We start from the raw sequence: 57671 nt of genomic DNA on the forward strand, positions 1-57671 counted from the left end.
GGTCTGTCCCCAGACGTAGAACTTCGCGGCGCGAGCAACATGTGCACCCACGCGACCGTCGGTCCAGGGGCTGGCATGCAGCCCGTGCTCGACGGCGACGGTCATCAGATCGTGCCAGTGCGGGTGGAATTCGACCTCGTCGATGCGATGACCGTAGCGATCGTGAGTCTTCAACACCGGCGGGTTCTCGTTGGCGAGCCGCCCCCAGTCCTGGGCCGCAGTTCCGCCGGCGAGGGCTCCCAGCTGCCGAACCTCGTCGAGCGCCCAGCCGCCACCGGCCCGCGCCAGGCCGTCGAGCAACGATGCGTCCGCGGATGTGTCGTACGGACTCAGGTCGACTGCCTGATTGAATACCTCATGCGTGTCCATCTCGAACTCCTAACGCGCGCAACGATAAAGCGACCAGACCCGGGACCGGATCCTTGGATTCGTGTGAAGACAACGGACCGACCAGCACTTCGCCGACGGCACCGACCAGACCTGCTGCCGAAATCGCTGCGTCCTGCTCGGGTATCTCTCCGGCTGCGATGCCTGCCGCGATCGCGTCGGCGAATGCCTCGGTGAATTTCCGCCGGAAGACCAACCGCTCGGCGTCGACGGCCGGATCCACCGGTTCGGCGAGCAGCGCGTACGCCATCGTTCGGTTCTTCAGTGCTCGTCCGGCGAAGGTCTCCACCACTGCCGTCACCCGCTCGGCGGTGCTCCCATGCCCGGCAACGGCGACCACTGCGGCGACCTCGCGGCCGCAGACCTCGCGGAAGATGGCGACCACCAGGTCCGCCTTGCCCTCGAAGTGGGTGTAGACGCTGCCTGCGGATACTCCCGCGGCCGCGGCGACCGACGCGATCGACAGCCCTGCGTATCCGTGCGTCGAGAGCACCTCGATGGCGGCAGCAAACAGCTTCTCGCGGCCGGCGTCGAGCCTGGCTTGCACCGCGGGGGTTCGGCGATAGGGCATGCCAAGGATTGAAGCACTGATTCACTGCTTCACGCAAGAGAACTCGAGTAGGGTTCACAGACATGCCGGTACGGATCGAACGATCAGGCCCCGTCACCACAATCGTTCTGTCGCGCCCGGAGGTGCGAAACGCTGTCGATGGCCCCACCGCCCAAGAGCTGACTCAGGCGTTCGAGGAGTTCGACGCCGACGAGGCCGCATCGGTGGCAGTGCTGTGGGGCGAGGGCGGCACGTTCTGCTCGGGAGCCGACCTGGAGGCGCTCGGCACATCCCGCTCGAATCACGCGACCGAACACGGTGACGGCCCAATGGGTCCGACGCGAATGCGGTTGTCCAAGCCGGTCATCGCAGCGGTCTCCGGGTACGCCGTCGCAGGCGGACTCGAGCTGGCACTGTGGTGCGACCTGCGCATCGCCGAGGACGACGCCACATTCGGAGTGTTCTGCCGCCGGTGGGGTGTTCCGTTGATCGACGGCGGCACCGTGCGATTGCCGCGCATCATCGGTACCGGTCGGGCGATGGACATGATTCTCACCGGTCGGGCCGTCGATGCACAGGAAGCTGTGAACATCGGACTGATCACCCGAGTCGTTCCGGTGGGTAGAGCCCGCTCGGAAGCGGAGGCCTTGGCCGCCGAACTCGCTCTGCTACCTCAGACGTGCATGCGCGAGGATCGATTGTCCGTTCTCGAGCAGGACGGCCTCGACGAAGAGTCCGCGCTGAAGAACGAGTTTCGACACGGTGCCATCTCGATCACCGCCGATGCGCTCTCCGGCGCGAGCAAGTTCGTCTCGGGCGCGGGACGCCACGGCACCCCGAGTCCGTGATCTCGACGCGCCTGTCGGTAATCGACGAGATCTTCCTCCGCACCCACCGCGGATACGGCATACCCATTGCGCTGCAAGGTATCTGGCGATCGTCCGAGACGGTGACGAGCCAGGAACTCGGCCGGGTGCACAAGGAATTGGCCGTCGGGCAACTCGGCCGCCGGGTCGGCAAGCCCCGCATACCCGGTGCCAGACTCCGCTGGGACATCTCACCGGAGTCACTTCCGCTCGAGTACGGCACCGAGTCGATCGACGACGTCATCGGATGGGCCGATACCCAGGCCGACGTTCCACTCGACCCGCAGTACGGCTCCGGTTGGCGATTGACTGCCGCTCCCCTCGCGCACGGCGGCACCGTGGTGTCGTTGGTCTGCTCGCACGCGCTGGCCGATGCGCGGGGGCTCATAGATGCTGCCGCACAGGCATTCTCCGGCGACACACCACCCGTGCCCGTCCCGCGCCCGGGCTCGGATGCCCGAGATGCGTTCACGATGGTCCTGACCGTTCTCGTACGATCCATCGCAGCGACGGCGAAGTTGTGGGTCAGCAAGAAGGCCCGAGCCGAGCTACGCGCGTTCGCCACCGCCGACACCGGCGGCGTCGCCCCGCACCGGGCGCGGCAGATGCGCGCGGTGATCGTCGATATCGATGCCGCAGAGTGGGATTCGGCGGCAGAAAGCGTTGCCGGTTCGGCCAATTCCTTGTTCGTCTCCGTCGTGGCTGCCACGATGAGAGAACTCGGTTCACCCGCCGTGACCGTCGACATCCCCTTCCGCACCGGATCCGGTGATGCCAACTCGATCGGGATGGCCACCGTCGCAGTCCGTGGAGACGACTCGCCCGCGGACATCCGGATCGCCTGCAAGGCCGCGTTCGGAGCTCCCGTCGGAGCGCCTGCCGGCTATCCACCGGAGATCGTTCAGCTGCTCCCCCATCGCATAGCTGCGAAACTGACCTCGACACCGGGACGCGGGGAAGTGTTGTGCTCCAACATCGGCGATATCCCGAGAGCCGTCACCACCCTCGGCCCCCACCGATCATGTGGGCTGGCCACTCGGGCGATCCACCCGAATCCGTCGAACGCAGTGTCCACCATCGGAATGTCGACCTACATCTCTCGAATGAACGGCAACTACACGCTCTCGCTCGTGTGCACCGACGACGCCCTGGTCGGTTCGTCGGCCGAGCTCACCTCAGCGGTACAACGAGCTCTCGCGACGCGAAACCTGGCCGGTAAACCCTGGTAGGTCTACCGTGGTCGCCATGAACGAGCACGATATCCACACCAAGATCCAGCAGCTCATCGCCACCGAGCACAAGCTCCGCAGCGAGACCCAGGCCGGCGACATCGACCCTGATACCGAGAAGGCCGAATTGGCCTCCCTCGAGCACGCTCTCGATCAGTGCTGGGACCTGCTGCGCCAGCGCCGTGCGCGCATCGACGCGGGCAAGGACCCCGATTCCGCCACCGCCAACAGCGTCAACCAAGTCGAGGGGTATTTGCAGTAACTACACGATTCGATCCGTCAGCACGTTCGGCAGAAACCGCAGCGCCGCGTCGATGCCCCGCCACTTGAGGCCCGGCAGCGCGGCGCGGCGGGTTTCGCTCTCGATCGCGTCGACCATGGCGGTCACACCCTGGTCCAGAGTGGCTGTGAGAGCGGCACTGTCGCCCGCCTTGGCGGACATGTCGGTGGCGATGAAGCCCGGCAGCAACGTGGTGACGGCGATGTCGGTTCGCGCCAGTTCGGTCGCCAGTGATTCGCCCAGCGATGCCACTGCGGCCTTGCTGGCCGAGTAGGCCGCTTTGGCTCCGGGGAGTCCCCGGTCGGCGCTGATGGACGAGACGAACACCAGGTGCCCGCGCTTCTGCTCTCTGAAGATCGACAGTGCTGCCTCGGCCTGCGACAGGGCCCCGACGAAGTTGGTGCGTGCGGTCTGCAGATTGGCCTCGGCCCGCCCGGTGCCGATCTTCGCGCCCTTGCCGAGCCCGGCATTGACGATCACTCGATCGAGGCCGCCCAGTTCGTCTCGCAACGTGCCGAACACCTCGCCCACCGCGTCGTGATCGGTGACGTCGAGGGCGCGGACCGAGACGGTGATGTTCGGGTTCTGGTGCATCAATTCCACGCGAAGTTCGTCGAGTCGCTCCACTCGCCTGGCGCACAGCGCCAGATCGCGACCCATGGCGGCGAACCGTCGGGCCATTTCCTCACCGAGCCCCGAGCTCGCTCCGGTGATCAGAATCTTGTTCCGAGTGGTCGCCATAAACGGCGAGCCTATGTCACTGTGGAGTGATGGCCCCAGAGAGCTCGGAATTCGATGTCATCGTTATCGGCGGTGGCCCGGTCGGCGAGAACGCCGCACAGTACGCAATACAGGGCAGCGATCGCACCGCAGTGATCGTCGAACACGAATTGCTCGGCGGTGAATGCTCCTACTGGGCTTGCATGCCCAGCAAGGCTCTGCTGCGTCCGAGCGAGGTTCTCGAGACCGCGCGAAACATGCCGGGAGTCAAAGAACTGGTGGGCGATCAGCCCCTCGATGCCGACGCCATTCTGGCCCGGCGCGAGTCCTACACTCACAGCCTGGACGACTCCTCGCAGGTGACGTGGGCCGAGTCGGCCGGCATCTCGGTGATCCGTGGCCACGGGCGACTCACCGGGGTCAAGACCGTCGAGGTCGACGGCCGCACACTCACTGCTCGCCACGCTGTAGTCCTCGCCACCGGAACCACCGCGTCGGTACCGAACACCCCCGGCCTACGCGACGCCCAGCCGTGGATCTCCCGCGATGCCACCAACATTCACGAGACGCCCGGGCACATCGCGGTCATCGGCGGTGGCGTCGTCGCCACGGAGGCGGCCACCTGGTTGCTCTCTCTGGGAGCGAAGGTGACGATGATCGTTCGCGGATCGTCGCTGCTGGCCGGGTCCGAACCCTTCGCCGGTCAACTGGTCGCCGAGGCTCTGAAGAAACGCGGCGCAACGATCATGCTCGACGCCTCCCTCGAGTCGGTGTCACGAGAGAACCCGGCCGCCAGCGGCATCGGTCGAATCCACGGCGGCCCGGTCACCCTCACGGTCGGCGGTGACGCCCTCGTCGTCGACGAGGTTCTGGTCGCGGCAGGCCGAACCCCGGCGAGCAAGGATCTAGGACTGTCCACCGTCGGACTCACCGACAGCGGATACGTCGAGGTGAACGATCACCTCAATGTTGCAGACCACGACTGGCTGTACGCAGTGGGTGACGTCAACGGCCGTGCGCCGCTGACGCACATGGGGAAGTATCAGGGCCGGGTGGCAGGAGACGTCATTGCAGCCAGGGCAGAGGGAAAGCCGTTGGACCGGAAGCGATTCCGCGCCACTGCGGATCACGGGCAGATCCCCCAGGTGGTGTTCACGCCCGTCGAGGTGGCATCCGTCGGACTGACCGAGGCGAAGGCCCGCGACGGAGGCATCGACGTCGAGATCGTGACGCAGGACATCGCCGTCGCGGGTTCGTCTCTGCAGCAGGACGATTACTCGGGCCGTGCGCAGCTCGTGATCGACCGCGCCACCGACACGATAGTGGGCGCGACGTTCGTCGGGCCGGGCGTCGCGGAGCTCGTTCATGCCGCCACCGTCGCCGTGGTCGGCAAGGTCTCGCTCGACGATCTGTGGCATGCGGTGCCGTCGTATCCGACCGTCAGCGAGATCTGGCTCCGGCTCCTCGAGGCTCGTCGAACAACCGATCACTGACGCATGTAGGCCGCGGCAATGCCCTCGTAGGTCTTCGGGTCGGCACGCCTGATGCGCAGTGCCACCAAGACCCCGAGGATCGCGGCGAGAACGAGAACCACAGGGATCGCGTTCACGATCGCGGAATCGGAACCGGTCAGGATGCTGTAATGCGTTCCAGCGAGTACCAATCCGGTCATGAACCCGACGAATCCGATGCCGGGGGCAATCCCGGTGCGCCACAGTGAGCGCTCCGGATGGCCGATGAAGAACACCACCACCGACAGCGCCGCAGCGGCTTGAAGGGCGATCACCCCGAGGGTGCCGAGGCCGATGGCACCGGCGGCGTAGATCAGGTACGGGTCGGCACCGGTCACCGCGAACGCGGCCAGTGAGAGTGCAGCAACGACCGAGGCGGTGATGCTGCCGATGTGCGGGCTCGAGTGACGTGGGTGAATTCGGCCCAACCGCACCGGAAGTACGCGCTCTCGCCCGAGGGCGAACAGATATCGACTGGCCGCGTTGTGCACGGCGAGATACGACGCGAGCACACTGGTGCACAGCAGCACCGCGGTACCGTCGTACAGCACTGTTCCTCCGTACTGCTGCGCCAGCGTGAACAGAAGATTGCCCAGTTCGGTCTGAGCCAGCACCGGTGCGTCGATTCCACCCGCGGCCCCGACGATGATCCAACTCGTCAGTACGTAGAAGACCGCGATGAGCGTGACCGCGATGAACGTCGCGCGCGGGATGCTGCGCCTGGGATCCTTGGTTTCTTCGCCGTACAGTGCCGCGGACTCGAAACCGATGAAGCTCGAAAAGGCGAACATCATCGCTATCCCCAGCGATCCGGAGAACACCTGCGTCGGAGTGAACGACTCCAGTGGCACTGCCGCAGTTCCCTTGTTGCCCACCACCAAGACGTTGAACACCGTCAGAAAAGCGAACTCGAGCACCATCAGCGTTCCCAACACCTTGGCCGAGAGGTCGGCATTTCTGAACCCCAGGAATGCGACGATCACGACAGCGGCTGCCGTGAAGACGTACCACGGAATGTCGATACCGGAATCGGCGAATACCAGATGGGTGAAATATCCGAATGCGCCCGAAAGCCCGCACGCCAGCGAGGTATACGCGACAACTGCGACATATGCGGCAGCAACACCGGGCGGCTTGCCCAGCGCAAGGCCGATGTAGGTGTAGAACGCACCTGTGCTGTACACCTGCTGGCTGATCGCCGCGAAACCCACCGAGAAGCACAGCAGCACAACGGCACTGATCGCGTACGCCGCCGGCAGACCGGCACCGTTTCCACGTATCAGAGCCAACGGTACGTTACCGATCATGGCCGCCATCGGCGCCGCGGCAGCCACCACCAGAAATACCACTCGTCCGGTGGTCAGAGTACGTCGATCGGACATCGTTGGGACGCTACTCGCAGAGGGAGCAGAATGCTGACATGGAATACGAGCGTGGATTCGACAGACTGGTCAACTTCAGCGACGCCGTGGTCGCTATTGCCGCGACATTGCTCATTCTTCCCTTGGTGGAGCTGGCCGAACCGGACGAAAGCGCACAATTCGTCGATATTCTGCGTGACCACGGGGTCGAGCTGTTCGCGTTTGCACTCAGCTTTCTGGTCATCTTCTCGCAGTGGCTGAGCCATCATCGCGTCTTCCGAAACCTGGTCGGATACACCCGGAGTCTGATGTGGGTGAACTTCGTCTGGTTGTTGTCCATAGTGTTTCTGCCGTTTCCCACCAAGTTGATCGCCGAGAAGAGCGGCTACGACGCGAGCGCGTCACCGCTCTACGTCGCGACCATCGCGGTGTCGGTGATCGCAATGTTCGTGGCCGACGTGATCGTGTCTCGGCACCCGAACATCGTCGCGACCGACACCCCGACGTCCGGCAGCACGCGCAACGGAGCCATCACTTCGGCACTGATGCTGGTGGCCCTGGGGCTGTCGTTCACCCCGCTCGGTCTGTGGTCGCTCCTGATTCTGTTGCTCACCGCGCCGATCAACCGCCTCGAGAATCGAGTGGCCAAGTAGATTGGATGTGTGAGTACCGAGAGCACGTCGAAGCAACAGCCGCTTCTCGTGCTGGGCAAGATCACCGAGATACTCGACGCCTTCTCGTTCGACCGTCCCTCGTTGACTCTGGGTGAGATTCAACAGACCACCGGACTGCCGACATCGACTGTCCAGCGTCTGGTCACCAACCTGGTGCAGCAGAGATTTCTGGACCGGAGCGGCGATCGCATTCGCATCGGGGTGCGCATGGCCTACTGGGCCGCGACGGCAACCAAGGACCTCGACGTACTGTCGGTCGTCAACCCGATACTCAAGGACATGCGTGATCTGACGACCGAAACGGCGTGCTTCTTTCGGCCCGAGCAGAACTACCGTGTGTGCGTCGCGATCGCCGAGACCCGGCATGCGTTGCGACGAGACATGTACGTGGGCAAGGTCATCCCGCTCAGCGCGGGATCGGCCAGCCGCGTCCTGCTGGCCTGGGATTCGGAACTTGCCGAGCGTGTTCTCTCCCGCGACCTCGAATCGATGACCGAGCAGACGGTGACCGAGGCCGCGACGATGCGACCGTTGTTGGCGCAGACCAGGTCCGACGGCTACGCGATCACGACCGGTGAGCGTGAAACCGGAGCGTCGGGCCTGTCTGCTCCGGTGTTCGACTCGGCGGCGGACATAGTCGGTGCCGTCACGATCAGCGGGCCGACACTGCGGATGCCGCAATCGCAGTGCGAGGCCTGGGTGGATCTGCTGATCTCCCACGCTGAGCAAATCACGAGAACCCTGGGCGGCCGCTACCCCGCGTGACCCCACGCGTCGGGATTCACCGGATGCGGCGGCATCGAACCGCGGAACATCGCTGCTGCGTTGGCAGCGCACAGCCGTGCCATCTCCGAACGCACCGACACCGTCGCGCTTCCCACATGGGGGAGCAACACTGTGTTCGGCAGGTCAGCCAGCCCTGGCTCGAGGGCCGGTTCGCGTTCGTAGACGTCCAAACCTGCTGCGGCAACCGTTCCCTCGCGAAGCGCGGTGACCAGAGCGGCCTCGTCGATCACCGGCCCCCGCGCAGTGTTGATCACGATCGCCGACGGCTTCATCGCCGCGAGTACCTCCGCGTCGACCAGATGGTGGGTGGAATCCGACAACGGCACATGAAGGGAGAGAAAGTCGCTGGTCGTGACGATCTCGTCCCACGACGCGTGCACGACGCGACCCGCGAATTCCCCGAGCTCGTCGTCGGAGACCTCTCGGTCGCCGGGCGGGCGGGGACAGAACTTGACCGTCATGCCGAAGCCCAGTGCTCGGCGAGCGGTGGCGCGGGCAATACGACCGAAGCCGGCCAGCCCCAGCACCCGGCCCGAGACATCGCTGCCGAGAAGCAGTTCCGGCTCCCATCCGGTGAACGAGCCGGAACGGACGAATGCATCGGCCTCGACAGCACGCCGTGCCGTCGACAGGATCAGCAGCATGGCGATGTCCGCGGTCGAATCCGTCAGCACCCCAGGCGTATTGGCGACCGTGATGCCGCGTTCGGTTGCAGCTGCGACGTCGATGTTGTCGAATCCAACGGCGTAATTGGATATCCCGACGAGTGACGCCGAGGCCAGCAACTCCGCATCGAACCGGTCCCGCAACTGGGAGACGACAACCGCATAGTCGCCCGAAGCGCATGCGTCGACCAACTGCTCGTGATCGACCTCCCGGAGATCCACTTCCCCGGCGGCGCGCAGAATATCCATACCCGGAGACGGGATCTCGGTGGTGACGAGGATGCGACTCATACGACCCACTCGAATACGTGGGCCTCGGACCGTGCACCCTGAACCGTTTTCGATCTCATGGGTTCGCCCAGTTCTGAGAGCAACCCTTCCGACAGAGTCACCAAGGCAGCCAACGTTGCCGGCTCGAACCAGTCCGGCCGCGTCGCAAAGAGAATGTCCTCCGACGAGGTGTTGCCGCTGGCACCGGGGGCGAAGGGGCACCCGCCCAGCCCACCGAGCGAACCGTCGACCATCGTTGCTCCCGCGGAGATCGCGGCGAGAGTGTTCGCAACCCCCAGGCCCCAGGTGTCGTGACCGTGGAACACCACTCTGCGATCCGGAGTTTCGGCTCGCACGCGCTCGATCAGCGACTGCACCTGCACCGGAACTGCCTGCCCCAGGGTGTCACAGATGACGATATCTGTTGCGCCGGTGGCTCGTTCGTCGTTGGCGATCTCGATGACCCGATCCGGCGGCACCTGGCCCTCGAACGGGCAGGTGAAGGACGTCGCGATGCACAGCTCGATCTCCCCGCCCACCGAGCGCGTGATGTCGATGGCATCGGGCATGGCCGCGAGCGACACCTCGGTGGTACGACCGATGTTGGCCTGATTGTGCGAGTCCGACGCGGAGAAGCAGTACTGGAAGTTTCGAGCGCCTGCGGCGGCTGCCTTCTCCACGTGGCGTGGAGTGGCTACCCACACCCAGCATCGCGCGAGTTCGTCGGCGGTCAATTCGCCGACGACCTCGAGGGTGTTGGCCATCGGCGGCACCTTGTCTCCCCGCGCCATCGATCCGATTTCCAGCGACGGCACACCGAGTTCGATGAGCGCCCTGATGATCTCGAGCTTGCGTTCGGTGGAGAGCATCTTGCCGGTGAGCTGAAGTCCGTCGCGCATGGTGACGTCGCGCAGCTGCGCGGCGGGGGTGAATCGGTACATCTACAGGCCCATCTCTTCGTCGGTACGGCCGAGCAGAGTCGACAGTACTTCTCGGGTGTGTTCGCCCAGATCCGGTCCGACCGAGCGGATCGGCAGAGACGTGTCACCGATCACCGGGACGACGCCGACGAATCCGACGTCGGTCGGCTCGTCGCCTCCGGTGTCGACCTGGAAGTGCTGAATCATGTTGCGGGCGGCGTACTGCTCGTCGGCGACGATATCCGCTGCGGTGTAGATAGGTCCCGACGGCACCCCGGCGGCGTCGAGTATCTTCAATGCCTGCTCGCGCGAATGCAATCCGGTCCAGGCCGAGATCGCTGCGTCCAGCTCGTCGCGTCGACGCCACCGGCCGGCGTTGGTGGCCAGGTCCGGATCGGCTCCCAGATCGGGACGATCGATGGTCTCCATGTATCGCTGGAAGATCCCATCGCCGTTGCCGGCGATGATGATCGAATGACCGTCGTTGCACGGGTACGCGTTCGACGGTGCGATGCCCTCCATCCGGCCGCCCGTTCGTTCGCGTTCGACACCGTAGGCGAGGTAGTCCGGGATCAGCGATTCCATCATCGACAGAATCGATTCGTTCAGCGCCACATCGATGGAACGCTGTGCCAGCGAGAGCGGAGACTGCTCGTCCGGTGCCTGCGCCGCCCGCCGGGTCTGCCGTTGGAACAGGGCCATGACGCAACCGAACGCCGCATACAGACCGGCGATCGAGTCCCCGATCGAGACTCCCACTCGGACCGGTGGCCGGTCCGGGTCGCCCACGAGGTTGCGGAAACCGCCGTACGCCTCTGCGACAGCAGCGAATCCGGGTCGTTGCGACATCGGGCCGGTCTGCCCGAAGGCCGAGATGCGCGTGATGATCAATTCGGGGTTGGCGGCAGAGAGCACCTCCGGCGAGATGCCCCATTTCTCCAACGTGCCGGGGCGAAAGTTCTCGAGCACGATGTCGCACTGTGCAGCGAGATCGACGACGTCCTTGCGCCCCTGCTCGGTGCGCAGGTCCAGCACGATCGACTTCTTGTTCCGGTTGATCGTGCGGTAGAGCATGGACGTGGTGCCCGAGTACAACCGCCAGTTCCGCAACTCGTCTCCGGTACCGGGCCGCTCGACCTTGATCACCTCGGCACCGAAATCGGCGAGCATGCGAGCCGCAGTGGGTGCGGCGATGTAGTTGCCGAGTTCGAGAACTCGAACTCCGCTGAGCGGCAGTGCCATCGTGTTCCTTTCGATACTCACAGAATCAGGGCTCACAGGATCCAGCTCATCGGCACGATCAACACGATGGCAATGACCGATGCCAGCGAGACGCCCACCGAGCACGTCTTGAGTGTGCCCCTGGTCGACTGGCCCATCAAGGACTGCAGCAGCCAGAAGGTGTTGCTGGTGACGTGCACGGCGAACAGTGATCCGGCCCCGGCGGCGAGTGCGATGAACACGGGGTCGAGACCGATCAGCGGAGCGACCGGTGCGAGGATGCCGGCCGAGGTGATGGCCGAGATCGTCACCGATCCGACGGCGATGTGCAACGCGGCAGCGATGACCCACACCATCAACAGTGGAGCCGCGGTACTGGCCGTGAAGTACTGGCCGAGGATGTCGCCGAGACCCGCTTCGTTGATGACGGCCGCGAGCGACCCGCCGACACCGGTGAGGATCAGAATCTGACCGCTCTCGGCGAAACCACGAGCCAGTGCTTTCTCCACCCGGGCCTGACCGACGTGATATCGGCCGATGAGGCACGTCCCCACCAGTCCGATGAGCAGCGCGATGACCGGGCTGGCAATGAATTCGACCACGGGAACCGATATTTCGGCGACTTCCAGTACCGCACCGATGGCGATGAGGACGAGCGCGAGCAGCAGCGGCGAGAGCAACACCAGCAGCGACGTCTGCTTCTCGGTGCGTACCTTCTGCGCCACGCCACCTCCGGTTTCGAGGGGCTCGTCGTCGGAATCGGCGGGCTCCGGGACCACAGGCTCTGGGACTACGACGATCTGCTGCTCGTCCTTCTCCTCGTTCCACCAGCCGTGCCGGAACACGAACGACATGATGGCCACCGACAGCACGACGACGGGAACGATCAGGATCAGTCCGTAGATCATCATCTTGCCCAGCGGCACGCCGAGCAGTCCGGCCAGCGCGAGCGTCGCGACACCGGGGACCATGAACACGATTCCGCATTCGAGCGAGATGGCCAGTGCCGTGGCCATTCTCGCTGTGCCGTACTTGCCGATCTTGGGCGCGAGGTTGCGGGCGAGCGGGGCGGAGATCACGAGCAGCACGTCGAGGAAGATGGACTGCAACACTGTCGCGATGGTCAGCGACAGCGCGTACGGGAGCCGTTTGGGCCCGAACGTTTTCAGCAACGTGCCCACGAGCCGCTGAATGGCACTCATCTCCTGCAGCACCGACCCCATCAGCACGCCGAAGGCGATGAGCAGGCCCACCTCGGCCATGATCTCGCCGAACCCGCCCGTGATGGTGTCGACGGTGGTCGATACTCCGAGCTTCGTCGCCAGACCCAGGTACGCGGCCCCGAGCACGAGCGAGATCACCGGGTTGAAGTGAAAACGGACGATGAAGACCACCACCGCCAGCACGGCGACGACGGTGTTGATCACGATCCACATGTCGGACATCGGCGATTCTTTCCGATAGAGAGTGGCCGACGCCATCGCGTGCGGCTCGATGTGATCTGTCACACCAATACCCACATTATGGGCACAGAATTACTTCGTGAGCAAGAGTGCGGGCAGCAGGGGGCCAAGCGGGTCCCTCGAGAACCAGGTCAGATCGGCTGCGCACGCCTGACCGATAGCGATGCACGGGCCGCATCCAGCTCGACCGGCGACCGCACCGTCAACTCACCGACCCGCAGGATGCCGTCGGACAACGGTTCGACGCGCAGTCCGCCCCGACCGATCAGCGCCTTACGCGCGCCGTCGGCCACCATGCGGTCCATCCACGCGCACGGGTGAGCCGGCCGGCCGCCGCGAAACGTGATCCAGCCGTCGCCGGAGTTCAGCTGAAACTCCACACCACGCAGCGGGTCGAGTTCGAGCCCGCGAACCACGACGTTGCGCCTGGCCACGGCCGGATCGGGCACCTCGACACCGAGCGCGTCCCCCACCGCGCCCCAGGCTTCGACAGCCAGGAGGCTCACCGCAGCCTCCGTGTGCGCCTTCACGCCGAAGAAACGATCGCCGCGTATGCCCTTGTGGGCCACGATCTCGACACTGGACGGCAGGTCGGTCGGCACCTCGGCCGGACCGTCCTTGGATCTCCCGAAGTACGCATGGGTCGGCGCTCGCAGCAACTGCACGATCTCGGCGCGATATTCGAAAGACATGCATTCGAGTCTGCCCGGTGCCGAACCCCACCAGTTCTTACCCGAGAGTAAGGACCGGTCAGTACACTCGCGACATGGCTGTGACGACACGCGTGACCACCTCCGACGGCATCATCGAGGGCAAGCCCGTCGGTGACCTCACCACCTGGCGAGGCATTCCCTACGCCGCCCCGCCCGTCGGCCCGCTCCGATTTCGAGCGCCGCAACCCACCCAGCCGTGGGAGGGCGTGCGCGACGCCACCGAGTGGGGCAACGCCTCGATCCAGCACAAACGCGGCACGATGCTCGCGATCGGCAAGTATCAGCCTTCGAGCGAGGACTGCCTGACGCTCAACGTGCTGGCACCGAGTGCACCGAGTGCGAACCCGCGCCCGGTCATGGTGTTCATCCACGGCGGCGCGTACACCCTCGGCACGTCGGCCACCCCGCTGTACGGCGGCGGCTCCCTGGTGCGCCGCTCGCTGAAGGACGGCGACGGCATCATCTATGTCTCGGTCAACTACCGACTCGGCGCCTTGGGCTACCTCGACATGTCCCAGTTCTCCACTCCCGAGCGGCCGTTCGACTCCAACCTCGGCTTGCGGGATCAAGTTGCGGCCCTGGAATGGGTACAGCGCAACATCGCCGAGTTCGGCGGCGATCCGAAGAACGTCACCGTCTTCGGCGAGTCCGCGGGCGGAAACGCCGTCACCACGCTGCTGACGGTCCCCTCCGCGAAAGGCCTTTTCGCCCAAGCCATTTCCGAAAGCTCCGCTCCGGGCATGACGGCCACCAAAGAACGAGCCGATCAGTGGGCACGCGAATTCGTCGGCTACCTCGGCGGCACGGTCGACAACGCTGCCGAAACACTGGACAACGCCGAGGTACTGCGGCTCGGACGAGCAGGCACCAAACTCGGCCTTACTACCCTGCACCGCACTCCTGGTCTTCTTCCGTTCGGCCCGGTGATCGACGGTGACTTCCTGCCGGTCAGCCCCGTCGAGGCCTATGCGAACGGCACCGCCCACCGCGTTCCACTGATCATCGGCACCAATGCCCGTGAGGGAACACTGTTTCCGAAGTTCCTCGACGCGCTCCCCACCAACCCCGAGCGCATCACCAAGCTGTTCTCGCTCACCGACCCCGACGCCGAAGCCGTTGTCACTTCAGGCTACCGGGGCTACCCCAACGAGCGCGCCGCCATCGACTTCGGTGGCGATTTCACCTTCTGGAAGCCATCTCTCGAAGTGGCCGAGGGACATTCGCGTCACGCACCGACGTTCTTCTACCGGTTCGACTTCGCGCCGCGGTCCATGAAGCTGCTCGGTTTCGACGCCACCCACGGCTTCGAGTTGTTCGCGGTGTTCGGCATCAGCGAGACCTTGTTCGGCAAGGCGCTGACGTTGACCGGTGGGCGCAAGGCCTTCGCCCACGTCACAGAGGCTGTGCAGTCTCAGTGGATTGCGTTCGCCACCAACGGAAAGCCCCTGGACTCGTGGCCGGCGTACGACGAATCCGACCGCAAGACATTGATCTTCGACACCCGCACGCGGGTACAGAAGGATCCACGGAGCGACCGTCGCAAGGCGTGGGAAGGCTACCGGGGCTACGACAGCCAGAAGCTCGAACCCGTCACTTGAGCAGACGGGACATGCGGCGGTCGGCGAGAATCTTGCCGGCCGTCTGGCACGTCGCACAGTACTGAAACGAACGATCGACGTAGGCGACTTCGCGTACCGGGTCGCCGCACACCGGGCACGGTAGTCCGGTCCTCGCGTGCACCCGCATGCCCGATCGCTTCTCCCCTTTCAGACGCGCCGCATCCTGGCCGGCCGAGCGCGCCACCGCGTCGGACAGCACCGAGCGCATCGCGGCGTACAGCGTGGCGACGGATTCTGGATCGAGCTTGCTCGACGACGCGAACGGCGAGAGCTTCGCGACGTGCAAGATCTCATCCGAGTAGGCATTGCCGATGCCGGCCAACAGGGACTGGTCAACCAACGATGTCTTCAGCCGCGCAGTGGTGCTTCCGAGAATCTCGGCGAACTCGAGCTCGGTGACCGTCAGAGCATCGGGTCCGAGCCGCGCGATGCTCGCGACCTGCTGAGGATCACGGACCACCCAGACCGCCAATCGCTTTTTGGTACCGGCCTCGGTCAGATCGATGGCAGGCGTCGCTCCCTCGGGGGTGAAGAAGTGGATGCGCAGCGCCAAGGGCCCCTTGCCCGGCTTGGGCGGCGCGGCGCTGGGATTGTCCACCCACCGCAGCCACCCGCCGCGCGAGAGGTGCGTGATCAGCCACAGGTCACCGGCTCGCAGTGCCAGGTGCTTGCCGAAGCGGGCAGCATCGGTGACGTCCTTGCCCTGCAGCTCGGTGAGCGGCGGATCGAAGGTCTTGAGAACACTGAGCGCGGCGATGTCGATACGTCCGATCACGGCACCGACGGCATGCTCGCGCAGAAAGCCGGCAAGGGCTTCCACCTCGGGTAATTCCGGCATGTGTCCAGTATGCAGCTACGATGACCGTCGTGATGGTTCCGACTCCGTACGAAGATCTGCTGCGCCACATCCTCGATACCGGGACGGCGAAATCCGACCGAACCGGAACCGGCACCACCAGCGTGTTCGGGCATCAGATGCGCTTCGACCTGGCTGCGGGCTTCCCGCTGATCACCACCAAGAAGGTCCACCTGAAGTCGATCGTCTACGAGCTGCTGTGGTTCCTGCGCGGCGACTCCAACGCCACGTGGTTGCAGGAACACGGCGTGAGCATCTGGGACGAGTGGGCAGCTCCCGACGGTGAACTCGGCCCGGTCTACGGAGTGCAGTGGCGGTCGTGGCCCACCCCGTCGGGCGAGCACATCGACCAGATCAGCCAGGTCATCGAGACCTTGAAGACCGATCCGGATTCGCGTCGCATGATCGTCTCGGCTTGGAACGTCGGCGAGATCCCGCGAATGGCACTGCCGCCCTGCCACGCGTTCTTCCAGTTCTACGTGGCCGACGGCAAGCTCTCGTGCCAGCTGTATCAGCGCAGCGCAGACATGTTCCTCGGCGTGCCGTTCAACATCGCGAGCTACGCACTGCTCACGCACATGGTGGCGGCGCAGACCGGGCTCGAGGTGGGCGAGTTCGTGTGGACCGGCGGCGACTGCCACATCTACGACAACCACCGCGACCAGGTTGCCGAGCAGCTCTCCCGTGAGGCGTATCCGTACCCCACTCTCAAACTGGCACAACGAGATTCGATCTTCGACTACACCTACGAGGACATCGAGATAGTGGACTACCGGCACCACCCGGCAATCAAGGCCCCGGTCGCGGTGTGAATGCCGAACGATTCGTCGGTCTGATCTGGGCTCAGAGCCGGGCCGGAACCATCGGCGACGGGGGTGGCATCCCCTGGCGCGTTCCCGAGGACATGGCGCACTTCAGATCGAAAACGGCCGAGCATCCGGTCATCATGGGCCGCAAGACCTGGGACTCACTGCCGGCGAAGTTTCGTCCACTGCCGGACCGCCGGAACATCGTGGTCACCCGCAATTCCTCGTGGTCCGAAGACGGTGCCGAGAGCGCGCCGAGTGTCGCCGACGCAGTGGCCCGGGTAGGAGAGAGCCCGGTCTGGATCATCGGCGGCGGCGAAATCTATCGCAGTGCAATGAGTATCGCGACCCACCTCGAAGTGACCGAGGTCGATCTCGACATCTCCGGCGACACCAGTGCCCCCGAGATTCCCGACGGCTGGATCGCGAAGGCCGGCGAGTGGCAGAGCAGCCGAGTCGACGAGACTCGGTTTCGCTGGGTCGTGTACGGGAAGCCTACCCAACCTTCCTGAGCGCGTTCAGGATTCCCCCGTCGCGACTGCAGGCCGTGCGTCATACTGACGATCATGGACAAGAAGTCACTCACCGCCCTTGCCCGTCAACAACTCAAGCTTGCCGTCGGCGCGTCGAGTGGCCGCAGTTCGCAGACGGTGTACGGCGGTCACCAACGCCACCTGAGGCAAACCGTCGTGGCCCTGGCCGCCGGTAACAAGTTGGCCGAGCACGACCTGTCCGGCGAATCCACGGTCCTGGTCCTGAGCGGAAAGCTCGAACTGATCAGCGGCGAGCGATCCTGGAAGGGCTCGACCGGCGACTTGCTCGTCATCCCCGACGCGCGCCACAGCGTCGAGGCCCTCGAAGACGTGAGCTTTCTGCTGACCGTCGCTATGTGAGCGCTTTCCTCACCACCAACACCGGGCAGTCCGCCGTGTTGACGAGTGCAAAACTCGTGGACCCCAGCAGCATTCCACCGAATCCGCCGCGTCCCCGGTTGCCCACCACTATCAGTGCGGCGGTTTCGGACAGGCCACTGAGAACTCGTACCGGTCGGTCCTGAGCCACGATGCGCTGCACCTCGACCTCGGGAAACCGCTCCTGCCAGCCGGCGAGGCTCTCGGCCAACAGCGCCTCTTCACCGTCGGCAATGGCGTGCCAATCCTTGGGCGCTCGGCCGAACGATTGTGTCAGATCCACATCGGACCACACGTGTACCGCAATCAACACGGCGTCGCGCGCCGACGCTTCGGCGAACGCCCACTCGACGGCAGCCTGGTTGACGTCCGATCCATCGATGCCGACGACGACCGGCCCCTCGGCGACCGGGCGACCGTCGATGTCGCGGCCCCGCACCACAGCCACCGGCGAGACGCTGTGAGCAGCCAAAGACAATGTGACAGCGCCGGTTTGACTGGCACCGATGACCAGAATCTCGGCCTGCGCCGAGACGCCGATGAGAACGTCCATGACACCGCCCTCGATGGCACTCGACGTCACCTCGAACGCGGGATCGTCGACGACCAGCGCGGCCAGAGTCTCGGCCGCCACCAACCTGGACTTGGCCGTCGCAACGAATTCCGTTGCTTCTCCGGCGAATTCGCTCAGGTCGACAACTCCCGGCATGTCGACGGCAGTGACGATGTGCAACCTTCGATCGCGTCGGTGCGCGCAGAGGGCCGCCCAGATCACTGCCTTGTCCGCCGCGGCGGATCCGTCTATACCGACGATGATCGGTCGAGAGCCTGTCACGATGGGGGCCTCCGGTCGTTGCCCCGAATACGAGGTGTGGAGCGTGAAGAAGAGCAGAATTTCAGGTTAGTCGATGGACCCCGACGAGGTAAGTGGTCTCAGCTGGCGCGCAATGCGTTTGCGTACTCCCGGGTTCGCATGGCGCTGCGCTCGATGCTGCCGGCCTGGGCATCGAGGTGGTCCAGGTAGTCCGCCAGTTGATCGCGGCTGCGCGCGCCGGCACCGAGATCTGTCCGCTCGAAGATGCGCCACTGGGCCAACATGGGTCGCAGCACCTCGTCGAGGTGGCGAGCGAGGTCGTAGATACCGTCGCGCGCGATGAGCATCGCACTGCGGGCGAAACCCGGCAGGTTGGTACCCGGTAGCTGGAAGTTCATGACGACCTCGGTGATGGCGGTGACCGTCAGGCCGGGTGCCACGGCGAGCGCTGCCGACACCAGGTTCTCGAAGAATCGGACGTGCAGTTCCTGATCGGCCACGATGCGTCCGAGGAGACGATCTGCTACCGGATCATGGCACTGGTCTGCGGTGTTGCGATGACTGATGCTCGAGACCGACTCGTCCAGGGCCACCTGAACCAATGACCGGAGCAGGTGTGCGCCGTTCATCGGGGAGTCGAATCCCACCGCCATACATTGCGCTCGAGCTCGTCCGAGGGCGACCGGATCGACGCTGCGGGTGGCGACCAGGTAATCGGTGACGGCCACTGCGTGCCGACGTCGTTCGTTGCTCCAGTCGCTGAGCCAGGACGGCCACGCACCGACCTCGGTTGCCACCGCATCCCGGCGGTAGAGCGGAATGTTCTGCTCGACCAGAAGATTCGTCACCAACGCGGCTTTCGCAGTTTCGGTCAGCGTCGAGGGACGCGATCCCCAGTACATCTCGGCACGGACGAAGTCGGCCGGTTCCCACTGAACGGACTCGGCGCGGTGACGGGCGAGATTCTCCTCGATGGTCGGGCGCAATTCCCGGAGAACAGTGAACTGACCGATATCACTGTGCATGCTCGTCCCTTCGTCGCCCACTCCCAACGAGATCAAGGTAGATGTGCGCTGCACACCCCGTGAACGGCTTGACGATTGTTTAGGGCAAGTCGCAGCCGTCCACGCCACTCGCTCGAGATAGGTCACAACGAGTTTTGCCGAAAACCTGGATCACACGTTGATAACAACCTATGATCGATCCTGTTAGAGGCCAGGAAACAAACTTGAAGTACGAAAACACCGCGGTTTTACGCTCGATTGCATAGATTGAGCCGTGGAAGCGCGTTGATACGCGTCAGTAAGTTTGCAGTCCGAATGACCTGAAGAATCCAACACGAAGGGTTGATCTGTGACCGTTCACAACTCGACTAGCCTCGGAATCATGGTCGCGGGTCAGCCTGCGTCGGCTCCTCTTCGCGACTTCCGCGCGGTGGCGCGGCTCCTGGTAGGGCATTTCGCAGCCAACACTCCCTGCGGGTCGTTGCCGGGCGAACAGCTCCACGGCGACGTCACCGAGTTCACCGTCAAATGCATCAGCATCGCCGTGCAGATGCTCGACGAACGCCGCGCTCCGGCCGAGTCCGACCTGGCCGAGCTCCGCGCCAAGGCCAGCCAGTGGGCTCGCGAAGGAGTTCCGCTCGAATCCGTGCTCAGCGTCTATCACGAGGGCATTCAGATCGGTTGGAACCTGGTGTCCAAGCGAGCAGGCGAGGGCGATGCCGCACAGCTGATCGAGGCCGCGCGCATGTTCGTGCTGCTGTCGGAGAAGGTATCCATCGCCGCCAGCAAGAGCTATGTCGAAGAACTGCAAGCAGTGGCCAGCGAACACCACACGGCAGCGCACACTCTGGTCACCTCACTGCTCAGCGGCCACAACGCGGTGTCGATGGCACGTCAGTCCGGCATCGAACTCGCCGACAGTTACCTCGTGCTCGCCATCTCGGTACCGCCGCACCCGGACGAGAACGACCCCAACATCCAGAAGACGGTCGCCGCTCGCAGAAAGCTGCGTCGCGTACAGGCCGAGTTGGCCACGATCTGCGGTCGCACTCCCCTGTCCCTGCTGAGCACCGAGGGTGGCACCGTCCTGATTCCCGGTGTCCACGACGACGAGTGGGTCGAGGCCCTGGTGCACCGCATCGGTACTGCCGCCGAGGTGCCCGTCACCGTCACGGCCGAGCAGGCCGCCACCGCGGACATCCCCACCGCGGCCGATCAGGTACACGAACTGCTGTCCCTGGCCCATCAACTGCACCGACCGTCCGGCCTGTACCGCATGGACGACCTCGTGCTCGAGTACCAGCTGACGCGTCCGGGCCCCGGCCGACGCCACCTGACTCAGATCCTCGAGCCGCTCGATTCGTCACCCGAGCTGCTCGAGACCCTCGAGATCCACATCTCGCACGATCTGAACCGGCAGCGGTCTGCCCGCCAGCTCCATCTGCACACCAACACCGTGGACTACCGCCTCAAGCGGATCGCACAGCTCACTGGCTTCGACCCCACGCGTCCGTCCGGAATCCGACACCTGCAGGCCGCGCTGGTGGCCCGCCGACTCGAATCCTCGCGCGGCGCAGCCTGATCTGAGAGTTCCGACCGGTTTCTCGATCCGACGGCAGGTAGCGTCGAAGATACATTCGAGAAGCAAGGGGATTCGTCCGTGGCGAAGTTGATGCTGGAGTTGTCCGGGGTGGTCAAGGAGTACCCCACCGGGGAGCAACCGGTACGGGCGTTGGACGGCATCGATCTCACGATCGAGGGCGGCCAGTTCGTCTCGCTCGTCGCACCGTCCGGTGCCGGCAAGTCCACACTGCTGCACATGCTCGGCGCACTCGACACCCCGACGTCGGGTTCCATCCGCTTCGACGATGTGGAAGTCACCACCCTCGACGACAACGCACAATCCGATTTCCGACGTCACCAGGTGGGTTTCGTCTTTCAGTTCTTCAACCTGTTGCCGACGATGTCGGCTTGGGAGAACGTCGCCGTCCCCAAGTTGTTGGACGGCACACCCATCAAGAAGGCGAAGGCCGACGCGATGCGACTGCTCGAGCTGGTGGGGCTCTCGCAACGATCCGAGCACCGGCCGGCGCAGCTGTCGGGCGGCCAGATCCAACGCGTCGCGATCGCCCGGGCATTGATGATGAATCCGGCACTGTTGATCGCCGACGAGCCCACCGGCAATCTCGACTCGAAGACCTCCCACAACATCCTCGAAATACTTGCGGACGTGGCACACGCAAGCGAGGGGCGTCGAGCAGTGGTGATGGCGACCCACGATCTCGAGGCGGCGCGCTCCACCGACCGCATCGTCAGCATGATCGACGGTCGCGTCGAGTCCGACACACCGACGGCCGGTCTCGATCGGTGATCGCGACCGCGCTCAGCAGATTTCGAGTCATCAGTGTTCGCGACCTCCGCATGCACTGGGTGCGTTCACTCGTCTCGGCCGGCGTCGTCGCCGTTGCAGCCGGGTTGCTCATCGCAGTCCTCGGCACGTACGGGTCGTTGACCGGATCGGTCGAACGTCTCGCGGTGACGATCGCAGGCAACGCGAGTTACGAAGTCGTCGGCGTCACCGACTCGGGCTTCGACCAGAGCGAACTCGACGTGGTGCGCTCCGTTCCCGGCGTCGACAATGCGGTTCCTCTGCTGCGCAGCACCGTTCGGTCCGATGTCGGAGATCTGACGGTTCTCGGTGTCGACGCGTCCATCACGGCACTGCAGTCGGATCTGCAGGGCGCGGTCGGCAGTGCGGCAGGGCTGTTGTCCGATCCTTCCGGTGTATTGGTCGGTGCCGCAACGGGTCTGAAACAGGGTGACACCGTCACCATCGACGACGTTCCGACGGCGGTGGTCGGCGTGGTCGACGGCCCGGGTACGCAACGGATCGGTGGGGGCATGTTCGCGGTCGCGCTCCTGCCCGCTGCGCAAGCACTCACCGACCGCCCGGGTGAGCTCGACTCGATCTTCGTTCTGGGCAGTAGCGATGCCCTTCGTTCCGAGCTCGACACCGCGCTCGCCGGCCGAGTGTCGGTGATGAATCCGGACTTCCGGGCCGACCGCGCCAACCAAGCGATGAGCTTGACGCGCAACGCCACGCTGATGGTATCGCTCATCGCGTTCGTCGTCGCGGCCTTCCTCGTCTTCAACGTCATGAACATGGCCATCGCGAAGCGTCGACCCACCATCTCTCTTCTTCGAGCCGTCGGTGGACGCCGCGCGGACATCGTCCGCGACCTGTTGTTCGAGTCCGTACTGGTAGGACTGGTCGGCGGTGCCGTCGGTGTTCCCCTGGGAATCGCGATGGGCCGCATCGCTATCGAGAGCCTGCCGCCGTTCCTGTCGCAGGCCTTCGACGCCCGGATCGAGTACGTGTTGCCCGGCTTCGCGATTCCCGTGGCGATCGTGGCGTGCGTACTGGCCTGCGTCGGAGCGTCGGCCGTCGCCGCGGTACAGGTGTACCGCATCTCGCCGATCGAAGCACTCGCCGTCGGCGGCGGGGAAACCTCCAGCGGCCCAGGCCTGCGATTCACTCTGGCCGCCACAGTGTTCGGCCTTCTCGCCATCGCCGGATCGTTCGTGTTCGCCGTCAACGTCGACGGACAACTGACCCTCGGTGCCGGCGCTCTGTTCATGTTCGGCGTCGTCGCGCTGTGCGTCGGGGCGACGGGGCCGATCGTGTCCGCCACGGCCGCGGTCCCTCGCCGCTGGGGTGGTGCCGGCCGTCTGGCCACCGCCACCATCGAACGAGCGCCGCGGCGGATCTGGGCCACGGTGATGACGATCGTGATTGCGGTGGGAGTCAGTGTCGGAGTATCGGGTTCGTTGACCAACATGACCGACTCGGCCGCCGAATCGCTGTCTTCGTTGGCCGATACCGACCTGTACGTGTCGATGACCTCACCAGACGCCATACCGTCGGGCCCGATCGTTCCCGCCGAGGTCGAAGAAGCCGTCGCATTGACTCCCGGTGTGTCTCGCATCGTCGAGGGGCAGTGGGCATACGCCACGATCGACGACGAGCTGGTGTCCATCCAGGGCGTCGCCGACGGCAGCAACGCGGTGACACTCGGGTCGCTCTCCGACGACGTGCGTTCTCAGGTGCTCGCCGGTGACGGTGTGGTGCTGTCTCAGGGGTTCGGCAGAACGTTGGGTGTGTCGGTGGGCGACTACATCGACCTCCCGACGCCGACCGGCGTGCAGAACGTGCGGGTGCTGGATCTGGTGGACTACATCAATGCCGCGGGCGGCACGATGGCGATCTCGTTGGATTCGATGCAGCGCTGGTACGACCGGCCCGGCGCGACCTACCTGGAGATCGGCGTCGACGGAGACGTTGAGGCCGTTGAGGATTCGTTGCGTTCGACACTGCCGCCCGAGGCCTTCGTGTACACCGGAGCTGCCGCACTCGAGGGCACAAGCGCTGCCATCAGACAGTCCGGCGCACTGGCCATCGCGTTGCAGTGGATCGTCGCGCTCGTGGCTGCGGTCGCGTTGCTCAACACGTTGACGCTGTCGGTTCTGGAGCGTCGACGTGAACTCGGCGTGCTGCGGGCCATGGGCGGTGGACGGGGAACTCTTGCCCGAATGGTGTTGGCGGAGGCGTTGTCGGTCGGCATCGTGGGCGGTGTGCTCGGCCTGATCATCGGTGCGGGTCTGCAATACCTGAGCACACTCATCCTCGGAGCCAGCATCGGAATCCCGGTTGCCTACACCGCGGGATGGTCAGTGCTGCTGTACGGCCTCGTCGCCCTCGGCCTGTCACTGCTCGGTTCGGCTCCACCTGCCGTGCACGCCTCTCGACTGAACATCGTGGACGCCATTGCCGCGGATTGAGTGGGGACACCGGTCCGGCGCAAACGCGCGCGCGTTCGTCAGGTGCGAGCGGAATAGGTGACCAGCCTGCGCGCGTCTGACAAATGCGCGCGCGTTTGCGGGAGGAAGGGGGATCGACCCGGGATATCGAGGGTTTCGTCGTCGGCGTCGAATCGATCGCCGACTACACCGATCACCAGCACCGCACCGCCCTGAACCTGATCGCGTCACTGACCGGAAAAGTGACGAGCAGCGGCAACCTGCTTCACGATCCGCGGGGCGGGCCGCTAGACTAGCGAGCGCGATGTGGGCCAGCTGAGCATCTCGACAGCGAACCCATCCGCACCCGATTGTTCGCTGGATCGAAAGCCGTTGCTGGACAATGGCTTCGGACCAAAAGAACGGTCACAAGCCTTCGTAGCTCAGGGGATAGAGCAACCCTCTCCTAAAGGGTAGGTCGCAGGTTCGAATCCTGCCGAGGGCACCACACAGCAGATTCCTCGACCCGTCCCCAGTTTCGTGCACCTATTGCGAACCCACGAAAACGCCCGTACTATCGAACATGTATTCGAGTACTGGGGAGGAACTCGTGGTCACAGTTGTACAAGATTCGCCGCTGACGTCCGATGAAGTGTTGCGTTTCGTCGCGCGACTTCAGGCGTCCGACTTCGATGTCGACGCAGCAGCAGGCATCGATGTGATCTCCGCTCTCGAGACGGTCAAGTGCGCCTGCGTGGCAACACAGGCCGTGGTGACCGACGCCGTCGCAACAGCCATCAGCACCGAGCGCAAAGAACTCGGCAAACCGAAAGCTCAGTGGCGCAGTGGGATTGCATCACAGATCGGCCTGGCCCGACGCGAATCGCCGAACCGCGGGGGCACACACCTCGGACTTGCTCGCGCGCTGGTGCACGAAATGCCGCACACTCTCGCGCGCCTGAGAGCCGGCGAACTCAACGAATGGCGGGTCATGATTCTCGCTCGCGAGACCGCATGCCTCACCGTCGACGATCGCCGCACCATCGACGAGCGATTGTGCGCAGATCCCGCCACCCTGGCCGGTGCCGGCGATCGCACCATCGAGGGTCGTGCCCGCGCACTCGCCAACGAGCTCGACGCCGCCTCCCAGGTGAAGCGACGTGCGAAGGCGTACGCAGCTCGGCGGACCAGCACCCGGCCCGCACCCGAATCGATGGGCTTCTTCACGGCTTTGACGTCGATGGAGAAGACAGTCTGCATGTGGGCCAGACTGCGACGCGATGCCGACACCATCATCAATGCAGGCGGCGACACACGCACCCGCGACCAGATCATGGCCGACCTCGTGTTCGAGCGAGTCACCGGCGCGTCGGCAGCCCAAGGCCCGCCGGTGACCGTCGACATCGTCATCTCCGATTCCACGCTGCTCGCCGGTGGTGACACGTCCGCATATCTGCACGGCTACGGCGACATTCCGTCCGACGTCGCCCGGCAACTCATCCGAGACGCACTCGACAGTGAGACACACGTCGCATTGCGCCGTCTCTACGCCCATCCGAAATCCGGAGCACTGACGGCCGTGGAGTCCACATCGCGAGGTTTTCCCACTGCGTTGGGACGCCTCATCGATCTCCGAGATCGCACCTGCCGCACCCCATGGTGTGACGCGCCGATCCGACACCACGATCACATCAGGCCACACACCGCAGGTGGCAAAACCAGCGCCGAGAACGGCGCAGGCCTTTGTGCCGCATGCAATTACGCCAAAGAAGGGGAAGGCTGGACGGCCGAAGCGCTACGAGACGAACGCAACGCGCGACATCGCTACCGGCTCATCTCACCCACGGGGCACACCTATGACTCGAGTGCCCCGCCCATGCCGGTGGTCGAGCTCTACAGCTCGCAGATCGAGAACGTGATGATCACCGGTCTCTTCGACGACGACGCCGCATGACGCGTCACCGCGGGAAGAGACTGAGCCACAACTCGGTTACACTCGGTGACGACGCGCGTAGCTGCACGTCAGACGTCGTGGAATGCTCCCGAATCACCATGTGCACCCTGCACAGGCTTCTCTTACGGCGATCGAAACTGCCCACCGGCAGTCTCGCCACCTTGCATCTCGGCCCAAGGCCCGCAGGTGCAACACCCTGCCCGAAAGGCACTTTTCATCACTATGACGACCCCACAAACGTTTGCTGCACTCGGCGTACCCCAGGCCATCGCGGATGTACTCGCGAGCCAGGGCAAGACCGAGGCGTTTCCCATCCAGGCCGACACGCTCCCCGACACACTGCAGGGACGCGATGTACTCGGACGCGGAAAGACCGGCAGCGGAAAGACACTCGCATTCTCCATCCCGATGGTCGCTCGCCTCGCCGGACAACTTCCCGGCAACCGCAAGCCCGGCCGCCCGCGTGGCCTCATTCTCGCGCCGACGCGTGAGCTCGCCACCCAGATCGCCGTCGCGATCGAGCCCCTCGCCTCCGCGTACTCGCTCAAGGTCACCACGATCTTCGGCGGTGTGTCTCAGGTTCGCCAGGTCTCCGCACTCAAGGGTGGAGTCGACATCGTCGTCGCCTGCCCCGGTCGCCTCGAAGACCTGATGAAGCAGCGCCACCTCACTCTCGACGGCGTTCAGATCACCGTCCTCGACGAGGCCGACCACATGGCCGATCTGGGCTTCCTGCCCGTCGTCACCCGCATCCTCGCCGCCACCCCGGACAAGGGCCAGCGCATGCTGTTCTCGGCGACCCTGGACAACGGCGTCGACAAGCTGGTCAAGCGCTTCCTGCACAACCAGATCACGCACTCCGTCGACGAGGCCACTTCGCACGTCGAGGCCATGACACACAGCGTCTTCGAGGTCGACGGCGTCGAAGCCAAGAAGAAGCTCGTCCATCAGCTCGCCTCGGGCACCGGACGACGCATCCTGTTCATGCGCACCAAGCACCAGGCCCGCAAGCTGGCCAAGCAGCTCACCGACGCCGGAATCCCGTCCGTCGACCTGCACGGCAATCTCTCGCAGGCCGCACGCGACCGCAACCTCGCAGCCTTCTCCTCCGGCCAGGCCCGCGTTCTCGTCGCCACCGACGTCGCAGCCCGCGGCGTCCACGTCGACGACGTTCAGCTGGTCGTCCACGTCGATCCCCCGGCCGAGCACAAGGCGTACCTGCACCGTTCCGGCCGCACGGCACGCGCCGGAAGCGCCGGCGACGTCGTGACCGTCGTTCTGCCCGAGCAGCGCAAGGACACCGCAGTACTGCTGCGCAAGGCCGACATCAAGGTCACCCCGATCCGCGTCACCGCCGACTCGCCTGCAGTGGCGAACCTCGTCGGCGAGCAGGCCCGCTACGTCGAGCCTGCACCGCGAGTCGAGCCGGCACCCGCCCGCACCGGTGCCCCGCGCAACAGCAATGCACGACGTGGCGGCCCGGCCCGGTCGGGTGGTCAGCCGCGCTCCGGTGGTCAGCCACGTAGCGGTGGCGGACAGCCGCGTAGCGGTGGCGGCGGCCACAGCCGTCGTGCAGCAGGACCGGCCACGAGCCAGCGCAGCCGCTGATTCCAGCCTGAGCGCGGAAAGCCCTTCTTTTACGAGGGCTTTCCGCGCTTTCCTGTTCTCACGCTCACCACCGCAGCAACCGCACAGAGGCCGGCTGCACCGAACCACGCCATCGTGTATGCGCCGGTGGCGTCTCGCACTACGCCTGCGACGACCGATGCGATACCGGCACCGATCTGATGTGAGGCGAACACCCAGCCGAACACCAGCGAACCTCGATCACCGAAAACCTCTCGACACAGCGCAATCGTGGGCGGAACCGTTGCCACCCAATCCAATCCGTAGATCACCACGAAGATGACGATCGACGGCTGGATGGTCGCGGACAGCAACCAGGGCAGGAACAGCAGCGACACTCCACGAAATCCGTAGTACGCCGCCAGTAGGTAGCGCGGGTCGACCCGATCGGTGAGCCACCCCGATCCGATGGTCCCGACGATGTCGAAGATTCCCACCACCGCCAGCAGTCCCGCTGCGGTGGTTTCGTGCATTCCGTGGTCGTGTGCGGACGGGATGAAGTGAGTTCCGATGAGCCCGTTCGTCGTTGCACCACAGATCGCGAAGCCCACCACGAGAGCCCAGAACGTACGAACGCGGCTCGCATCACGCAACGCCTGTATCGCGGCCCTGGCAGGGTTCACCGTCGGGTCCGCAGCCACCGCCGTGTAGCCCTCCGGCGCTCCGTAGGGGGTCACCCCGATGTCCGCAGGCATGTTGCGCAGCCATCGCAGCACGAACGGGACCACGATCAGCGAGCCACCCGCGATGAGGAACGACGCGGCGCGCCAACCGGACCTGTCGACGAGCTGGGCGATCAGCGGCAGGAAGATCAGCTGCCCCGTCGCGCTGCCGGCCGTCAAAATGCCCGATACGAGGCCACGACGCCGCACGAACCACCGGTTGGTCACCACCGCCGCGAAGACCAGAGCCATCGAACCCGTGCCGAGACCGATCAAGACGCCCCAGGTCAGCACCAGCTGCCACGCCTGGGTCACGAACACACTCAGAGCACTGCCTGCTGCCACGACGACCAACGCCGTCGACGTCACCGCCCGGATTCCGAAGCGGTCCATCAGGGCCGCGGCGAACGGAGCCGTCAGCCCGAAGAGCACGAGATTGACGCCGACCGCCAGGGACAGCATCGACCGCGGCCAACCGAACTCCTCCTGCAACGGCACCATCAACACGCTCGGTGCCGCCCGGAAGCCTGCTGCACCGACGAGAGCGAGGAATGCCACGGCCGCGACGATCCACGCCGGATGAATCCGCCTTCGGGTCCCGATCTCGGAAGTCACGCCAGACAGTCTGCCTCAGTCGAGCTGGCACACTGGAGCGGTGACCGTCAGTTCTCCTCGCACTCCGAAGTCAGGGCCCCTCGGCCCTCAGGAATTGGCGACCGCCGCGGTCATGAGCAGCTTCACCGTCGCGTTGACGGTGATCGGCGTGCTCGTGCCCATGGCAACAATTCTTCAGGTCGTCGCGGCCATTCCCATGTCGGTAGTCGCACTCCGGTATCGGACGCGCGCGCTTGTCACCGCAGCGGTGGCAGGCACCCTCGTCGGATTCGTCGCTGCCGGTACCCAGACGGCACTCACCGTGGCCAGCGCCGCGTTGTTGGGCGGCCTGGTCGGGCGGGCGAAGCGCAAGAAGCAAGGACTGTTCGGCGTGCTGCTCACCTCGATGGTCGTTGGGCCGGCGCTCGGAGCCCTGACGGTGTTGTTGCTCCTGATCCTCGTTCCGCTGCGCACGTTGTTCCTCGATACCCTCCGCAACACCCTGGAGGGAGTGTCCAGGTTGCTCGAGCGTGCGTCGGCCTTGCAGGGTGCCGCCGATGTACTCCGCAGCAGCTCCACCGCGGTGCTCGACAACTGGTGGTGGTGGGTCGGCGGTTCCATCGCGTTCGGGATCGTCACCGGAACGCTGTTCGCCTGGCTGATCCTCACCGCCATCCTCGACCGTCTCTCCACCATCCCCACCCCCGAGGCTCTCGTCTCGAGCACCGATGACGAGGAGATCGGGCCGTTGCCGGTCACCCTCACCTCGGTCGGATATCGGTACCCGGGAAGCACTACAGCTGCGTTGACCGGAGTCGACCTGCGCATCGAACGGGGCGAATTCGTTGCGATCGTCGGTCACAACGGCTCCGGAAAATCGACCCTGACGAGGATCCTCGCCGGCCTTGAACCATCGGACGGCACCGTGAACAGGCCCGGCGCAACCGGCCTCGGCCGATACGGTGGCACCGCCATGGTCCTGCAGCGACCCGAGAGCCAGATCCTGGGCACCCGCGTCGCCGACGACGTGGTGTGGGGACTGCCGCCCGGCGACTCCCGTCCCGACGTCGACGCCTTGCTCGACGAGGTGGGCCTCGGCGGCATGGGTTCCCGCGACACCGCATCGCTGTCCGGCGGCGAGATGCAGCGCCTGGCCGTGGCCGCGGCACTGGCTCGCCGTCCTGCCCTGCTCATTGCCGATGAAGCAACCGCCATGATCGACGCTGCCGGGCGCGAGCATCTGGTCTCGCTCCTCGCCGAACTACCTCGTAGACATGGCATGTCGGTCGTGCTCGTCACCCACCATGTCTCGGAAACGGTTGCCGCTGATCGCGTCGTGCATCTGCACGAGGGGTATCAGGTACGGCACGACTCATCGTGGATGCAACCGAATACCGCAAATTCTGCTGTACTGCACGACAATTCGAGCCAACGCCTGCTCGAAGTAGCCGATGTTCGGCACACCTACAACCGTCGCACTCCCTGGGCGCAGACCGCACTGAACGGGATCGACATCACCGTCAAGCGTGGTGAAGGGGTCCTCGTTCTCGGCGGAAACGGCTCGGGCAAGTCGACTTTGGCGTGGATCATGGCCGGACTCACCGGCCCGACGAAGGGCACCGCGCAGCTCGACGGCAAGGCCATGACCACGCGGGTGGGCGACGTCGGACTGGCGTTTCAACATTCCCGCCTGCAGTTGCAGCGTCGCACCGTCTCCGAGGACATCGCCGCGGCAGCCGGGCCCGAAACAGGTTCTGCCACAGTCTCGGCCGCCATGGATGCGGTCGGTCTCGACAGGTCCCTGGCTGCCCGCGAGATCGATTCGCTCAGCGGTGGTCAGATGCGACGCGTCGTGCTGGCCGGGCTCATCGCGCGTCGGCCTCGCGTGCTGGTTCTCGACGAGCCTCTGGCCGGCCTCGACCCACCCGGCCGTGACGACATCATCGGTGTTCTCGCCGGACTGCGTGAACGCGGCGTCGCGATCGTCGTGATCTCACACGATGTGGACGGCATGGACACCGTCTGCAGCCGCACGATCACGATGGCCGACGGCCACATCGTCTCCGATTCGATCCTGGGGAGTGTGCCCTCGTGACCACTGTCGTCCTGCGTCAAGTCCCCCGGCTCTCGCCGATCCATCGGCTGTGGGCCGGCACCAAACTCGTCGTCGTCCTGCTCCTGAGCGTCACTCTCGTGGTGGCACCGACGTGGCCCGCGCTCGGAATCGTGTTCGGACTGTTGGTGATCGCCGCGGTCATTGCGCATGTTCCGATCACGGCGCTGCCGCGTCCACCGTGGTGGATCTGGGCATTGTTCGGCGTCGGAGCCTTGATCAATCTGCCGATCGGCGGCGCAGCCGTGCTGGTGTACCTGCGTGCGACGCTCTTCGTCTTCGTGCTGCTCGGTGCATCGATGATGATCGGCTGGACCACCTCGATGAGTGACATAGCCCCGGCCGTGTCGAAACTCGGCGCTCCGCTGAAGAAGCTGAAATTGCCGGTCGACGAGTGGGCGATCGCCGTGGCGTTGAGCCTGCGATCGCTACCGCTGTTGATCGAAGAGATGCGCACCCTCAACGCGGCCCGACGCCTTCGCCCCAAGCCCGTCGTCAACAGCGCCTCGGACAATTCGCTGGTCGACATCGTCACGACGGTCATGTCGGTGGCCATCCGACGGGCCGACGAGATGGGTACGGCCATCACTGCTCGCGGCGGCACCGGAATGATCACCGCCACCGACTCTCGCTTCAAGGCCTCGGACGCGGTGACTCTGGCCGTGGTGACGGTGGCCTGCGCCGCGGCGATCGCGATCAGCTTCCTGTGAGGCTGGACTACTCGCCCGCGAGGCGCTCGGTGCGCGAGTTCAGTGCCTTGACGAACACATCGGGGATGTCGCGCGGATCCTCGGCCACGTAGCTCGTTCCACCTGTGACCGCTGAGATCTGCTGCAGCGCAACCGGATCTGCATCACTGGTGACGCCGACGGTAACGATGACGATGGGCCGCACCGGATCTTGTTCCTTCTGCAGCGCTGCCAGCAACTGATCCAGCGTGATACTGCCGTCGTCTTCGTTGGCTCCGTCGGTCAGGATGATGACGCTGTTGACGTAGTTCGGGTCGTAGCCCTCCTTGACCCGGCGGAATGCGGCCAGAGTGGTGTCGTACAGCCCGGTTCCGCCCCCGACCAGAGCAGGTAGACCACGAATGGCGTCGAGGATCGCCTGGCGTTGTGGCTTGCCGCCGAACGTGTTGCTCACCGGACCGAGCGGTACCAGTTCTCGATAGTCCTGTTTTCCACCGCCGAGCCCGATGGAGAAAGCCCACAGACCCATCTGAGTCTGGTCACTGAAGAGATCGTTGGCACCGACCGATGCATCGACGGTCAGCGCGATGCGAGTCGAGTCACCCGATTTCGCGGCCATCGAACCCGACACGTCCTCGACCACGAGGGTGCGGAGCGGCAGTGCGAGCACGGCCCAATCTCTCAACGTCGTCTCGATGGACAGGGGGTTCTTGATCTCCAGCGAAGCAACGGACCCGACGCCCTTGCCGCCGGGCAACGGAGTTCCACTCGAGGTTCGGAAGCCGGCCGCGACCAAGGTATCGGTAGCCGACTGGGTGGCCAGGACCGACGCCAGTGCCGCTCCGGCCTCCTTGACGCGGTCGTAGTCGGGCCCGGCCGGAGCGGTCACCGCCAACGGATAATTGAGGAAGTAACTGCCGGTCGGCGGAACCGACTCGGTGAGCTCCGAGCCCGGGTTGTCCGCCTCGTAGGCAAGCAGCGCCTGTTCGGTGGCCACACTGGTACCTCCCTCGGCGGCCACCTCGGCGACGAGATCGGGGGTGTCGTGTGGGACGTCGGCAATCCGTCCGAAGTCCTGCGCCATGGGCACCAGCGCTGCGGACACGGCCTTGGCATCCGAGATCGCGACCTCGGATTCGGCGAGCGCGCCGAGAATTGCTGCGTTCGACGCACTGCTGGTCAATGGATCGCCGATGCGTTGCCCGGGAAGTTGCAACACGCTGAGCCAGGTCTCGGTCACGGGCTCTGCATCGGACTTCGAGACCAGAACGGGGAGCGTGTTCGCCACGGACGTCTTGGCCAGCTCGGGCAGGGCACCGGTAGAGCGCAGGGTCTTGAGCAGCCACAGCGTCGAATCCGGGATCCACAGATCCGGACGGTTCTCGGTGCCCGCGATTTCCGTCGCAGTGTCGGTGGGACGCTCGGAGCGGATGTCGAAGTTCACGCACCCACGATCGAACTCGCCTGCCTGGGAGACGATCTGCTGCACCGGCTCAGCGATGGAGGCGTCCACCGCGAGCGAGACGGTGTCGAGGGAATCGCAGGAATTCGCACCGGACGCACGGACGGCCTGGACGCCGAACCAACCGCCCGCCGCCACCACGACTACCGCAAGCGCAGCTGCGCCCCAGGTCAAGACAGGACTGAACCTGCGACTGCTGCCGCTGTGACGTCCCGACATCGACTTCGCCCCCTACTACTCCCCCGACACCCGTGTTCCGGGACTGCTTCGCGCTGCCCGAAGTGACGGAGAGCACGCGGCGCACAGCATAGCCGCTCCCGTCACCGACCGGAACGGCTCCTCAGCGCATTGACGAACACATTCGGGATTTCGGCCGGATTTCGTGCGACGAAGCTCGTACCGCCGGTGGCAGCGGAAATTTGCTGCAGCACACCGGCATCAGCGTCATCGGTGATGCCGATGGTGACGATGACGACCGGTCTGGACGGGTCCTGCTCTGAACGCAAAGTCGACAACAGCTCGTCGAGCGAGATGCTGTCGGGGTCCTCGTTGGTGCCGTCGGTGAGAATGATGACGCTGTTGACCGCGTTGGGGTCGTAACCCTCCTGCACGGTGCGGAACGCGGCCAACGTGGTGTCGTACAAGCCGGTACCGCCCCCGACCAGCGTCGGAAGGGTTCGAGTCTGTTGCAGCAGTACCTCGCGCTGAGTGGTGTTGCCGACCTTCTCGTCCATGCGCCGGATCGGTGCCAGCTCCTTGTAATCCTGACTGCCGCCGCCCAGTCCGATCGAAAATGCCCACAACCCCATCGACGCGTTGTCGGGGAACAGGCGATTGCCGGTCTCGCTGGCCTGCACCGTCATGGCGATGCGCGTATTCGCACCCGCGCTGTAGTTCATCGATCCGGAGACGTCTTCCATCACCAATGCTCGCGAGGGAAGCGCCAACACCTGGTACTGCTGCAGCGTCGACTCGGCGGCCTGCTGATCGGCAATCGTCAGGGGCGTCACCTCCCCGATCCCACGATCGGAATCCAGCACTGCATCGTCTGCTCCGCGGAATCCGGCCTCGGACAACGCCTGTTGGCCTTGCTCGGATTCGATGGCCGCCGACAGAGCCGTTCCGACGGACTTTGCGGCCTCGTGCCGTTCGTCTGCAGGCTCGGTCACGGCCAACGGGAAGTTCAGGAAGATGCTGCCCGTCGGCGGTACCGTCGCGCCGAGGTCTCCGTCGTTGTCGACCTGGTATTGCAAGAAGGTCTGCTCGGAGACCACTGCGACGCCGCCGTCGGCGACCACGTCGTCCAGACGTGTTGTCGGATCGGCCTCACCGCGGGTGGCGGCCTGAGCCTGGGCGATGGGAACGAGAGCCGCCCCGACCGAGTCGAGTGCCTTCTCGTCCGATCCGGCCTCGGCCACCGCACCCAGGATCGCCGCGTCGGAGATGGTGTTGGTCAACGGATTCCCGATGCGCAGGCCTTCGAGCTTCAGGGCAGTGAGCCAGGTATCGAAGAACGGCACCTCGTCCTTGCGTGTTGCGAGCACAGCTGGGGTACTGGCCACCGACTGACTCGCGAGGTCGATCAGCGACGCGGTGGACCGGACCGTCTTGCCGACCCACAGTGACGAATCCGGAATCCAGAGAGAGGGAACATCGGCACCCTTGGCCACTGCAGCCGACACCTGACCCGACTCGCTCGCGGTCACCTCGATCCGAGCGCAATCCAGATCCTCCGCGGACGTGCCGTCGACGATCTTCTGCAGCACCGGCGCGATCGCGGGGTCCGCGGCCAGCGAGTAGGACGCGGGGTCGCCGCATTCGGAACCGAAGGCCTTCTGTGCAACGACCACGCCGCCAGCGATCACGACGAGGAGCGCGACGGCAATGATGCCGTACTTCACCACTCCTCTACTGCTCGTCGTGGACGACGAAGCACTGTGCCTACCGGGCATGACATGACCTCTCCGTAGCGAGCGAGAGGGAGAAGATCACCCGCCCCGCCGTTCGGTTCGCCAGATACTACGTCAGGCGTAGATCTTCACGAACGTCTTCAACGAGTTCTCGATGTCGCCCTTGAGTGCACGGGCCACGCCGGAACCGATCGGACCGAACAGCGGTGCACCACCCAGGTTGATGTCGATGGTGATCTCGGAACCGTCGCCCTTGGATTTCACGGACATGTTCAGACCGATCTTGACTCCGCCCTTGCCGTTGCCCTTGAGCTCGAGCTTCTTGGGCGGATCGTAGGACTCGATCTTCCAGGACACCCGGTTGCGCATGCCTTTCACGCTGGCGATGGAGTCCAGAGTGGTGCCGACGGCCAACTGCTCGGGCAGCTCACCGCGCCACGCTTCGTGGATGGAGAGCCACTGCTCGTAACCGGACAGATCGGACGCATGCGCCCACGTCTGCTCGGGGGTCAGCGGGACGTCGAGGGAAACCTTCAGCTTGGCCACAGCAGGGATGGTAACCGCTGCGCGAGAAGTGCCCGTGTGAGGCCTTGCTCACACGGGCACTTCTCGATCACATCTGCGGGTGTACTAGTGCGCGCTGGCCTTTTCCGCACCGATGCCGGTGAGGGAACGAACTTCCATTTCGGCCTGCTTGTCGGTGTTCTCGGTGTCCTTCGAGATCAGCGTTCCGACGATACCGAGGATGAATGCCAGCGGGATCGACACGATGCCCGGGTTGGAGAGCGGGAACCAGGCGAAATCCGAGCCGGGGATCATCGACGTCTTCGATCCCGATACGGCCGGGGAGAAGATGATCAGCACGATCGTCGAGATCAGGCCGCCGTACATGCTGAACAGTGCGCCCGTGGTGGTGAAGCGACGCCAGAACAGCGAGTACAGAATGGTCGGCAGGTTCGCGGCCGCAGCGACGGCGAACGCGAGTGCCACCAGGAAGGCGATGTTCTGCCCGTTGGCGAGGATGCCGAGGCCGATGGCCAGGATGCCGATGACGACGGCCGTGATCCGCGAGACCTTGACCTGCTTCTTGTCGTCGACCTTGCCCTTCTTGATGACGCTCGCGTAGATGTCGTGAGCGAACGACGCCGACGCGGTGATCGTCAAGCCGGCGACCACGGCGAGGATGGTCGCGAAGGCGACCGCCGAGATGACACCGAGCAGAATGACGCCGCCGAGCTCGAACGCCAACAGCGGGGCCGCGGAGTTCTGACCGCCGGCCGAGGCCAGGATGCGGTCCGGTCCGACTATCGCCGCGGCACCGTAGCCGAGCACGAGGGTGAACAGGTAGAACGCGCCGATGAGCGCGATGGCCCACACGACGCTGCGACGAGCTTCCTTGGCGGTGGGCACCGTGTAGAAGCGCATCAGCACGTGCGGCAGACCCGCGGTGCCGAGCACGAGTGCGATACCGAGCGAAAGGAAGTTGATCTTCGAGGTGGCGCTGCCGCCGTACTGAGCACCGGGCTCGATGACATCGCGGGCACCGACGATCGGGTCGGCCGAGCTCGACACCATCGCCTGAGCGCTACCGAGAAGCTCGGAGAAGTTCAGGCCGAACTTCGCGAGCACGAGAACGGTCATGAATGCGGCGCCGGCGATGAGCAGAACGGCCTTGATGATCTGCACCCAGGTGGTGCCCTTCATGCCGCCGATGAGCACGTACGCGATCATCAGCACACCGACGATGGCGATGACGATGGACTGCCCGGTGCGGTCGGAGATGTCGAGCAACAATGCGACGAGTCCGCCGGCACCTGCCATCTGTGCGAGCAGGTAGAACAGCGAGACGGTCAGGGTGGACAACGCAGCCGCGGTGCGAACCGGGCCTTGCTTGAGCCGGAAGCTCAGCACGTCCGCCATGGTGAATTTGCCTGTGTTCCTGAGCAACTCGGCCACCAGGAGCAGCGCGACGAGCCAGGCGACGAGGAAGCCGATGGAGTACAGGAAGCCGTCGTAGCCATACACGGCGATGGCACCGGCGATACCGAGAAAGCTTGCCGCGGAAAGGTAGTCGCCGGCGATGGCGACGCCGTTCTGAGGCCCGGAGAATCCGCCGCCTGCGGTGAAGAACTCCGCGGAGGTCGCGTTCTTCTTCGAGGCGCGGATGACGACGGCCATCGTGATGAGGACGAACGCGCCGAAGATGGCGATGTTGACGATCGGTTCACCGACGGTGGTGTCGGCGGCCTGGGCAAGAATGTTCACGACTTCGCTCCCTGGGAGGCTTCCATCTCGGCGCGCAAGGCTGCGGCGCGAGGATCGAGTTCACGGTTGGCGAACTTCACATAGATGCCGGTGATGGCGAACGTCGTGATGAACTGGCCGAGGCCGAGCAGCAGGCCGACGTTGATGTTGCCCCACACCTTGGTCGACATGAAGTCGACTGCGTATGTGCTCAGCAGCACGTAGACGACGTACCAGACCAGGAAGAACCCGGCCATCGGGAACACGAAGCTACGCAGGCGGTGTCGGAGTTCCTGGAACTCCGGACTGGCTTGCATGTCTACGAACGCTTGCGCGTCCGGTGGCGAATTGGTTTCCGGTGCGGTCACCTTGGACTCCTGAAGTTGATGTGAGCTCTAGCTGAGTCGGAACAGTAATGAGAGTCAGGTCACAAAATCAGGAGGTGGCGTCGATCACACGGCGGGCTGCGGGAGTGTGCGACGAGCGGTCGAGAATGGCGGCCGAGCGGTGTGCGCCCTACAGTTCGCGCTCTCGGTCTTTGCCCATGTCGAGGCCCTCGGGCAGGTGCAGTCGGGCGAAGATGCGGGAGATGTCCGACGGCACCGTCTTTCGGGTGGCGAGGCTGACGACGATCATCGCGGCGAAGGCGACGGGAACGCTGACTGCGGCCGGGTAGCCGAGTATCGCTGCCGCCCAACCGCCGAGGATGCCGTCGGAGATGGGGGTGACGACGGAGATCGACGCGGCCACGAGTGAGATACCGCCGCCGAGGAGCAGCCCGGTTGCTGCTCCTGCTGCGGTGAGTCCGCGCCACCAGATACCGAGTACGAGCAGTGGGCACAGGGTGGACGCCGCGACGGCGAACACGAGCCCGACAGTGCGTGAGAGGTCCAGCGAGACAACGCCGATCGACAGGGCGAGCGGTACGGCGCCGGCGAGTATCGCGGCGACGCGGAAGTCCCGCACCTTGCCCGAGAGCACATCGGTACTCAACACTCCGGCGATGCTGACCAGCAGACCGGACGAGGTCGACAGGAAGGCCGCGATGGCACCGGCGGCCACGAGAGCGGCGAGCAGCTGCCCCGGAATTCCGGACAGCACGGACCCCGGCAACAGCAGTACCGCGGCGTCCGATGCCCCGGTGATGAGCAGTTGCGGTACGTACAGGCGCGCGAAAACGCCGAGCACCGTCGGGAACAGGTAGAACATGCCGAGTAGCGCCAGCACGGTCAACGATGTGAGTCGCGCGGCTCGGCCGTCCGGGTTGGTGTAGAACCGCACCAGCACGTGCGGCAGTCCCAGCGTGCCGAGGAACGTGGCCAGAATCAGCGAATACACCTGATACAGCGGATGCGCGCCGCCCAGTCCCCCGCCGGGCATCGACCAGGCCCGGTCGGTCGTCGGCGCTCCCGCCACCACGGGGACGGGCGAGCCGGCGTCGAGCGTGAGCACAGTGCCCGATCCGAGCTCGTGTTCGCCTGCCTCGAGACGCACTCGGCCGTCGACGCTCCCGTCGTCGAGGGTGCCGGCCACGGATACGACGATCGGTGAATCCACCTGTACGAGAACATCGGTGGTGATGTCGACGACGGTCTGTTCTGTCACGGTCGGCGGAGCCGGGCTGCCGACGCTTCGGTCGTCGGAATAGAAATGCACGGCCAACACCAGTGCCGGAATGGCGATCGCGGTGAGCTTGAGCCAGTACTGGAACGCCTGCACGAAGGTGATCGAGCGCATTCCACCGCCCACGACGTTGGCGATGACGATGAGCCCGACAGACAGGGCCCCGACCCAGCCCGGTACGCCGAGGAGGATGTTCAGGGTCAGGCCCGCTCCCTGGAACTGCGGCACCAGATACAGCGCGCAGATGACCACCACCACCAGCATGGCCACGGTACGCAACCATGGCGCGCCGAGCCGGAACTCGACGAAATCCGGCACCGTGTACGCGCCACTCCGGCGCAGGGGCGCGGCGACGAACAGCAGCAGACCCAGGTAGCCCGCGGTGAAGCCGACGGGATACCACAGCGCGTCGGCACCGTACTTGGCTATGAGACCGGCGACACCGAGAAACGATGCAGCAGAAAGATACTCACCGCTGATGGCTGCGGCGTTCCACCGCGGCCCGACGGAACGCGAAGCCACCAGAAAGTCCGAGGTGGTGCGGGCCAACCGAACTCCGTAGACGCCGATGCCCACGGTGGCCGCAGCTGCCAGGAGCAGCGCGATCACCGTTGCGACGGGAATGGACTGGTTCACCGACGCCTAGTCCTCGACCAGACCGACGAACTCCGTCTCGTTGCGCTCGGCCCGGCGCACGTACGCCCAACCGACCCCGAACAGCAACGGGTAGATCGCCACTCCGAGCACCAACCACGGCAACCCGATACCCAGCAGCGCGACATCGGTGAAGCGCTCGAGCAGCAGGACCGACAACGGTATTGCGAACAGTATCGACAGCGTCATCACCGCCAACCGCACCGACAGCAGCAGTTGCGCACGAACCAGGCTACGAACCAGAGCGTCGCCCACCTCGGTTTGCTCCTGCACTTCGACGCGGGTGCGCACCATCCGTGCGCCACGACGTTGCGAGAGTACGACGCGCTGCCGATGCGGTTGACTCACCACGCACCCCTGATCATCGCGACGACCACGATTGCAGCGGCCCGCGGACCAGTCTGTCCTTGAGCTCCCTGGCGTGCCTGCGGCTCACCGGCAACTCACAGGCGGCCAGATCTCCACTGCCACGCAAGCACACCACCAGACCCGAACCGACACTGCGGATTCCCGTCACCAGCCGCAGCGAGACCAGATAGGAGCGGTGCACCCGGAGGAATCCGGCATCGGCCCAACGACTTTCGAGTGCAGAGATCGGTATCCGCACCAGATGCGAGCCGTTGGCGGTGTGCAATCTGGCGTAGTCGCCGTCGGCCTCGACCCATGCGACCGAGGAGCGGTGGACCAGGGTGGTGGTTCCACCGAGTTCGACGGGAATGACCTCGTCGGCGGAGGTGTCGGCGGACTGCGCCGGTCGACGCCGGGCAACCAGGACGCGTCGAACGGCCTCGGCGAGCCGATCCTCGCGCAGTGGCTTGAGCAGATAGTCGACGGCACCCAAGTCGTAGGCGGCGAGCGCCCGATCGTCGTGGGCGGTGACGAACACGACGGCGGGTGGCCGAGCGAATGCCGACAGGATGCCGGCCAGCTCGAGTCCGTCGAGGCCGGGCATGTTGATGTCGAGGAACACGGCATCGACAACGGGTTGCGCGGAGGTCTGCTGGAGCTGCCGTAGCGCGGTGGTCGCGTCCTGCGCGGTGTAGACCTCGGCGACGGCGTCCTGCTCGCGTAGCAGGAAGGCGAGCTCATCGAGCGCAGGGCGCTCGTCGTCCACCGCGAGCACGACCAAACCTCGTCCGCTCGTGGTTCCGGCCTGCGTCATGCCCGCACACCCGGCCTGAATTTCGGCACGCGCATGCTCACCTTCGTGCCTGCGCCCGGTGCGGTGTCCACTACGAGACCGTAGTCGTTTCCGAAGGCCGCCCGCAGCCGATCGTCCACGTTCGCCAATCCGACATGGGCCGCGTCCTCGGTGTGCAGGCTGCCCGACCGCAGCACCTCGGGGTCCATTCCCACGCCGTCGTCCTCGATGCTGATCACCGCGTCGGTGCCCTCGTCGGCAGCGATGATCGTCACGCGTCCGCCGTCGGCCTTGCCGGACAGGCCGTGCCGGACGGCATTCTCGACCAGCGGCTGCAACGCGAGGAACGGCAGCGCAACGCCCAGTACCTCGGGCGCGACCTGCAACGAGACCTGCAACGAATCACCGAAGCGGGCGCGCTCGAGTGTCAAGTACCGGTCGATGTTGCGAAGTTCGTCCGCGAGCACGGTGAATTCACCGGCATTGCGGAACGAATACCGAGTGAAATCGGCGAATTCGAGCACCAGCTCCCTGGCCCGATCGGGATCGGTACGGACGAACGACGCGATGGTACCCAGTGCGTTGTAGATGAAGTGCGGGCTGATCTGCGCTCGGAGCGCCCGAACCTCGGCGCGATCCAACCGAGCCCTCGACGCATCGAGTTCGGCGAGTTCGATCTGCCCGCACGCGTAGCGAGCGACCTCGGCGATGGCACCGAGCACGCCCGGTCCCGGCTCGTCGACCATGGCCGCACCCAACACCCCGACCACCGGCGAATCGTCGACTACCAGCGGCTGCGCCACCAGCGCCTTCACCGGATGGATCGACCCGAGCGGCAGGCGCACCAACACTCGTCGCTGCCCGTCCACGGCTCGCTTCGCCGCCTCCACGAACGCCGGTGTCAGCTCCTCCCACGGACCGTCCCAGGCCAACAGGGAACCGTCGGGATCGCAGATACCGAGCGCGTCCGCCCCGGTCAGTACTCGCAGATGCGGTGCCGCGACCGATGCCGAGCGGGCGTCGAGACCATCGCGCAGCGGCTTGGCCGCCAGCGATGCGGTGTGCAGCGTGGAGTGCACGGCCCGTTCGGCCGGGGTGGTCAGATCGCGCCGACCACGCAGGCTGATGACTGCGATCACGGTGACGATCAGCGCCACGATCACTGCCAGCCAGGCCAGAGCAGCCGTCATCGTGCGCACGTACCCGAAGTCGGTACGTTCAGGAATCGTTCGACGAGCCAGTCGACTCCGATGCCGTTGGCCGCCAGCTCGGCGTGGCCCTGTTGCGGTTCGGACCTGAACTCGACGTCGTCGCCCATGCCGCAGGCTGTCGCAACGGCATCCCGAGTCCACTGCGGATCGATCAGGTCGTCGCGCTCGCCGACCAGTACGAACAGCGGAACGTCGGTGCGAGATGCCGGCAGCACCACCGATTCGAGCCAGTCCGTCATCCGATTCGCTGCATGCTCGGTGGCCGGGAGAGCATCGGCCGGGTCGATGACAGCTCCGGCGTCGGCCTTCGAGAAGCCGAGCAGATCGCTGCACGCCGTCAGTGCGGTCACGTTGTCGGCGAACGTGCCGCGGATGTAGTCCGAACGCTCGGCGCTCGGATCCGCGACGTGCAGACCCTCGAACAGATACGGCACCAGCAGCTGGCGCGGCAAGGTCTGTTCGGTCTCGGGGGCGAGGATGCGAGTCAGATCCGCGGTGGGCGAGAGCGCCGCGGCACCCACCAACTGCAAGCCGTCGCCGTAGTCTGCGCTGCGCTCGGCAGCTGCCCAGACCGCCTGCCCACCTTGAGAAGTGCCCACTGCACCCCACCGGGTACCGACGTCGGGCACCACGTTACGGGCAGCGCGCACCGCGTCGATGACGTCGTAGGCTGCGGCGTTTCGGTCGAGGTACGCCGGATCCCCCGGCGTCCCGAGCCCCTGGTAGTCCGTCACCACCACCACGGTGCCGCGCTCGAGGAACGGCGTCACCAATCCGATGGTGCCCAACAGATTCGGGTAGAGCGAGGGCGCGCATTCGTCGGTGACGCCGGTGGTGCCGTGCCCGACCGAGACGATCGGCCAGCCGCCCGGAGGCGCAGAACCCTTGGGCACGAACACCGTTCCCGATGTCTCGGTACCGCCACCGCTCACCCCATCGGTGGTGCGGTAGACGATCTTCGTGGCCGTCCCCCCGAGGTACGCGACGCCGATGTCGACCTGGCCCAGCTGCATCGCCGACACGATCGCGCCGCGCTCGGGGCCCTCGGGCGCAGGAATCGCTGCAGGGACGGACGGTTCGGGTGGCACCACCGGCGTGCTGCAGGCGGCAAGAGCGAACACCAGTGCCGCGGCCGCCACCAACCCGCTCGACCTCACTGTCTCTGCGCTCCTACATAACGTTCGTCTACATCGTGCGTCGTTCGATGCGGGCCTCGGCCGCAATCTCTTCCACGTCCAGACCATTCAACACTGCGCGCAGAGCTTCGTCGTCCAGCTCCCCCGAGTCGCGGGCGGCAACCAGCGCCGCCCGCTGCGCGACCAGCACGTTGTGCCGCAGGGTATCGAACAGCGCTCCGGCCGCCGCAATTCGCTTCTCCCGATCCTCGGTCTCGTCCGCGTCCAATCGTGCCCGCACCGAACGGCGAACGCGCGAGATGACCTCGGCTACCCGATCGCTGTCGACCCCCGCGATTCCGTCCTTTGCCGCACGCTCGAGGTAGGTCTCGGCGGCGGTGCGGGCGATGGCCTGCGAAAGCAATCGCTGATTGTCGGTGCGTTGCTGCTCGAGCGGATCTGCGACGTCGAGTCGGCGAATCAGCAACGGAAGCGTCAAGCCCTGCAGCAGCAAGGTGCCGACCGCGACGACGAACGCGACGGCTTGAATCACAGCGCGACCGGGGAATTCGTCCCCCACCACCGTCGTCAACGGCACACCGGCGGCCGCGGCAAGCGTCACCACTCCGCGCATACCCGCCCAGGAGAGCACCAGGTTCTGCTGCCAGGTCAGACCGGTCTCGCGTGGTGCCTTTCGCCGAAACAGTCTGCGAAACAACATGTGTCGACCCGAATTGGCGAAAATCCAGGCAGGGCGGACGGCCATGACCACTACGAGCACCACCAGCGCGTACCCGAATACATGATGGACCGGCAACCCCTCGCGTTGCACTTCCTCGATCACGAACTTCAGTTGTAAACCCATGTAGGCGAACACGAATGCTTCGAGGAGCAGATCGAGCGTCGGCCACACCTGGCGTTCCTGGACCCGAGTGGTGACCGAGACATCCGCGGTGATGCGGCCCAACACGAAGCCGGCGGTGACGACGGCCAGGACACCGGACGCATGAATTTCCTCGGCCGCCAGATAGGCCGCGAAGGGCAGCACCAGACCGAGCACTGTCTCGAGGGCCGAATCGGCGATGCGCTTGCGGACGAACCGGACGATGCGCGACAGGACCAGCCCAACCAGGACGCCCCCGACGATCTCGTAGGCGAAGAACAACACCGGTGAACCCAGTTCGATGCGGCTACCCGTCACCGACGCCACGGCCAGAGTGAACAGGGTCAATGCGGCCGCGTCGTTGACCAGGCTCTCCCCGGTGAGAATGGCCATCATTCTCGCGGGGAGGCCCAGCTTGCGGCCGACGGCGATCGCAGACACCGCGTCGGGTGGGGCTACGACGGCACCGAGCACCAGGGCCGCACCGAGCGTCAGTTCCGGAATCAGCAGATTCGCGAACCAGCCGACGGCGACCGTCGTCACGATCACCATCACCAGTCCGAGCCGGAGGATCTGGGCGAGGTTCCGCCGGAAGGTGACGAACGAGAAATCGAGCGCAGCCGAGTACAGCAGCGGTGGAAGCACCACGCCGAGGATCAGCTGGGGCGAGAGACTGACATGCGGAACGCCGGGAACGAAGGAGGCGATCGACCCGACGGTGACCAGAACGAGCGGGACCTGAAGGTCCAGACGCTTGGCGAAACCGGCGACGGCGATCGCGAAAATGACTACGAGAAGAAGAATCGGTCCGTCCACCAAGACGATTGTGCCGTCAGCCGCGCACTATGGCGCGACCGACGGCCGCTCCGACGAACTCCAGACGACCGATACGTCCTACTTGTCCGGAATTGCCTTCTTTGCTGCTTCTTGGACCTTGTCGATCTTGTCGGAGTACTTGCCACCGGTCTTGTTGTCGATGAAGTCCCCCGCCTTCTCCACGACGTCGTCGATCTTGTCCGAGTTCTCGGCCGCAAGGTCCTTGCCCTTGTCGACGATGCCCTTCAGATTGTCTGCGAAGCCCATGACTGTCTCCTGTCGCTGGAATGATCGAACATCTCGAAGCTTACGTTTTGTACTGACTGTTGCGTAGTGACGTTCGATTGCGTAGCGCCGATCCGAATCGATGGGCGACCTCGACCAGCGCGATTCCGATGCCGCCGATGATCAGTGCACTGGTGGTGGCTCCGAGGTTCGACGGGTCGAGCTTGAAGAAGGTACGGCAGAACGGGATTGCGAACAGCAACAGGTAGCCGCCCACCGAACCGGCGAGCAGCAGGATCTTCCACCAGTTGTAGGGCCTCGCGACGACGGCCAGCACCCACAACGCGATCATGATCAGGGTGATCAATGCGGTGGTGCTGGCCTGCGTCACCTGCGTCTCTGTGGCGTTCGGGCCGGCATAGACCAGCAGGTAGGAGACGAATGTGCACGAGCCGACGATCAGTCCGGACGGTACGGCCAGCCGCATCACCCGCGAGACGAATCCACTGCGCGCCCGCTCGTTGTTGGGCGCGAGCGAGAGCACGAACGCCGGGATGCCGATGGTGAACCACGCCGCGATCGTCACGTGCCGCGGCAGGAACGGATACGGAATCGGCTCGAAGTGGAAGATCTGGGAGAGCACGCCCGAGAGCCCGATGAGAAACGCCAACAGCACCGAGTACACGGTCTTGGTGAGAAACAGGTTCGAGACGCGTTCGATGTTGCCGATGACGCGGCGTCCCTCCCCCACGACGTAGGGCAGCGTGGCGAACTTGTTGTCCAACAAGACGATCTGCGCGACCGCTCGGGTGGCGGCGCTTCCCGAGCCCATCGATACGCCGATATCGGCGTCCTTGAGAGCCAGCACGTCGTTGACGCCGTCACCGGTCATCGCGACCGTGTGGCCGCGAGATTGCAACGCGCCCACCATCGCCCGCTTCTGATCGGGCCGAACGCGGCCGAACGTGGTGGAACGGGCGAGAGTGTCGGCCAACTGCTCCGAGTCCTCGGGCAGCTCTCGCGCGTCGATCGGGGCGTCGCCGCCGGGCAGGCCGAGCGATCCGGCGACCGCACCGACCGAGACGGCATTGTCGCCGGAAATCACCTTCACCTGTACGTGCTGACTTGCGAAGTATTCCAACGTCTCTCGGGCATCCTCGCGCACCTTCTGCTCGAGAATCACCAGCGCTCGCGGGGTGACGACGCCGGGCGCATTCGCATCGTCGACGGCACTGTCGGAGCTGGCGAGCAGCAACACACGCAGGCCGTGGGAACCGGCGTCCTCGGCACGCCGGGCGATGTCGGCGGAGGCGTCGAGCAACACGTCGGGGGCACCGAGCAACCAGTTTCCGTGCTCGCCGTACGACAGTCCGCTCCACTTCTTCGCCGAGGAGAACGGGGCAACGGCCGTCTGCGTCCACCCCGGTGCGTCGGGATACGCCTCGCCCACGGCCTGCACACTGGCATTGGGCCGCGGATCGTCGTGCGCCAGCGACGCGAGAGCCGCTGTGACGGAATCGGAATCGAGCTCGTCCATCAGTACCAACTCGGACAGCCGCATACCGTTCTCGGTCAGGGTGCCGGTCTTGTCGGCACACACCACGTCGACCCGCGCGAGTCCTTCGATGGCAGGCAGCTCCTGCACCAGGCATTGCCGTTGTCCGAGCCGAATCACACCCACCGCGAACGCGATCGACGTCATCAGTACCAGGCCCTCGGGGACCATCGGAACGAGTGCGGCCACCATGCCGTTGAGGGCAGGCCGCAAAGCCTGCCCGCTGGAGAACAATTGGTTGTAGATGATCAGTGCGCCGGCCGGAATCATCAGGTACGTGATGAACTTCAAGATCTTGTCGATACCGCTGCGCAGCTCGGACTTGACCAGGGTGAACTTGCTGGCCTCCTCGGCCAGCTTGGCCGCGTAGGCATCGCGCCCCACCTTGGTCGCGCGATACGCCCCGCTCCCCGAGACCACGAAGCTGCCCGAAAGTACTTGCGCTGCTTGAAGTTTGTGCACCGTGTCGGCTTCACCGGTGAGCAACGACTCGTCGATCTCGAGGCTCGCGGTCTCGATGACCTCGCCGTCGACGACGATCTGATCACCGGGCCCCAGTTCGACGATGTCGCCGAGCACGACCTCGTCGGGCGGAATCTGCTTCGACTTGCCCTCGCGTCGTACCTGGGGCTTGTTCTGACCGACGATCGCCAGCCGATCCAGCGTGCGCTTGGCGCGAATCTCCTGAATGATGCCGATGCCGCTGTTCGCGACGATCAACAGCCCGAACATGCCGTCGATCACCGAACCCGTCGAGAGCACGATGATCAACAGCACACCGAGAATCGCGTTGATACGGGTGAACACGTTGCCGCGGACGATGTCGCGAACCGACCGAGAAGCGCGGGCCGGAACGTCGTTCGACTTTCCCTCGGCCTTGAGCTCGGCAGCTTCCGCCTCGGTCAGACCGGTGTCACGCTGCGCATCGGCGTCGATAGACATGCGTGCAGCCTAGTGTGGCTCGGTCAGCCCAGCCGAGCCCACCAGCGATCGTCGTGCAGCGTTCTCATGCCGTCTATTCGCTGGCCCGGCATCGGCACCGCCACCTGCACTCCGACGTCCTGCGCAGCCGCGTGCAGCCGCACGATCGGCTCGGACCACGGGTGAAAAGCCAGGTTGAACGTCGCCCAGTGGATCGGCACGAAGATGCCCGACGCCGTCAGATCCACGTGCGCAGTGACCGCTTCCTCCGGGTTCATGTGGATGTCCGGCCACCGCACGTCGTAGGCACCGACGGGAAGAAGCGTCAGATCGAACGGTCCGTACTTGCTGCCGATCTCGGCGAACTTCGGTGTGTAGCCGGTGTCGCCGCCGAAGAAGACCCGACGGACCGGACCGGCGAAGGCCCAGGACGCCCACTGCGTCGAGTCCCGGGTGAGACCGCGGCCCGAGAAGTGCCGAGCTTCGGTGCAGGTGACGGTGAGGCCGCCGATGTTCGTCTGCTCGTCCCAGTCCAACTCGATGATGCGTTCGTTCGGCACGCGCCACTTGCGCAGGTGCGCGCCGATTCCCAGTGGCACCACGAACGGTGCCGACTGCGTACTCGCCAGCTTCTGCACGGTCGCCTTATCGAGATGGTCGTAATGATCGTGGGAGATCACGATGGCGTCGACCCGCGGCAGGTCGGTCAACTCGACCGGCGTCGGATGCAGCCGCGCGGGGCCGACCACTCTGGACGGGGAGACACGATTGCTCCATACCGGATCGGCGAGAACCCGATATCCGTCGACCTCGACGAGCACGCTCGAGTGTCCGTACCAGGTGACGGCAAGCTCACCCGCATCCACGGGAGCGATCGGCGGGGCCAACGGGATCGGCCGCTGCGGCTTGCCCTTGCCGCGTTCGGTGACGAGCGAGACGAACATGTTCTGTTGCCCCTTCTCGCCGCGCCCCGGTACGTAGCTGGAACTGGGGTCGGAGTTGTGGAACCGGCGATCGCGGTATCGCGGCGACCCGGCCGCGTACGGCGAGATCTGCGCCCGTCGGGCACCGATCGCCGACGGGAGTCCCCACAGCGCACGCGCCAACCATGCCCCGCCCACAGCTGCGGACGCTCCTGCTACCCACTTCGTCTTCGTCACGGGCACCACAGTAGGCGGCGCCGACGTCTTCGCAGCTCACCCGTAACCTTGCCGTAGAATATTCGCGTCGGTTTTGCTGCTAGAAGGGGAGACATTGAGTACCGAACAGCTCGAATTCCAGGCGGAGACGCGTCAGCTCCTGGATCTGATGGTGCACTCCATCTACTCCAACAAGGACAGCTTTCTCCGTGAACTGATCTCCAACTCCTCGGACGCGCTGGACAAGCTGCGCCTGGAGTCGTACCGCAACAAAGACCTGGACGTCGACGTCACGGATCTTCACATCGAGATCGATATCGACTCCGCGGCCCGCACGCTCACCATCCGCGACAACGGCATCGGCATGTCGCGCTCCGAGGTCATCGACCTGATCGGCACGCTGGCCAAGTCCGGCACGGCCGAGGTGCGCAAGAAGCTCAAGGAAGCCAAGGACGCAGCTGCTTCCGAGGAACTGATCGGCCAGTTCGGCATCGGCTTCTACTCCACGTTCATGGTCGCCGAGAAGGTCACGCTGCTCACCCGCAAGGCAGGCGAGAGCACTGCCACCCGGTGGGAGTCCACCGGCGAGGGCACCTACGAGATCACCGACGTCGACGACGCCCCGCAGGGCTCCTCGGTGACGCTCGCGCTCAAGCCCGCCGACGAGGAGGACCACCTCCACGATTACGCGTCCGAGCGCAAGATCAAGGAACTGGTCAAGAAGTACTCCGACTTCATCGCCTGGCCCATTCGCATCGACGTCGAGAAGCGCGTCAAGAGCGAAGAGGAAGGTGGCGAGGACACCGTCACGATCGAGACGGAAACGATCAACTCGCAGAAGGCGCTGTGGACCCGCTCCAAGGACGAGGTGTCCGAGGAGGAGTACAAGGAGTTCTACAAGCACGTCAGCCACGCCTGGGACGAGCCGCTCGAGGTCATCCCGTTCAAGGCCGAGGGCACGTTCGAATACCAAGCGCTGCTGTTCATTCCGTCGCAGGCACCGTTCGACCTGTTCATGCGCGAGAGCAAGGCGGGCGTGCACCTGTACGTCAAGCGCGTGTTCATCATGGACGACTCGCAGGAACTGCTGCCCGAGTACCTGCGCTTCGTCAAGGGTGTCGTCGACGCAGCGGACCTCTCGCTCAACGTCTCTCGCGAGATCCTGCAGCAGGACCGGCAGATCCGGGCAATCCGTCGACGCCTCACCAAGAAGGTGCTCTCGACGGTCAAGGAACTGCAGAGCGAGCAGCCCGACAAGTACACAACGCTGTGGTCGCAGTTCGGCACGGTCCTCAAGGAGGGCTTGATCTCCGACAGTGACAACCGCGAAACCCTTTTGGGCATTTCGTCGTTCGCGTCCACGAACTCCGAGGAGGGCGTGACCACCCTCGCCGAGTACGTGGACCGGATGAAGGACGGACAGCAGCAGATCTACTACATGACGGGCGAATCCCGTCAGCAGATCGAGAGCTCGCCGCACATGGAGGCATTCAAGGCTCGCGGCCTCGAGGTGCTGCTGCTCACCGATTCGGTCGACGAAGTGTGGGTCGGCAACGTCACCGACTTCGACGGAAAGTCGTTCCAGTCCATCGCCAAGGGCGAGGTGGACCTCGACACCGAAGAGGAGAAGAAGGAGTCCGAGGCCAAGCGCGAGGAACAGGACAAGGAATTCGCAGACTTGCTGACCTGGCTCACCGAGACCCTCGGCGAGGACGTGAAGGAGGTACGTCTGTCGACACGACTGACGACGTCACCGGCCTGCGTCGTCGGCGACGAATTCAGCTTCTCGCCGCAGCTCGAGAAGATGTACAAGGCCTCGGGCCAGTTCGTGCCGACCTCCAAGCGCATTCTCGAACTCAACCCCACCCACGACCTGGTGACGGGATTGAAGAAGGCCCGCGAGGATCGCAGCGATGATCCGCACCTCGCCGAGACTGCCGAATTGCTTTATGCCACCGCCTTGTTGGCCGAGGGCACCGAGCTCAAGGACCCGGCGAAATTCTCCCGACTGCTGGCGGATCGGTTGACCCGCACCATCTGAGTGCCTTGCGGCAGTGGTGTGGTCAGGTGCCCCAGGCGGCACATAACCACACCACTGCGGCGCAGCCGCACTCACTGCGGAGGCAGGATGTGCTCCCCCGTCTTGTCGGTGCTCAGCGACAGTGAACTGATGTAGAGAATCTCGCCCTCGGGTCCGGTCTTGGCCGAGCGAATCATGTCGGGTCGCTCGAATTCCATGCCGCTGACGTGGCACATCACGAGCTCGTCGGACGGGTTGCCGTGCTCGTCGAACATGGGCAGATCGATGCCGTCGTCGGTGCGTCGCAGGTAGTACTTGCCCTTGGTTGCCACCGCAAGGATCGGCGGAAGTACCAGTGCGAGAACGAGAGCCACGATCGGTGAGTACGGTTTGATCGCAGATCCGAATGCCCCGAAGAACACCAGAATCGACAGGATTGCCGAGGCCGCCATCGATCCGAAGCCGACCGGGTTGATGTTGTAGAGCATGCCGCGTCGGAACTCGGGCACCTTGGGCGAGAGCTTCAGGATGTACTTGTTGAAGACGATGTCCGAGGCCACCACGGCAATCCACGCGATGCCGCAGTTGGCGTAGAAGCCGAGGATGTTGTTGAGGAAGCTGAACATGTTGGCTTCCATCAGGATCAGCGCGATCGCAAGATTGAAGAGCACGAAGACCATGCGGCCCGGGTACGTCTTGGTGAGCCGTGTGTACGAGTTGGTCCACGCCAGTGATCCCGAGTACGCGTTGGTGACATTGATCTTGATCTGGCTGATGACGACGAGGATCACAGCGAGCGTCATGGCGAGCCAGCCCGGCATGAAGTTCTCGTAGATCTCCAGGAACTGGTGCACCGGCTCGTTGGCGATGGTGGATCCGTCGACGACGTTCGCAATCAAGTAGACGGCGAGGAACAGACCGACGACCTGCTTGAGGGCACCGAAGATGACCCAGCCCGGTCCGGCGAGAAGCACTGCCGTCCACCAGCGCCGGGAATTCTCGGGCGTCTTGGGTGGCATGAAACGCAAGTAGTCGATCTGCTCGGCGATCTGCGCGATGAGCGAGAGACAGACGCCCGCGGCAAGCAATGCCGATCCGACGTTGACGCCCTTACCGTCGGCTCCGTCCTGACCGCCGTAGGCGAAGAACTCTCCGACCGAGTCCGGATTGCTGATCACCAAGTAGACGAACGGCAGCACCATCAGCACCAGCCACAGCGGGGTGGTCCAGACCTGAAGTTTGGCAAGGGCTTTCATGCCGTAGATCACCAACGGAATCACCATGATCGTGGACACCGCGTACCCGATGGGCAACGGAATACTCAGACCCAGTTCGAGTCCCTGCGCCATGATCGAGCCTTCGAGCGCGAAGAAGATGAAGGTGAACGTCGCGAAGATGACATTGGTGACGACCGATCCGTAATAGCCGAATCCGCTTCCGCGCGTGATCAAGTCGAGGTCGATGTTGTAGCGCGCAGCGTAATATGCGAGCGGGAGCCCGGTCAGGAAGATCACGACGGCGAACACCAGGATGCCCCAGAGTGCGTTGCCGGTTCCGTACGAGATTCCGATGTTGGCACCGATGGCGAAGTCCGCGAGATACGCGATGCCGCCGAGCGCGGACGTCGCGACAACACCGGTTCCCCATTTGCGGTAGCTACGCGGCGCGAAGCGCAGCGTGTAGTCCTCGAGCGTCTCTTTGAGCGCGGTGTCTGTCGGCGCTGGCTGTACGGCGGTCATGGCTCAGTAACGTAGGACCGCCACGTTGCCGCCGTGTCTTGCGTATGTGTAGCTACTGTTACTCATTCCGACGATTCGGACATGCGCCTGGGAATCGACCGCGGAGCGCCCCCACATGCGTCGGTCACCAGCGCAACCGCACTCGCGAGCACCGGTGCTCGCATCAGCCAACCCAGCACCGCCCAGCCGAGAGTCAGATGCTCGAGCGCACACCCGATCGCGCGCGTGCCGTCGGCGACGACGCATCCATCGCTGCTCTCGTACCGGACTCGGCGCAGCGTTCCCGGATGGTCCTCGGCGGCCGCGATCACCAGACCCGCCGAAGGGCGACGTGCGAACCACGGCCCGACGACGCTGCACGGGTCGCACGTGACGGACGCGTACAACGTGCCCGATGCACGGTCGGGACGTGCGTGCCATCGAGGGAGCCAGTTGCGAACCTGCGATCGGTGTTCGTTCCAGGCCGGCCCGAACCTCGCTGTCAGATGGGCCGTCTCGTTCCATGCCGCGATGCCGCTACTGAATGCGGCACCCGCCACTGCGGCCAGGAGCAGTGCCGGCGCATCGAACAGCACCGCGCCGGCCACGAGAATCAGCACCGCGCACAGCTGCATCGGATTGGCCACGTAGGCATAGGGTCCCGAGGTGACGAGCCGAGTGGGCGGATCCCAGGGAAACGGCGTTCCGTGGCCGATGATCGCGAAATCCCAGACGGCACGCATGGCCACGATACCCAGCACGGCAATCACCTGAATCGTCACCGAATCCAGCGCACCTCCTGTCCCGGCGAGCACTCCTGCCCACGACCTTCCGGTTGCCTCGAACGCGACAGAGGGAATCACGAAGACCAGCAGCGACGCGAACAGCACCATCTGCAGCACCACCCGAACCCGCAGTGCTCGCCGAGACGCCGTCAGCATGCCCAACGCCGTTGCCGGAACCAGACATACGAGAACGGCGAGCAGTTCGCCCCACCACCACGACGGCGTCAGGACCACCAGGGGCTCGAGACTGCCCATCACCAGAACGTCGGCCGTGACCAGGACGGCGACCACCGGCAGCGCATTCACCCAGCGAGACAACAGGATCGGTACCGCTCCCCACAGCAACGCCCACCCGAACATCACATCGACCGGCACCTCGAACCATTCGAGACCGTCGGTCCCGAAGCTCCACCATCCCAGGCGAACCGCGAGTGCGTTGACGGGCAGCAGACTCACCGTGCTCCACAGCAGCGCCAGCAGTGCACCGCCGCGCACCCTCACGTCCGCTCCGACACCCCACAGACCGGCGATCCACAGCACCGCGACCGAGACCAGCGGCACCATCAGTACCGCCGATCTCAGCACCGCGGTGTCCAGACCGGTCTGCACTGCCGAGCTCACGATCACTGCGCTCACGCCTGCAGGTCGAGCGAATCCAGTAGGTACCCCGCTGCCCGCTCGGCCACGAAGGTCTCGATGGGACCGAAGTACCAGGCGGGCGCAAGTTCGCGGTCGAAGTTCAACGTCCACGTCACTGCGGTACGGCCGTCGCCCTGCTCTGCCCAGCGAACGTCGATCGTCTTCCAGGTCAGCCACGTCGCGAGCGGGGTCGTGTCCGAGACCACCTGCATCCGAACCGACGTCGTGGTTCGCTCGGTCACCTCGAGCGTCAACGCCGACGACTGCTCACCCCAGTGATGAGTCGACATCATCGCGGGCCGATGGTGTGCCCCGGCGAATTCGACAACCCTCCGGTCACCGAGCTGCGAGCCCTGCACGTCCTCGTGCTGCGGCTCCGGAAACCCCCAGGACAGAATGCCCGACGGCGCAACCTCGTGAAATCGCAGCGGCGAGCCGACGGCCGAATCCACCTCGGCGGAGGAGGCGTCGAACACGCGGGTTGCCGACACGGTGGAGTCCGACGGGAACGTCGTCATCGGCAGCACCCCCTCGGACGCCATGACGAGTACGAGCACGGGCAGAACCGAAATCTGGAGCTTGCCACCGCCCTGCCGCCGGAAGTAGGAGACAAGACCCACCACGATGATGGCCACGCCGTAAAAAATCGGAGCCGCGAAGATGACGCAGATGAAGCCTTCACCCAGCACGATCATCGACAGCAACAGGCACACCGTCACCACCTTGACCGTCGTTCCGATGGCGCTACCCCACGGTGCCGACAGCACGACGACGATTGCGAGTACGGCAGGAATCCCGACGTAGAACGCTGCGGTCTGGTCTTGGCCGGTGTCCTGCAGAATCTTCCGAACGATCACGGCCACGGCGAAGGCGAGCACGATGGCAGCCAACACCCACTGCTGACGGTTCGGTCGATGCGACTGCTCTGGCACGAAATCTGGCTCGGGTCCCCCTGTACCGGTCATTGTGACAGTCGATCACACCAGAAGGGTGCCTCGCGGCGGATGAGTCAGGCGACTGCGCTGGCGTCCAGTAGCGAGAAGTTCGACAGTTCGGCACGAAGCATGTTCATCGCCCGATGCTGGGCCACCCGAACGGCTCCGGCCGTCATTCCGAGGGCAGCGCCGGTTTGTGGTGCCGTCAGACCCCACACCACACGCATCAGAATGATCTTGCGGTACCTCGTCGGCAGGGTGTCCATCAGAGCCTGCGCGTGATTGCGCAGTTCACCGCCGAGAGCGACCTGCTCCGGCCCGGCGTCCTGAGACTGCTCCTCGGGCATTTCGTCGATGGAGAACGTCTGTCGCAACACCGATTTACGCCCGGCGTCGGCCAACTTGTGGGCAGCGATTCCGTACACGAAGGCCATGAAGGGCTTGCCCATGTCGCGGTACTTCGGGATTGCGGTGACCAGGGCGAGACACACGTCTTGCACGACATCGTCGGCGGCGACGTCGAGGTTGCCGATTCGGGCGGCGCAATATCTGCGTACCGGCGGCTGGATCAGCACGAGCACCTGCTCGAGGGCGGTTCGATCTCCCGCGACGGCCTGCGGTACTACCTCGTCGAGCCTGTCCACGCCCATGGCCGATCTCCTCACTGGCAACGCGCGCCCTCACCTGAACGCTCATCAGTGCTTCGGTGCAGATTCCCGCTCGGCTTGGTCGCAGTGGCTATCACATCCGAGAAAAATGTGATTCAGGTAACACGGCGTGTCGCGGGAGCGAAGTACCCGACAACAACCAAGTCGCAGCACGTGACCTTCACACCCGCGGAGCGCACATGAACACCAGCGAGCAGACCAATCAGGTCGGTCGTCGCAGCACCGTTGCTGCCGGCGATGGCACTGCGCTGGCGGTTCGCGAATTCGGACATCCGAATGCGCCTCTGACCGCGGTATTCGTGCACGGACACTGCCTGCGCATGCAGTCGTGGACCGACCTGCGCCGGCAGGTGGAGCAGTCGTGGGGAGACGACGTTCGAATCGTGATGTACGACCACCGCGGTCACGGGGAATCGAGTGCGGCCGCGCCGGAGAGCTGCACCATCGATCAGCTCGGCGAGGACCTGGCCGACGTGATCCGCGCTGTCGTCCCGGTGGGGCCGTTCGTCGTGGTCGGACACTCGATGGGTGGCATGACGGCGCTCTCCTACGCGCGTCAGTACCCCGACGCCATCGGCTCGCGTCTGGTCGGGGTCGGATTGATCGCGACGACCGCGGGCGGGATCACCGACGACGGGCTCGGTAGTTGCCTCGCGCACCCGGCCGTGTCGGCGTTTCAGGCAGCTGTTCGACGCGCCCCTCGACTGATGTCGGGTGCCAAGTGGCTCAGTCGCGGAGTGTGCGCCCCCATCGTCAGGACGGCGGGATGCGGCTCCCACAAAGTCAGCCCGCGGGTGGTCACGCTGGCGACGGCCATGCTCGGCGACACGTCCATCGTGACGATGGCGGCGTTCCTCGGCGCGTTCCGCGGTCTCGACGAGGTGGCCGGTCTGGCCGCGCTGGCTTCGATTCCCACCCTGGTGCTGTGTGGCTCGGACGACCTGATGACGCCGATGCGACACTCGGAAACCCTCGCCTCCCACCTCCCCGACGCACGGTTGGTGCGCGTCGCGCAGGCCGGACACATGGTGATTCTCGAACGAGCACACGAGGTGGCGGACGCCATCGTCGAACTCGTGACGGCAGCTCGTCGGGCCCACGTGGGGGATCTTGCCCTGGCTCGCTAGACCTTCCGACGACTGTGGCCCGCACCGGATATCCGATGCGGGCCACAGCAGTGTTGTCGAGGCGGTGTTACTTCTTGACTGCGGGCGGAGCGTTGAGCAGCTGGATGAACTGTCCGGCGTTACCGATGACCGCGCCGAGGCCACCGGCGGAGGTGCCGGCGAGCGATCCGATGGCACCGAGGGCGATCGCGCCGATGACGCAGCCGCCGATGGGGCCGGCTCCGAGAAGAGTTGCAACCGGTGCAGTCACGACGACTCCGGTGATGATTCCGAGGAGGCATCCGCCGACGATTCCGGTTGCAGCACCGAGGAATCCACCGACAGAGGCCGTGAGGCTGAGGTTGTCCTTGACACCCGCGACTGCGGCGGGCAGATCGACCTGCTGCAGGCCGGGGAGGGAGGTGGAGACCGGGGTTGCCGCGGCAGGCGAGACATCGGCGGTCAGGGTGGCGTGGTTACCGTCGATCACGGCCGCGACGGGGTGCGAGAATCCGTCGGCGGCAATGGACAGCGGAACCGAGTCGACCAGTGCGCCATTGGCGTCACGGACCACGAGGTGGTTGTCTTCGTTGCTCAGAGTGCCGGCCGTCGTGTCGACGAGGACCTGGTTGCCGGCCTGGGTGACGTTCCACCCGACGGCAGCGGCGGGAGCCGGTGCCGGATCCGCGTAGGCGGTGCCCATGGCGGTCGTCATCGCTGCAATGACCAATGCGGACGTTGCCGCGAATCGAGTCAGCTTCATGTTCCTCTGTCTTTCGTCGTGTCCATCTCTCGATACCGAGCAGCGAAAAGCTATGGGCACAACAAGCGGGTGAGGCG

The 57671-nt window shown here is 64.9% G+C and carries 52 protein-coding genes and 1 tRNA gene (1 of these 53 cut by a window edge); 21 read left to right on the forward strand and 32 right to left on the reverse strand.

Annotation, left to right across the window (positions count from 1 at the left end):
- Positions 1-369, reverse strand: partial view of an acyl-CoA dehydrogenase family protein gene (locus O4220_RS14060; protein WP_269605144.1) — the 5' portion only. 1248 nt of this gene lie to the left of the window's left edge; 369 of the gene's 1617 nt are visible here — the first part of the coding sequence; the start codon lies at positions 367-369; its stop codon lies beyond the left edge, outside the window.
- On the reverse strand, positions 356-958 hold the full coding sequence (locus tag O4220_RS14065; RefSeq protein WP_032404341.1) for a TetR/AcrR family transcriptional regulator: 603 nt from the start codon (positions 956-958) through the stop codon (positions 356-358). The genes O4220_RS14060 and O4220_RS14065 overlap by 14 nt, the downstream gene beginning before the upstream one ends.
- Before the next feature lie 62 nt (positions 959-1020).
- On the opposite strand from O4220_RS14065, the gene O4220_RS14070 reads away from it, so the two are divergent.
- The 3 genes from O4220_RS14070 to O4220_RS14080 are packed head-to-tail and all read left to right on the forward strand — an operon-like array spanning position 1021 to position 3294.
- Entirely contained in the window at positions 1021-1785 is a 765-nt protein-coding gene (locus O4220_RS14070) for a crotonase/enoyl-CoA hydratase family protein (RefSeq protein ID WP_269605147.1), read from the forward strand.
- A complete protein-coding gene (locus O4220_RS14075; protein ID WP_269605149.1) occupies positions 1782-3032 on the forward strand; it encodes a hypothetical protein in 1251 nt (416 codons plus the stop codon). The genes O4220_RS14070 and O4220_RS14075 overlap by 4 nt, the downstream gene beginning before the upstream one ends.
- A 16-nt stretch (positions 3033-3048) precedes the next feature.
- Entirely contained in the window at positions 3049-3294 is a 246-nt protein-coding gene (locus tag O4220_RS14080; RefSeq protein ID WP_269605151.1) for a DUF2630 family protein, read from the forward strand.
- Here O4220_RS14080 and O4220_RS14085 read toward each other — a convergent pair whose 3' ends face one another.
- Positions 3295-4053 carry an SDR family oxidoreductase gene (locus tag O4220_RS14085; protein WP_269605153.1) on the reverse strand — a complete coding sequence of 253 codons (759 nt, stop codon included), beginning with the start codon at positions 4051-4053 and terminating at the stop codon, positions 3295-3297.
- Between the two features lie 29 nt (positions 4054-4082).
- Here O4220_RS14085 and O4220_RS14090 point away from each other — a divergent pair, with 29 nt between their 5' ends.
- Positions 4083-5525 carry a dihydrolipoyl dehydrogenase family protein gene (locus O4220_RS14090; protein ID WP_269605154.1) on the forward strand — a complete coding sequence of 481 codons (1443 nt, stop codon included), beginning with the start codon at positions 4083-4085 and terminating at the stop codon, positions 5523-5525.
- Here the strand turns inward: O4220_RS14090 and O4220_RS14095 are convergent.
- A complete protein-coding gene (locus tag O4220_RS14095) occupies positions 5519-6925 on the reverse strand; it encodes an APC family permease (protein WP_269605156.1) in 1407 nt (468 codons plus the stop codon). The two genes, O4220_RS14090 and O4220_RS14095, sit on opposite strands and share 7 nt — an antisense overlap.
- A gap of 38 nt (positions 6926-6963) precedes the next feature.
- Between O4220_RS14095 and O4220_RS14100 the strand changes: the two genes are divergently transcribed.
- A complete protein-coding gene (locus O4220_RS14100; protein ID WP_269605158.1) occupies positions 6964-7557 on the forward strand; it encodes a TMEM175 family protein in 594 nt (197 codons plus the stop codon).
- A gap of 9 nt (positions 7558-7566) precedes the next feature.
- Positions 7567-8343, forward strand: a complete 777-nt coding sequence (locus tag O4220_RS14105; protein WP_269605161.1) for an IclR family transcriptional regulator — start codon at positions 7567-7569, stop codon at positions 8341-8343.
- Here O4220_RS14105 and O4220_RS14110 read toward each other — a convergent pair.
- From O4220_RS14110 to O4220_RS14130, 5 genes are all read right to left on the reverse strand, one after another.
- On the reverse strand, positions 8331-9320 hold the full coding sequence (locus tag O4220_RS14110) for a 2-hydroxyacid dehydrogenase (protein WP_269605163.1): 990 nt from the start codon (positions 9318-9320) through the stop codon (positions 8331-8333). The genes O4220_RS14105 and O4220_RS14110 overlap by 13 nt on opposite strands.
- Positions 9317-10240, reverse strand: a complete 924-nt coding sequence (locus tag O4220_RS14115; RefSeq protein WP_269605166.1) for a hydroxymethylglutaryl-CoA lyase — start codon at positions 10238-10240, stop codon at positions 9317-9319. Before O4220_RS14115 ends, O4220_RS14110 begins: the two co-directional genes overlap by 4 nt.
- On the reverse strand, positions 10241-11461 hold the full coding sequence (locus tag O4220_RS14120) for a CaiB/BaiF CoA transferase family protein (RefSeq protein ID WP_269605168.1): 1221 nt from the start codon (positions 11459-11461) through the stop codon (positions 10241-10243).
- A gap of 32 nt (positions 11462-11493) precedes the next feature.
- Positions 11494-12885, reverse strand: coding sequence for a GntP family permease (locus O4220_RS14125; protein WP_269605417.1), 1392 nt, complete (start codon positions 12883-12885; stop codon positions 11494-11496).
- Between the two features lie 149 nt (positions 12886-13034).
- Entirely contained in the window at positions 13035-13595 is a 561-nt protein-coding gene (locus O4220_RS14130) for a molybdenum cofactor biosysynthesis protein (RefSeq protein WP_269605170.1), read from the reverse strand.
- Between the two features lie 74 nt (positions 13596-13669).
- On the opposite strand from O4220_RS14130, the gene O4220_RS14135 reads away from it, so the two are divergent.
- Positions 13670-15214, forward strand: a complete 1545-nt coding sequence (locus tag O4220_RS14135) for a carboxylesterase/lipase family protein (RefSeq protein ID WP_269605172.1) — start codon at positions 13670-13672, stop codon at positions 15212-15214.
- Here O4220_RS14135 and O4220_RS14140 read toward each other — a convergent pair.
- Positions 15207-16073 carry a DNA-formamidopyrimidine glycosylase family protein gene (locus O4220_RS14140; RefSeq protein WP_094608328.1) on the reverse strand — a complete coding sequence of 289 codons (867 nt, stop codon included), beginning with the start codon at positions 16071-16073 and terminating at the stop codon, positions 15207-15209. The genes O4220_RS14135 and O4220_RS14140 overlap by 8 nt on opposite strands.
- Before the next feature lie 29 nt (positions 16074-16102).
- Here O4220_RS14140 and O4220_RS14145 point away from each other — a divergent pair, with 29 nt between their 5' ends.
- From O4220_RS14145 to O4220_RS14155, 3 genes are read left to right on the forward strand one after another with little or no spacing between them, the layout of a single operon-like run.
- Positions 16103-16903 carry a thymidylate synthase gene (locus O4220_RS14145; RefSeq protein ID WP_269605419.1) on the forward strand — a complete coding sequence of 267 codons (801 nt, stop codon included), beginning with the start codon at positions 16103-16105 and terminating at the stop codon, positions 16901-16903.
- On the forward strand, positions 16900-17409 hold the full coding sequence (locus O4220_RS14150; protein WP_269605176.1) for a dihydrofolate reductase: 510 nt from the start codon (positions 16900-16902) through the stop codon (positions 17407-17409). The genes O4220_RS14145 and O4220_RS14150 overlap by 4 nt, the downstream gene beginning before the upstream one ends.
- A gap of 54 nt (positions 17410-17463) precedes the next feature.
- Positions 17464-17790, forward strand: a complete 327-nt coding sequence (locus O4220_RS14155) for a cupin domain-containing protein (protein ID WP_068050089.1) — start codon at positions 17464-17466, stop codon at positions 17788-17790.
- Here the strand turns inward: O4220_RS14155 and O4220_RS14160 are convergent.
- On the reverse strand, positions 17783-18643 hold the full coding sequence (locus O4220_RS14160) for a universal stress protein (RefSeq protein WP_269605178.1): 861 nt from the start codon (positions 18641-18643) through the stop codon (positions 17783-17785). The two genes, O4220_RS14155 and O4220_RS14160, sit on opposite strands and share 8 nt — an antisense overlap.
- A gap of 98 nt (positions 18644-18741) precedes the next feature.
- On the reverse strand, positions 18742-19647 hold the full coding sequence (locus O4220_RS14165) for an acyl-ACP desaturase (protein ID WP_269605180.1): 906 nt from the start codon (positions 19645-19647) through the stop codon (positions 18742-18744).
- A 361-nt stretch (positions 19648-20008) separates the two neighbouring features.
- Here O4220_RS14165 and O4220_RS14170 point away from each other — a divergent pair, with 361 nt between their 5' ends.
- The 7 genes from O4220_RS14170 to O4220_RS14200 all read left to right on the forward strand — a co-directional run bounded on the left by O4220_RS14170 (position 20009) and on the right by O4220_RS14200 (position 27985).
- The gene (locus tag O4220_RS14170; protein WP_230592574.1) at positions 20009-21208 is read left to right on the forward strand and encodes a PucR family transcriptional regulator; all 1200 of its coding nucleotides are present in this window, start codon (positions 20009-20011) and stop codon (positions 21206-21208) included.
- A gap of 87 nt (positions 21209-21295) precedes the next feature.
- Positions 21296-21997 carry an ABC transporter ATP-binding protein gene (locus tag O4220_RS14175; RefSeq protein ID WP_269605421.1) on the forward strand — a complete coding sequence of 234 codons (702 nt, stop codon included), beginning with the start codon at positions 21296-21298 and terminating at the stop codon, positions 21995-21997.
- A 50-nt stretch (positions 21998-22047) separates the two neighbouring features.
- Positions 22048-24465, forward strand: coding sequence for an ABC transporter permease (locus tag O4220_RS14180; protein WP_269605183.1), 2418 nt, complete (start codon positions 22048-22050; stop codon positions 24463-24465).
- Between the two features lie 83 nt (positions 24466-24548).
- Positions 24549-24740 (forward strand): hypothetical protein, encoded by a 192-nt coding sequence (locus O4220_RS14185; protein ID WP_269605185.1) that lies wholly within the window; start codon positions 24549-24551, stop codon positions 24738-24740.
- A 115-nt stretch (positions 24741-24855) separates the two neighbouring features.
- Positions 24856-24931: transfer RNA gene (locus tag O4220_RS14190), tRNA-Arg, on the forward strand.
- Between the two features lie 102 nt (positions 24932-25033).
- A complete protein-coding gene (locus O4220_RS14195) occupies positions 25034-26377 on the forward strand; it encodes an HNH endonuclease (RefSeq protein ID WP_269605187.1) in 1344 nt (447 codons plus the stop codon).
- 222 nt (positions 26378-26599) lie between these two features.
- The gene (locus tag O4220_RS14200; RefSeq protein WP_269605190.1) at positions 26600-27985 is read left to right on the forward strand and encodes a DEAD/DEAH box helicase; all 1386 of its coding nucleotides are present in this window, start codon (positions 26600-26602) and stop codon (positions 27983-27985) included.
- Between the two features lie 29 nt (positions 27986-28014).
- On the opposite strand, the gene O4220_RS14205 is transcribed toward O4220_RS14200, so the two are convergent.
- Complete coding sequence (locus O4220_RS14205) at positions 28015-29280, reverse strand: MFS transporter (RefSeq protein WP_269605192.1); 1266 nt, start codon at positions 29278-29280, stop codon at positions 28015-28017.
- 40 nt (positions 29281-29320) lie between these two features.
- Here O4220_RS14205 and O4220_RS14210 point away from each other — a divergent pair, with 40 nt between their 5' ends.
- A complete protein-coding gene (locus O4220_RS14210; protein WP_269605194.1) occupies positions 29321-31354 on the forward strand; it encodes an ATP-binding cassette domain-containing protein in 2034 nt (677 codons plus the stop codon).
- A complete protein-coding gene (locus O4220_RS14215) occupies positions 31351-32082 on the forward strand; it encodes an energy-coupling factor transporter transmembrane component T family protein (RefSeq protein ID WP_269605196.1) in 732 nt (243 codons plus the stop codon). Before O4220_RS14210 ends, O4220_RS14215 begins: the two co-directional genes overlap by 4 nt.
- A gap of 7 nt (positions 32083-32089) precedes the next feature.
- On the opposite strand, the gene O4220_RS14220 is transcribed toward O4220_RS14215, so the two are convergent.
- The 14 genes from O4220_RS14220 to O4220_RS14285 all read right to left on the reverse strand — a co-directional run bounded on the left by O4220_RS14220 (position 32090) and on the right by O4220_RS14285 (position 48981).
- On the reverse strand, positions 32090-33697 hold the full coding sequence (locus tag O4220_RS14220) for a substrate-binding domain-containing protein (protein ID WP_269605198.1): 1608 nt from the start codon (positions 33695-33697) through the stop codon (positions 32090-32092).
- 146 nt (positions 33698-33843) lie between these two features.
- Positions 33844-35475 carry a substrate-binding domain-containing protein gene (locus O4220_RS14225; RefSeq protein WP_269605200.1) on the reverse strand — a complete coding sequence of 544 codons (1632 nt, stop codon included), beginning with the start codon at positions 35473-35475 and terminating at the stop codon, positions 33844-33846.
- 72 nt (positions 35476-35547) lie between these two features.
- A complete protein-coding gene (locus tag O4220_RS14230; protein ID WP_037191822.1) occupies positions 35548-35979 on the reverse strand; it encodes an SRPBCC family protein in 432 nt (143 codons plus the stop codon).
- 84 nt (positions 35980-36063) lie between these two features.
- Complete coding sequence (locus tag O4220_RS14235) at positions 36064-37698, reverse strand: cation acetate symporter (RefSeq protein ID WP_269605203.1); 1635 nt, start codon at positions 37696-37698, stop codon at positions 36064-36066.
- Positions 37695-37994 (reverse strand): DUF485 domain-containing protein, encoded by a 300-nt coding sequence (locus O4220_RS14240; protein ID WP_269605423.1) that lies wholly within the window; start codon positions 37992-37994, stop codon positions 37695-37697. The genes O4220_RS14235 and O4220_RS14240 overlap by 4 nt, the downstream gene beginning before the upstream one ends.
- A gap of 199 nt (positions 37995-38193) precedes the next feature.
- Positions 38194-39936, reverse strand: a complete 1743-nt coding sequence (locus tag O4220_RS14245) for a cation acetate symporter (RefSeq protein WP_269605205.1) — start codon at positions 39934-39936, stop codon at positions 38194-38196.
- Positions 39937-39942: 6 nt separating this feature from the next.
- Positions 39943-40248 carry a hypothetical protein gene (locus O4220_RS14250; protein ID WP_420030395.1) on the reverse strand — a complete coding sequence of 102 codons (306 nt, stop codon included), beginning with the start codon at positions 40246-40248 and terminating at the stop codon, positions 39943-39945.
- Positions 40249-40315: 67 nt separating this feature from the next.
- Complete coding sequence (locus tag O4220_RS14255) at positions 40316-41116, reverse strand: LytR/AlgR family response regulator transcription factor (protein ID WP_269605209.1); 801 nt, start codon at positions 41114-41116, stop codon at positions 40316-40318.
- Positions 41113-42285 carry a sensor histidine kinase gene (locus tag O4220_RS14260; protein ID WP_269605211.1) on the reverse strand — a complete coding sequence of 391 codons (1173 nt, stop codon included), beginning with the start codon at positions 42283-42285 and terminating at the stop codon, positions 41113-41115. Before O4220_RS14260 ends, O4220_RS14255 begins: the two co-directional genes overlap by 4 nt.
- Positions 42282-43463 carry an alpha/beta hydrolase gene (locus tag O4220_RS14265; RefSeq protein WP_269605214.1) on the reverse strand — a complete coding sequence of 394 codons (1182 nt, stop codon included), beginning with the start codon at positions 43461-43463 and terminating at the stop codon, positions 42282-42284. Before O4220_RS14265 ends, O4220_RS14260 begins: the two co-directional genes overlap by 4 nt.
- A 28-nt stretch (positions 43464-43491) precedes the next feature.
- The gene (locus O4220_RS14270) at positions 43492-45120 is read right to left on the reverse strand and encodes a Na+/H+ antiporter (protein WP_269605216.1); all 1629 of its coding nucleotides are present in this window, start codon (positions 45118-45120) and stop codon (positions 43492-43494) included.
- Between the two features lie 78 nt (positions 45121-45198).
- Positions 45199-45387, reverse strand: a complete 189-nt coding sequence (locus O4220_RS14275) for an antitoxin (RefSeq protein WP_032377365.1) — start codon at positions 45385-45387, stop codon at positions 45199-45201.
- Between the two features lie 40 nt (positions 45388-45427).
- Complete coding sequence (locus O4220_RS14280; RefSeq protein ID WP_269605219.1) at positions 45428-47842, reverse strand: HAD-IC family P-type ATPase; 2415 nt, start codon at positions 47840-47842, stop codon at positions 45428-45430.
- A 23-nt stretch (positions 47843-47865) separates the two neighbouring features.
- Positions 47866-48981, reverse strand: coding sequence for an MBL fold metallo-hydrolase (locus O4220_RS14285; protein WP_269605221.1), 1116 nt, complete (start codon positions 48979-48981; stop codon positions 47866-47868).
- Positions 48982-49075: 94 nt separating this feature from the next.
- Here O4220_RS14285 and htpG point away from each other — a divergent pair, with 94 nt between their 5' ends.
- A complete protein-coding gene (gene htpG / locus O4220_RS14290) occupies positions 49076-51001 on the forward strand; it encodes a molecular chaperone HtpG (RefSeq protein ID WP_269605223.1) in 1926 nt (641 codons plus the stop codon).
- A gap of 71 nt (positions 51002-51072) precedes the next feature.
- On the opposite strand, the gene O4220_RS14295 is transcribed toward htpG, so the two are convergent.
- From O4220_RS14295 to shbA, 4 genes are all read right to left on the reverse strand, one after another.
- Complete coding sequence (locus O4220_RS14295) at positions 51073-52719, reverse strand: purine-cytosine permease family protein (protein WP_269605225.1); 1647 nt, start codon at positions 52717-52719, stop codon at positions 51073-51075.
- Positions 52720-52781: 62 nt separating this feature from the next.
- On the reverse strand, positions 52782-54119 hold the full coding sequence (locus O4220_RS14300; protein ID WP_269605227.1) for a methyltransferase family protein: 1338 nt from the start codon (positions 54117-54119) through the stop codon (positions 52782-52784).
- Positions 54116-55087 carry a hypothetical protein gene (locus O4220_RS14305; RefSeq protein ID WP_269605230.1) on the reverse strand — a complete coding sequence of 324 codons (972 nt, stop codon included), beginning with the start codon at positions 55085-55087 and terminating at the stop codon, positions 54116-54118. The genes O4220_RS14300 and O4220_RS14305 overlap by 4 nt, the downstream gene beginning before the upstream one ends.
- A 44-nt stretch (positions 55088-55131) precedes the next feature.
- A complete protein-coding gene (shbA, locus tag O4220_RS14310) occupies positions 55132-55707 on the reverse strand; it encodes an RNA polymerase sigma factor ShbA (RefSeq protein WP_269605232.1) in 576 nt (191 codons plus the stop codon).
- 197 nt (positions 55708-55904) lie between these two features.
- Between shbA and O4220_RS14315 the strand changes: the two genes are divergently transcribed.
- Positions 55905-56852: an alpha/beta fold hydrolase gene (locus tag O4220_RS14315; protein WP_269605234.1), complete on the forward strand. Its 948-nt coding sequence runs from the start codon at positions 55905-55907 to the stop codon at positions 56850-56852.
- Between the two features lie 67 nt (positions 56853-56919).
- On the opposite strand, the gene O4220_RS14320 is transcribed toward O4220_RS14315, so the two are convergent.
- On the reverse strand, positions 56920-57594 hold the full coding sequence (locus O4220_RS14320; protein ID WP_269605236.1) for a hypothetical protein: 675 nt from the start codon (positions 57592-57594) through the stop codon (positions 56920-56922).
- Positions 57595-57671 lie beyond the last annotated feature (77 nt).

It is taken from the genome of Rhodococcus ruber (assembly GCF_027270735.1).
GTDB lineage: Bacteria > Actinomycetota > Actinomycetes > Mycobacteriales > Mycobacteriaceae > Rhodococcoides > Rhodococcoides rubrum_A.

Excerpts from the sequence above, each read along its gene's own strand:
- O4220_RS14065 (WP_032404341.1), bottom strand. The coding sequence starts at position 958 with ATGCCCTATCGCCGAACCCCCGCGGTGCAAGCCAGGCTCGACGCCGGC.
- O4220_RS14070 (WP_269605147.1), top strand. The coding sequence starts at position 1,021 with ATGCCGGTACGGATCGAACGATCAGGCCCCGTCACCACAATCGTTCTG.
- O4220_RS14080 (WP_269605151.1), top strand. The coding sequence starts at position 3,049 with ATGAACGAGCACGATATCCACACCAAGATCCAGCAGCTCATCGCCACC.
- O4220_RS14085 (WP_269605153.1), bottom strand. The coding sequence starts at position 4,053 with ATGGCGACCACTCGGAACAAGATTCTGATCACCGGAGCGAGCTCGGGG.
- O4220_RS14090 (WP_269605154.1), top strand. The coding sequence starts at position 4,083 with ATGGCCCCAGAGAGCTCGGAATTCGATGTCATCGTTATCGGCGGTGGC.
- O4220_RS14095 (WP_269605156.1), bottom strand. The coding sequence starts at position 6,925 with ATGTCCGATCGACGTACTCTGACCACCGGACGAGTGGTATTTCTGGTG.
- O4220_RS14100 (WP_269605158.1), top strand. The coding sequence starts at position 6,964 with ATGGAATACGAGCGTGGATTCGACAGACTGGTCAACTTCAGCGACGCC.
- O4220_RS14110 (WP_269605163.1), bottom strand. The coding sequence starts at position 9,320 with ATGAGTCGCATCCTCGTCACCACCGAGATCCCGTCTCCGGGTATGGAT.
- O4220_RS14115 (WP_269605166.1), bottom strand. The coding sequence starts at position 10,240 with ATGTACCGATTCACCCCCGCCGCGCAGCTGCGCGACGTCACCATGCGC.
- O4220_RS14120 (WP_269605168.1), bottom strand. The coding sequence starts at position 11,461 with ATGGCACTGCCGCTCAGCGGAGTTCGAGTTCTCGAACTCGGCAACTAC.
- O4220_RS14125 (WP_269605417.1), bottom strand. The coding sequence starts at position 12,885 with ATGTCCGACATGTGGATCGTGATCAACACCGTCGTCGCCGTGCTGGCG.
- O4220_RS14130 (WP_269605170.1), bottom strand. The coding sequence starts at position 13,595 with ATGTCTTTCGAATATCGCGCCGAGATCGTGCAGTTGCTGCGAGCGCCG.
- O4220_RS14135 (WP_269605172.1), top strand. The coding sequence starts at position 13,670 with ATGGCTGTGACGACACGCGTGACCACCTCCGACGGCATCATCGAGGGC.
- O4220_RS14140 (WP_094608328.1), bottom strand. The coding sequence starts at position 16,073 with ATGCCGGAATTACCCGAGGTGGAAGCCCTTGCCGGCTTTCTGCGCGAG.
- O4220_RS14155 (WP_068050089.1), top strand. The coding sequence starts at position 17,464 with ATGGACAAGAAGTCACTCACCGCCCTTGCCCGTCAACAACTCAAGCTT.
- O4220_RS14165 (WP_269605180.1), bottom strand. The coding sequence starts at position 19,647 with ATGCACAGTGATATCGGTCAGTTCACTGTTCTCCGGGAATTGCGCCCG.
- O4220_RS14170 (WP_230592574.1), top strand. The coding sequence starts at position 20,009 with ATGGTCGCGGGTCAGCCTGCGTCGGCTCCTCTTCGCGACTTCCGCGCG.
- O4220_RS14180 (WP_269605183.1), top strand. The coding sequence starts at position 22,048 with ATGCACTGGGTGCGTTCACTCGTCTCGGCCGGCGTCGTCGCCGTTGCA.
- O4220_RS14185 (WP_269605185.1), top strand. The coding sequence starts at position 24,549 with ATGCGCGCGCGTTTGCGGGAGGAAGGGGGATCGACCCGGGATATCGAG.
- O4220_RS14200 (WP_269605190.1), top strand. The coding sequence starts at position 26,600 with ATGACGACCCCACAAACGTTTGCTGCACTCGGCGTACCCCAGGCCATC.
- O4220_RS14225 (WP_269605200.1), bottom strand. The coding sequence starts at position 35,475 with ATGCCCGGTAGGCACAGTGCTTCGTCGTCCACGACGAGCAGTAGAGGA.
- O4220_RS14240 (WP_269605423.1), bottom strand. The coding sequence starts at position 37,994 with ATGCAAGCCAGTCCGGAGTTCCAGGAACTCCGACACCGCCTGCGTAGC.
- O4220_RS14250 (WP_420030395.1), bottom strand. The coding sequence starts at position 40,248 with ATGGTGCGCACCCGCGTCGAAGTGCAGGAGCAAACCGAGGTGGGCGAC.
- O4220_RS14255 (WP_269605209.1), bottom strand. The coding sequence starts at position 41,116 with ATGACGCAGGCCGGAACCACGAGCGGACGAGGTTTGGTCGTGCTCGCG.
- O4220_RS14260 (WP_269605211.1), bottom strand. The coding sequence starts at position 42,285 with ATGACGGCTGCTCTGGCCTGGCTGGCAGTGATCGTGGCGCTGATCGTC.
- O4220_RS14275 (WP_032377365.1), bottom strand. The coding sequence starts at position 45,387 with ATGGGCTTCGCAGACAATCTGAAGGGCATCGTCGACAAGGGCAAGGAC.
- O4220_RS14280 (WP_269605219.1), bottom strand. The coding sequence starts at position 47,842 with ATGTCTATCGACGCCGATGCGCAGCGTGACACCGGTCTGACCGAGGCG.
- O4220_RS14295 (WP_269605225.1), bottom strand. The coding sequence starts at position 52,719 with ATGACCGCCGTACAGCCAGCGCCGACAGACACCGCGCTCAAAGAGACG.
- O4220_RS14305 (WP_269605230.1), bottom strand. The coding sequence starts at position 55,087 with ATGACCGGTACAGGGGGACCCGAGCCAGATTTCGTGCCAGAGCAGTCG.
- shbA (WP_269605232.1), bottom strand. The coding sequence starts at position 55,707 with ATGGGCGTGGACAGGCTCGACGAGGTAGTACCGCAGGCCGTCGCGGGA.
- O4220_RS14315 (WP_269605234.1), top strand. The coding sequence starts at position 55,905 with ATGAACACCAGCGAGCAGACCAATCAGGTCGGTCGTCGCAGCACCGTT.
- O4220_RS14320 (WP_269605236.1), bottom strand. The coding sequence starts at position 57,594 with ATGAAGCTGACTCGATTCGCGGCAACGTCCGCATTGGTCATTGCAGCG.